Raw genomic sequence first — 56750 nt, 5'->3', positions numbered from 1 at the left:
CCGTGGGCAATGTGAAATACCAGGTGCAGCACCAGTTGCTGCAGCGCATGCGCAATGCCGAGAAGCCGCTGGCGCTGAGCTTCGATGACGCCTTCGCCCTGGCCTGCGAGCTGCGTGCCGGCTGAAGGCCCGGCGGGGCGGCCGCTGCTGCTGGCCGCGGGGGTGTCCGTGCGCCAGCTCGCGCAGGCCGCCGCCCGCGAGGGCTTCAGCCTTGTCGCCCTGGACGCCTTCGGCGACGCCGACACCCGCGCCGCGGCCTGCCGCTGGCAGCGCTGGCGCGACTTCGACGCCGCCACGCTGCTGGCCGCGCTGGACGAGGCCGCCCGCGCCGGCGCCTGCGGCTGGATCGCCGCCAGCGGCTTCGAAGCCCACCCGGACCTGCTGGAGGCTGCCGCGCAGCGCCTGCCGCTGCTGGGCACGCCGCCCGCGGCCTGGCGACGCCTGCGCGACCCGCGCCGCTTCTTCCCGCTGCTCGATGCGCTGGGCCTGCCGCACCCGCCCACGCGCTGGGGCGAGGCCCCCACGGACCTCCAGGGCTGGCTGCTCAAGGACGGCGGCGCCTGCGGCGGCCGGCACGTGCAGCCCGCCCGCGGCGCCGCGGCCACCCGGCGGGCCTTGCCGTACTGGCAACGCCGGATGGCCGGCACCCCCATGGCCGCCGCCTTCGTCGCCGACGGCCGCCGCGCGCGGCTGCTGGGCGTGCACGAGCAGCTCGTGGGCCTGGCCCAAGCGCCGTTTGCCTGGCGGGGGGCCGTGGGACCGCTGACCATGCCGCCCAAGGTCTCGACGCACATTGACACGGCCTTGCAACAACTCGTCCCCGCCTGCGGCCTGCGCGGCCTGGGCAGCCTGGACTTCCTGCTGGGCGCCGACGGCACCATCGCGCTGCTGGAGGTGAACCCTCGGCCCGGCGGCACGCTGCAGCTCTACGCGGCGCAGTCGCCGCTTGGGCTGCACCTGCGCGCCTGCAGTGGTGTGCCGTGGGCGGTACAGCCTGTGCCACAAGTGGTCTGCGGCGTGGAGACCGTGTTCGCGCCGCGCACGCTGCACCTGGGCCCGCACGCCCTGCGCCGCCTGGCGCGCCGGCCCTGGGTGCACGACCGGCCGGGCCAGGCCTGCTCTCTTCAAGCGATGGAGCCGCTGTGCTCCCTCAACGCCCAAGGCGCCACGGCCGCCGAGGTGCGCGCCCAACTGCAGCGGCGCCACGCCGAGCTGCTCGAACTTCTGGAGGCTGAATCCCATGAGCACATGGAATGATCCCTTGAGCGTCAACCGCCTGGCGCAGCCGCTGCTGCAGCGCCTGCTGGACGACGCTTCCCAACTGCGCGTGAGCGTGCAGCGCGACGAGTTCGGCGTGCAAATCGTCGATGCCGGCCTGGAGGCCCCCGGCAGCGTGGAGGCGGGCCTGGCCATCGCCCGCATCTGCTTGGGCGGCCTGGGCGACGTGCACCTGCGCTCATCCACCGAGGACGGCTGGCCGACCTGGGTGGAAGTGCACAGCGCCCAACCCGTGCTGGCCTGCCTGGCCAGCCAGTACGCTGGCTGGAGCCTCTCCGCCACCAAGGAGGAGACCGGCGGAAAGAAATTCTTCTCGCTGGGCTCCGGCCCCGCGCGCGCCCTGGCCGGCCGCGAGACGCTGTTCGAGGAGCTGGGCTACCGCGACCGCGCCGACACCGGCTGCCTGGTGATGGAGGTGGACCGCCTGCCCCCGCCCGTGGTGGTGGAAAAGGTGCTGCGCGACTGCGCGCTGCCGCCGCAGGGCCTGACCCTCATCGTCACGCCCACGGCCAGCCTGGCCGGCACCACGCAGGTCGTGGCCCGCGTGCTGGAAGTGGCCCTGCACAAGGCCCACGAGCTGGGCTTCAACTTGCAGGACATCGTCAGCGGCAGCGCCTGCGCACCGCTGCCGGCGCCGGGCGCCGACGGGCTGCAGGCCATGGGGCGCACCAACGACGCCATCCTCTACGGCGGGCGCGTGCACCTGGTCGTGAAGGGCGAGCTGGCCGACGCGCAGCGCCTGGCGCAGCAGCTGCCGTCCAAGAACTCGGCCGACCACGGCCGCAGCTTCGCGGACATTTTTAAAGACGCGGGCTACGACTTCTACAAGATAGACGGCGCCCTCTTCGCCCCGGCGGTGGCCTGGGTGACGCATCAACCATCCGGGCGCACCTGGCAGGCCGGCGGCACCAGCATGGCGCTGCTGCGCGGGCTGTGGCTGGAGATGGCGTGATGGCCCATGGCGGCCTGCAGAGCCTGCGCGTCGCGGTGATGAGCGACGAGTCCGGCTGGCACGTGCGCCGCCTGCGCCGCGCGCTGCTCGCGCGTGGCGCGGCGCTGGTGCGCTGCCTGGACCTGGCGCAATGCGGCGTGGCCACCGGCGCCTCGCGCCACGGCCTGGTGCTGCCGGGTTTTGGCAAGGAGCTGCCGGACGCGGTGATCGTGCGCGGCGTGGCCACCGGCAGCTTCGAGCAGGTCACCAAGCGGCTGACCGTGCTGCATGCGCTCACCGCGCTGGGCGTGCCCGTCTACAACGAGGCCCGCGCCATAGAGCGCAGCGTGGACAAGGCCATGACCAGCCTGCTGCTGCGCGCCGCGGGCATTGCCTCGCCGCCGGCCTGGACCACCGAGTGCCCCGCGCAGGCGCAGCGCGTCGTGCTGCGCGAAGCCGCCGCCGGCCACGCGCTGGTGCTCAAGCCGCTGTTCGGCTCGCAGGGCAAGGGGCTGCAGCTCGTGGGCCACGTGGACGGCCGCTTCGTTCCGTTGCCCTCGCTGGACGCCTACGGCGGCCTGGCCTACCTGCAACGGTACGTGCCGCCCGTGTCGGCGCCCGGCTTCGACTGGCGCGTGCTGGTCATCGGCGGCCGCGCCGCCGCCGCCATGCGCCGCGTGAGCAGCCACTGGGTGCACAACGTCGCCCAGGGCGCGCGCTGCGAGGCGGCCGAGCTCACGGCCGACCTCGCACGCCCCGCCGAGCGCGCCGCGCAGGCGCTTGGGCTGGACTACGCGGGCGTGGACCTCATTCCCACGCCGGACGGCCCACAGGTGCTCGAAGTCAACGGCGTGGCCGCCTGGCAGGGGCTGCAGCGCGTGACGCCGTTCGACATCGCGCAGGCCCTGGTGGACGACTTGCTGGACCGCAAGCTCGCGGCGGCGCGGGGGCGGCTCAGTGCCTGAGCCCGCCGTGAGGGCCCACGACGCAGGCGTCGCGGGCCTGGCCCGCGGCCGCGCCGCCTTCCTGGCCGCCTGCCGGCTGGACGTGGAGGTGGAAAAGCCGGGCAACGTCAGCCTCCACTCGCCCGGCCACGGCATGGTGGCCCGCCAGTTCCTGGACAGCGCCGAGGCCGCGCAGGCGGGCCTCTTCACGCCCGGCCTGGGCGTTGGGCCGCGCATCGAAGCCGCCATGCGCGCCACGCTGGCCGTGGCCGGCTGCAACACCAACCTGGGCATCGTGCTGCTGTGCGCGCCCATCGCGGCGGCGCTGGAGCGCTGTCCCCAGGCGCTCCAGGCGCGTGGGCCTCAAGCCCTGCGCGGGGCCGTGCAGGCCGTGCTCGACGCCTTGGACGTGGAGGACGCGGCGTGCGCCTTCCGCGCCATTGCCGCCACCAACCCCGGCGGCCTGGGGCGGTCCGGCGAGCAGGACGTGCGCGAGGCGCCCACCGTCGGCCTGCGGGAGGCCATGGCGCTGGCCGCGCACCGCGACAGCATCGCGCGCCAGTACGCCAGCGGCTATGCCGACCTCTTCGACGTGGGTCTGCCCGCGTTTCGCGCCGGCGCCACGCCGCAGGAGGGCCTGCTGCGTGCCTGGCTGGCCTTTCTCGCGCGCCGGGCCGATTCACACATTGTGCGAAAGCAGGGCGAGGCGGTGGCACAAACTGTCCTGAAGCAGGCGGAAGGGTTCCAGGCCCGCATGGAGGCGTCCGGCCCGGCGGCCTTGGACAAGGCGTTGCGGGAGTGGGACGAATCGCTCAAGTCCCGGGGCATCAACCCCGGCACCACGGCCGATCTGGCCGTGGCCACGGCGATGCTGGCGCTGCTGGCCCCGCGTGGCACGGAACGTGATTGAAAGCCGCAAGCGCCGCAGCCGCGGCGTGGCTCGCGAAACTCATACGGAGACTGACCCATGGCAAAGATCGACCGCATGCTCGTCGGCGAATCACTGGTTGGGGAGGGCAATGAAGTCGCCCACATCGATCTGATCATCGGCCCGCGCGGCAGCCCTGCCGAGACCGCCTTCGCCAACGCCCTGGTGAACAACAAGGAAGGTTTCACGTCGCTGCTGGCCGTGGTGGCGCCCAACCTGATGGCCAAGCCCGCCACCGTGATGTTCAACAAGGTCACCATCAAGGGTGCCAAGCAGGCCGTGCAGATGTTCGGCCCGGCCCAGCGCGGCGTGGCCATGGCCGTGGCCGACAGCGTGGAAGACGGCACCATCCCGGCCGATGAGGCCGACAACCTCTTCATCTGCGTCGGCGTGTTCATCCACTGGCAGGCCGAGGACGACAAGAAGATCCAGGACTACAACTACCAGGCCGTGCGCGAGTCCATCGCCCGCGCCGTGCGCAACGAACCCAGCGCGCAGGACGTGGTGTCCAAGAAGGGCACCGCCATGCACCCGTTCCAGGCCCAGGGCTGATTCCCCTTTCCCGGCCGCCGCCCCCGGACGGCGGCCGGGGGGCCTGCCCTCATAACGACAAGGCCCGCGGCGCTTGCACAAGCGCCGCGGGCTTTTTCAATGCGTGCCGTCAGTCGCGGTGTCCGCTTCCTACCCCGTCATGCCCGCGAAAGCGGGCATCCACGACAGCCGAGGTGTGGCCTTCGAACCGCTTTGCAGCAGGCCACCGTTTCCAGGCTGCCGGATCAGTGCCCGTGGATGCCCGCTTTCGCGGGCATGACGGGTCGGAGTGCGGTGAGCCTCTGCTGCCGGGAAGCCTTCACCCCTTCTGCGGCACCATCCCCTCCCCCATCAGCGACAGCACCCGCGCCGCCGGCCGTGAGCGCGCGGCCAGCGTCGGCGCATCGAAATCTCCCCGCCGCCGCTCGATCACGACGCCCACGGCCGCCAAATCCTCGAACTTGCGCGGCTTGGCCAGCCCGACGCGCACCCAGTGGGCGCCGAACTCGCACACCGTGATGCGCGCGATCTCCTCGGCCAGCGCCTCCAGCAACTGCACCTTGTGCTCGGCAAAGAGCCGGTGCAGCCGCTCGCGCAGCACGGCGTAGTCGATGGTGTCGCCGATGCGGTCGCTGTCGCACGCAGCTGCGCGCGGCAGCCCGGCGGCCAGGTCCACGCGCACGGGCTGCGGGTCGTGCAGCTCGGTGTGGTGGATGCCGATGACCGTCGCAATGGTCAGCCCCTCGATGAACACCAGGTCCAGCGCGGCACCCGTGGTGTCGCTTTGCGGCAGGGAAGACAGGGGCATGAGGGCGGACATCTGAAAAGCCTCCAGGCGGATTGCGGACGGCGCCGGCTCCGCAAGTTGTGCGCCAACGGCCTGTCCGGTGCGAGCGAACGGCGTGCCGGACACGATCGGTGACGCTTTCGGCCAAGAACGCTTCGCCTCCCTGCCGGTGTCACGTTCTGACGCAGTCAGACTCGCGACCGCGGGCAATTCCGGACAGCGCCACCCCCGGGCGTGCGGCCCACAATGCGCCCCGGAGTCACCGCCCTTCCCCCGAGGGCGGCCGCAGTTGGAGTACGACACATGACACAAGGCCTGCTTGCCGCGAGCGCCGCCGAACACGGCCAGCGCGTGCTGGGCGCGGTGCTGGGAGGACTGCGCACCGGGCTGCATGAACAGGTGGCGCAGTCCTGGACGCGTTGCCTCAACGAGTACCGGCTCGATCCGGACAGCGAACCCCATCCGCCCGTGCTCGACGGCCACGCCCTCGCGCTGCGCCGGCGCCGCCTCAGCGACGTCATAGAAGCCGCGCGGCTGGAGATGAGCACGCTCTACCAGCAGCTCGCCGACAACGAGACCGCTGTGGTGCTCACCGACGGCGAGGGCGTGATCCTGCACCTCGTCACCTCGCCGGAGTTCACCGCCGAGCTGGAGCCCGTGGGCTTCACCGTGGGCGCCATCTGGAACGAGGCCTGCGCCGGTACCAACGGCATGGGCACCTGCCTGGCCCTGGCCGAGCCCGTGTCCGTGCGCCGCGAGGACCATTTCTTCACCCGGCTCACCACCCTGACCTGCTCGGCCGTGCCCGTGCACGACCCGGAAGGCCGCATGGTGGCGGTGCTGGACGTCACCAGCCGCTCGGCGCTGCAGCAGCAGCACGTGCTGGTGCTGCTGGGCATGACGGCGCGCATGATCGAGAACCGCCTCATGGAGCAGCGCTTTCGCGACGCCCACCCGCTGCACTTCCACACCCGCCCCGAGCTGGTCCACACGCTGCACGAGGGGCGCCTGGCGCTGGATGCCGAAGGCGTCATACGCGCCGCCAACCGCAGCGCCCTCTTCCAGCTCGGCGTGGAGTCGCCGCAGGCCCTGTGCGGCCGCCGCCTGGAAGAGGTCTTTCAAGCCACGCTGGACGACCTGCTGGAGCGCAGCCGCGCCGCCAGCTTCCATCCCGTGCCGGTCTACCGCGTCAACGGCGCGCACCGCTTCTTTGCCGTGACGCGGCTGCCCGCGGCCGAGGCGCAGCCCGCGCGTGCGGCCACGGCCCAGGCGGCGCTGGCCGCACGCCCTGTGAAGCCGGCCGTGCCGGCGGCGCCTTCAGCGGCCACGGCCGGGCTGTCGGACGCGCAGCTCGTCCAGCAGCTGGCCACCGGCTCCCGCGTGCTGGCCCGCGGCACGCCGCTGCTGCTGCGCGGCGAAACCGGCGCCGGCAAGGAAGTGTTTGCGCGCGCCCTGCACGAGCGCAGCCCGCGCGCCACCGGCGCCTTCGTGGCCGTGAACTGCGCCAGCATCCCCGAGAGCCTCATCGAGTCCGAGCTGTTCGGCTACCGCGCCGGTGCCTTCACCGGCGCGCAGCGCACCGGGCGGCGCGGAAAGATCCTGCAGGCCGACGGCGGCACGCTGTTCCTGGACGAAATCGGCGACATGCCGCTGGAGCTGCAGGCGCGGCTGCTGCGCGTGCTCGACGAGCGCCGCGTCACGCCGCTGGGCACCGAGGACACCCACCCCGTCGATTTCCAGCTCGTCAGCGCCAGCCACCGCAACCTGCTGGAGCTGGTCGCCCAGGGGCGCTTCCGCGAAGACCTGTACTACCGCCTCGCCGGCATCGAGCTGCAGATTCCCGCGCTGCGCGAGCGCACCGACCGGCGCGAGCTCATACAGCGCATCCTGCAGGAGGAAAACGGCGCCCCGCTGGCGCTGCGCCCCGAGGCCGAGCAACTGCTCATGACCCACCGCTGGCCCGGCAACGTGCGCCAGCTCCGCCACGTGCTGCGCGCCGCCGTGGCTCTGGCCGACGGTGCGTCCGTGGGCCTGGAGCACCTGCCCTCGCTGCGCGCGTCGCTGCCCGCGCCGGGCGCGGCGGCGCCCGCCTTCTCGCCCCAGGCCGCCGCCGCGCCGGTCGCGCCCGTGTCCGTGCTGGCCGCGGGCATGGTTCCTGCGGAAACGCCCCCGCCCGCGGGGCTCAACCTGATCCAGTCGCACGAGCGGCAAGTGCTGCTGCAACTGCTGGAGCAGCACCGCTGGAACGTCAGCAACGTCGCAAAGGCGCTGGATGTCAGTCGAAACACCCTCTACCGCAAGCTCCACAAACTGCAGATCGCCGTCTCCCAGCGCGCCTGAGGGCGGCCAGGCCGCGCCCCGCTCGCGCTTCGCCTTTGCCGTCACGGGCTCCGGCCACTACCTCGAAGAGTCCATGGCCCTGGCCGCGCGGCTGCCGGCCGTGGACCTTTTCCTCTCCGCCGCCGCCGAGGAGGTGCTGCCCCAGTACGGCTTCACGCTGGACGCGCTCAAGGACCGCTTCAAGGTCTTTCGCGACAAGAGCGCCAGCTCGGTGCCCGTGGGCATGCTGTATTCGGACGTCTACCACACGGTGATCGTGGCACCGGCCACGAGCAACACGGTGGCCAAGTGCGCGCTGGGCCTCTCCGACACGCTGCCCACCAACATGTTCGCGCAGGCCGGCAAGCTGGGCATCCCGGGCATCGTCTTCGCCTGCGACACCGAGCCCACCGTCATCACCAAGGCGCCGCGCGAGTGGGTCACGCTGCACCCGCGCCGCATCGAGCTGGAAAACGTGGAGCGGCTGCGCGCCATCGACCACTGCCGCGTGGTGTGCTCGCCCGCCGAGCTCGAAGCCGCACTGTCACGCCGCCTGCAGGAGTTGTCCCTCGCATGGAACACATCGTCTTCCTGACGGGACGCCTGGCCCAGCCGTCGCTGGAGCGCGTGCTGGCCGGCATGGAGCCGCCCTTCACCTGGGAAGTGCGCGAGATCGGCCTGCAGGTCGCTGGCCTCATGACCGCCGACATGGTGCGCCGCCGCGTCGCGGCACCCGTCCTCACCCAGGCCGAAGGCGAGGAGTCCCGCCGCGCCGACCGCCTGCTGCTGCCCGGCCGCTGCCGCGGCGACGTCGCGGCGCTGCAGGCGCACTACGGCATCCCCGTGCAGCGCGGCCCCGAGGAGCTCAAGGACTTGCCCGCCTTCTTCAACCGGCAAAGCAAGCCCGTGGACCTCTCCAGCTACCGCGTGGCCATCTTTGCGGAGATCGTGGACGCGCCGCGGCTGGACGTGGCCGGCATCGTCGAGCGCGCCCGCGGCTACGCGGCCGACGGCGCCGACGTCATCGACCTCGGCGGCCTGCCCGCCACGCCCTTTCCGCACCTGGAAGACAGCATCCGCGCCCTGAAGGCCGAGGGGCTGAAGGTCAGCTTCGACTCGCTGGATGCGGCCGAGCTGCTGCGCGGCGGCCGTGCCGGCGCCGACTACCTGCTCAGCCTCAACATCGACACGCTGTGGATTGCCGACGAGGTGCCCAGCACGCCGGTGCTCATCCCGAAAACGCCGCAGGACGAAGAGTCCCTGGCCCAGGCCATAGAGGCGATGCAGCGCAAGGGCCGCAAGTTCCTGGCCGACGCCATCCTCGATCCGCTGCCCTTCGGCTTCACCCGCTCCGTGTGCCGCTACCAGCGGCTGCGCGACCGGTTCCCCGACGTCGACATCCTCGTTGGCGTGGGCAACGTCACCGAGCTGACCGAGGCCGACACCAGCGGCATGAACGCGCTGCTGCTGGGCATGTGCGAGGAGCTGCAGGCCAGCGCGATATTGACCACCCAGGTCAGCGCCCACGCCCGCCGCGCCGTGCGCGAGGCCGACGTGGCCCGCCGCCTCATGCACGCCGCCCACGGCAGCCAGAGCCTGGCCAAGGGCTTTACCGATGAGTTGCTCACGGTGCACGCCAAAAGGCCCTATCCGGACACGCCGCAGGAGATCGCGCAGAACGCGGCCGGCGTGCGCGACCCCAACTTCCGCGTGCAGGTCGCCGCCGACGGGCTGCACGTCTACAACCGCGACGGCCACCGCCTGGCGCAGGACGCCTTCGCGCTGTGGCCGCAGCTCCACCTGGACAACGACGCCGCGCACGCCTTCTACATGGGCGTGGAGCTGGCCCGCGCCGAGATCGCATGGCGGCTGGGCAAGCGCTACGTGCAGGACCAGCCGCTGGACTGGGGTTGCGCCGTGGAGCGCCCACGGGGGGCCCTGGACGCCTGGTGCGCCCCCGGCCCAACGCTGCGCAAGAAGGACGACCCCGCATGAACGACCAGATTTTCGAAACCGTGGTGAGCACGGTGTCGCCTGCCGGTAAACCCCACCTCGCCCCTCTGGGCGTGCGTTACCGCGGCGACGAGGTGGTGCTCATGCCCTTCAAGCCGTCCACGACGCTGGACAACATCCTGGCCACCGGCCACGCCGTGCTCAACGTGGTGGTGGACACGCGCGTGTTCGCCGGCTGCGTCACCGGGCGGCGCGACTGGCCGCTGCGGCCCGCCGGGCGCATCCCGGGCCTGCGGCTGGAGGCGGCGCTGTCGCACCTGGAGCTGCGCCTGCTGGCGCCGCAGGACGATCCGCAGCGCCCCGTGCTGCGCATGGCGCGCGTGCACGCCGAGCGTCATGGCGAATTCGCCGGCTTCAACCGGGCCCAGGCCGCCGTGGTGGAAGGCGCCGTGCTGGTGAGCCGGCTGCACCTGCTGCCGCGCGAAAAGATAGAGAGCGAGATGCGCTACCTGCAGATCGCCATAGACAAGACCGCCGGTCCCGCCGAGCACGAGGCCTGGCAGTGGCTGTGCGAGGCCGTGGCCCGCCACCAGGCACGGGAGGCGGCGTGACGGCGCGGCTGGAGCCGGGGCCGGTGCAGTCGGCCAACCCGCGGGCGGCTGAACCGGCCGCCACGGCCTTCGAGCGGCTGCGCGGCGGTGGCGCGGGCCGCTTACGCATGCTCGCCAGCGTGCGCGACCTGCACGAGGCGCGGCTGGTGGCCGAGGCCGGCGTGGACGTCATAGACCTCAAGGAGCCTGCGGCCGGCGCGCTGGGGGCCGTGCCGCTGCACGTGGTGCACGAGGTCGTGGTGGCGCTGCGCGCGGCCGGCCATGCGCAGCCCGTGACCGCCACCGTCGGCGACTGGCCCGTGCACGCGCGTGACGCCGTGCTGGAGCGCGTGCGCGCCACCGCCGCCTGCGGCGTGGACGTGGTCAAGGTCGGCGTGGAGCGCGCCGACGGCGCCGCCGCGCTGCTGGCCGCGCTGGCCGGCGCGCCTGCGCCCGTGGTGCCCGTGTTCTTCGCCGACCAGGGCCTGGACGAGGCGCTGCTGGCCTTGGCGTGCTGGCTGCCCTTCCCCGGCGTGATGCTGGACACGGCCGGCAAGGCCGACGGCAGCCTGCTGGAGTGCCTGGACGCGCCTTCGGTGCGCCACTTCATCACCCGCGTGCAAGGCGCGGGCAAGCTCGCGGGCATCGCGGGCTCCCTGCGCGCCTCCCAGGCCGCGCTGCTGCGCGAGCTGGCGCCGGACCTGGCCGGCTTCCGCGGCGCGCTGTGCGAAGGGGGCCGCGCCGCCGGCCTGTCGCCGCAGCGTCTGCAAGCGCTGGCAACAGAAATAAATAATTGAGTCACCGAGATAAGTTGTGTCGGCTTGGTGGCCGCAAATTGACGCGGCCCCAATAAACCCCCGAAGCGAATACGGGTCAGCCCGATGCACGTTGGACGGAACTTGGTGAATTACTCACTGTGATTCACCATGATTTCGCCGTGCCATGTATCCTGCAGCGACGGCAACCTGATCACAATCATGCGATGCTGGCGCGCGTGTGATCATGTGCGCGGGTTTCGCAGCCTTTCCGGCGTACTCGATGTTTTTGCTGGGGACTTCCATGAAGAGGCCGCTCAACGTTTGTTTTCTGCAATTCCTGGCTGCGGCCATTCCCCTGGCGCTGATACAGGCGTACCGCGCCGATGCGAGACCGATGGAGGTGCTGAGCCGCCCCGTGCCGGCCGAGCGCATCCATTGGATGCCTGAGCGCCTGTCCAGCGAGCCGGCAGCCATGCTGCACGTGGTGAGGCAATCCCATTGGAAAGGCTGGGCCCAGCCCATCACGCTGCTCATCGACGGCAAGCCCGCGGCCAGCATCAAGGATGGTGAGAACGTGATGCTGCACGTTCCCCCGGGAAAATATGTGCTTGGCCTGAGATATTCAGGCCAAGATCCTTTGAGCCCCAAGCCTGCAGCGGAACCGCGCAGCGCGGCATATTATGAAACGGTCCAGCAACTGAGCGGCGGAAAATCCCATGATTTCCGCATCGTCTCGGATGCGCGCTGGAATTGGCAGTTGGACCAAAAATAAGAATTCGAGTGTGGCCTTTGGGCCACGCAAAAATTCACGCTTCCGTGGAAGGCCCCACCGGCGGTGGCGGCTGAAGGCCCTTGGCACGGCCCAGGGCGTGCAGTTCGTGGCCCAGGTTGGTGACCGCGGACTGGATCAGCGTATAGCAGCTGCGCAGGTATTCCACCCCCATGCGGTGCGGATCGTGTATATGCAGCCGCTGCGGGCATGACCAGTATCCCAGCAGGGCAATCTGGTGAGGCGGGAAACCCTGGCGCGTCAGTTCGTAGGCATGGCGCAGTTCCATGACCAGATACAGGTCACCCCGCTTGGGACGGAAATTGAGCAAATCCGTGCTGCGGTGCTCATTGAATTCATACCCCATTTCCTCGGCCACACGTATGGCCAGCGGCAAAGGGGGCTGGCCTGAAACGGTATTCAATCCAAAGGATGCGGTATTGAGGCCCGCGCGCTGGCTGACCACGTGCGCAAACGCGCTGCGCTTCAAATTGGCCATGCAAACGAAAACCAGCCTGTCCACCCGTGAGAGATCCGGCCGTGTGAATTTGACCGCCGTGCCCAGGAGGTAATCGAAATTGGTGAGCAACAGCCGCATCAAACCCCGCCGGCCCGCGTAGTTGCGCTGAACCATGTTCTTCAGGCGCCGTAGGAGGCCGGTGCTGCCGCGGTGATCGTTGTCGGGTGCTTGCTGCATGAGGACTGCGTTTGGGAGGCGGTGGAGGCGGCCGGGGGCTTGGACGGTTCAGGGGTGGCCTGGTGTGCGGTGGCTGCGCTGGCGGGCACCGTCGGCGCGCGGCCGGCCGGCTCTGTCGCCTCCGCCTCGGTTTTCACCCCATAGAAGGAAACGAGGCAACTTGCACGGCAGGTGCCGCAACTTGAGCCGGGATATGACCTTTGGAAAGGTTTTTGATAGCTATTCATGCCCAGGTCTGTGCACCTTCAACGCGGCATGAGCGAGAAGCACAGGCGTCACCATTTTAACTCATGTGCTGCAAGGTATTTGATAGGAGTTTGTGTCAGACACATTCAATGTGCGCCCGGGGAGTTTTGGGCTGAAACGGCCATATCCACAGGCTGCACAGTCCAGCGTGTTCCATCACAAAATGCTTGCAAATTCATTTTAGGTTTCTGTGCTGATCTTTGAATATGGCGAATCTTTCGCAAGGGCACGCCCTGCGCACCGCGGCCACAAGCCGTGGCAAATGGCGCTCATCTCAGGGGGCGAAACAGGCATTGCCTGAGGTGTGGGAAATTAATGCCGCACTTGAATTGAATATAATTGATAATTGAATCAAAGGCTTGTTGTTTGTTGGATTGAGTGACGGATAAATGTATTTTGGGTTGTTTTAAAGTGGTGCATTTTGTCATTCACGGCCTCTTTGTTTGATTTTAAATATTTATAATTACCACTGCGAAGAAGTATTCCGCGAAGATTCTAAAAATCATCTGCCGCATCCAAGGTCGATCGATTGATTTAATGTTTTGTGTTGAGAAACATTGGAAATATTTTAACAGTGTCAAATGAAATGAATATTTCAATCTCATGTGTGAGATGAGTTTCGGCAAAAATTAATTTTTTGAATCAAGAGAGCACTTGCCGAAGTGTTTGTCAAGATTTACTTGGCTGCACATATTTGTATGTACGTTAATATGTTTTCTTTGGTAATTGTTATATTTTGGCAATCAACTCTCTTAAGCTTGGGTTGCGCTTCTTTGGGAAAATTTAATAATTCTATATTAAATTGCGTTATATTTTATTTTGTGCGTCGCCCAGCATGTCGGCAAGTGTTGTCGGCTGTGTTGGGTTGGTGCACTAAATTGTGGGCCGCATAATGCTATTCATTGTTGATGCTGCATGCCTGTGCCGCTTGGGCGGTTTTTATGCTTGAGTAAATAAATATGGCGAGTCGAGCGATGTTTCTCGTGTCGTCTGCGGATGGCATCAGCCAAATGCCACGCATCAGGCCGGTTAAATTTCAATTCCATGCCTGAGTGAAGCTCTGGTCATGGAATGTGGCGTGCCGGCGGTGCATCTGGAAATTGAAAATATTTCAGGGGAAATGGCAAAAGCAAAAGCAAAGGCAAAGGTGCGCGGCATGGGCCGCGCCGCCTTCACGCCGCCGCCGCCGCGGTGGCGCCCGTGCGCGCCTGCGCCGTGCCCGCGGGGGCGGCCGTGTCTTGGATTTCAAAGGCTTCGAGCTTGCCCTTGAGCACCCGCACGGCCAGCCGCGTGGGCTTGTCCACCGAGGTCACCTGTTGCGCTGCGGCGGCGGCCAGCTTCTCCAGGCTCTCGCGGATTTCGTCGAGCTGCTGCCGCGTGTTCTCGAAGGCGTTCTGCGCGTACACCGTCATGCCCGCCTTGCGGTGGGCCAGGGTCTTGTCGTCGGAAAGCGACTCGTCCAGGGCGTCGATCTGGGTCGTGAGCGCCTTCACCACCGGCTCGTAGGCCGTGCCCAGCTCGGGAGCCTGCGTCGCCTCGGCCAGGGCCTGGCGCCGCGCGGCGTTGGCCTCGCGGTCCTGCGGGAACAGGTTCAGGAACTGCCAGCACACCAGCCGCACCTTCAGGGTCAGCACGTACTGCTTGCGCGTGGCGTCGAGGTTGCGCACGTGGTCGGAGAGCAGCTTGAAGAACTCGTCCGGGTCGAACTCGCCCTCGCAATGCAGGCCCTTGGTGCCGCGGTGCAGCTTGCGGTGCTGCGCCTGCAGGTCGCGCTGCACCTCGGCCAGGCCGTGGTCCAGTTGTTCCACGTCGGACACCAGCACCGGCGAGAGGTTGCCGCGCTGCACGGCCTGCAGCACGTCGTCGCGCAGGTGCTTCACGGCCTCGCCAATGACGGCCTTGCGCTCGGCCGCGTGGGTGCCGCGCACCTCGGCCAGGCCCTTGAGCGTCTCGGCCAGGGTTTCGGCGATGCCCTCCACCGACAGCCGCGCGGCCACGGCTACCGTCGTGGCGGCAATGGCGCTGCACGACAGCGGCGCCAGCGCGGGCACGCCCTTGAGCCGCGCCACGTCCACCACCTTGCCGGTGGCGCCCTTGACCATGGCCACCAGCGCCTCGTTGCCGCGGCTGGCCGCCACCGGGCCGTTGAGCAGCACTTCCATGGTCTGGCCACTGAGCCGCGCGTGCGGCAGCACGGCCGGCACCGCCTGCAGCAGCGCGGCGATGGCGCCCAACTTGGCTTCGGCCCCCGCCATGGGCGACTTGGGCAACTTGGCCAGCCTCTGCGGGTCCAGCTTCTTCACGCCCAACAGCACCTTGCCGTCGGCGCTGCAGTAGTAGAGCTGCAGCGGCTGCACGTCGTCCAGCGCCAGGTCGGCCGCCGGGCGGGCCGGCGCCGCCCCTTCGCCCTGCGCGCCGCCGCCGTCGGCCAGCCGCGCTTCCAGTTGCGCCACGCGCTGCTGCAGGCGCTGCGTGCGGCGGGTGTTGCTCCACAAGGCCAGCCCAATCAGGGCGGTCGAGGCGGAAAGGAAATAGTCGGCAAGGTCCATGGTCAGCGGTGCAAGAAGGCCACGTGTGCGTGTCATGAGCGGCTGGTGCAGGCGATTTCCAACCTGGACAGCAAGGTAGCTGCAAGGTGAAAGCAGCCGGGCACGATTGTCCGCAGCCTAATGCCGCTGTGACAAGCTGTATCGACCTCGGGCAGCAAATTTCTGCCTTCCCGGCTGTTTTTTCAGGCCCGACCCGGCCGCGCGGGCGCATGAAGCCCCACCAAGGAACGCAAAAGGGCGAGGAAAGCCCTGCGGAAGTCAGGCCGGCGCGTGGCGGCAGCCGCCGGTGAGCGCGGCGGCCACGTCGTCCAGCGCCGCCTTGTGCACCACGTCCACGGCGCAGCCGGCGCCGGCGGCCATGGCGGCAAAGCGGGCGTCGAGCACGCCGGCCCGCACCAGGGCGGGCAGATCCAGCGCCGGGTCCACGACGCAGCTCTTGACCACCACCAGCCGCTCGGCGTTGAGCCGCATGGACAGCCACAGCGCCAGGCTGTCGGAGGTGACGTCCCAACCCGTGAGCTCGTCGGCGTGCTCCTTGAGCAGCTCCATGGGCATCCACAGCGCGGTCTTGCCCGCGCGCAGCGCGCGGCGGATGTCGGCGTCGCGCACCGCGGGCTGCAGCGCGCCGTGCTGCGAGCGCAGCAGCAGCGCCGTCTGCGCCATGCCCAGGATGGCCATGTTGTGGGCCGTCAGCTCGTCGAAGCCCCAGGCCGACTGCGCCGCGCGCACCTGGTCCACGAAGGGCCCGCCGCCCGGGACGATCACCGCCCGCCCCCGTCCCAGCGTGCCCAGCAGCGCCAGCCAGCGCCCAAGCAGCGCCGGGTCGCTTTGCAGGCTGCCGCCGAGCTTGAACACCCACATGCTCAGCGCGCTCCCCGCTCCAGCAGCAGCGCCACGGCCAGCGCCGGCGCGCACACCTGCGCCAGCCGCGCCACGCCTGGCAGGGCCTGCGGCGCCAGCCGGGCCACTTGCGAGGCGAAGAAGAGGCAGGGCCGCCCCCGCGCGGCGGCCAGCTTTTCCGCCAGGAAGGCGCCGCAGCCCGCGGCCACCAGCGGCGCACCGCGGGGCAGCGCGGCCGCGGCGATCACGCGGTCCAGGTTGCGGCCGATCTCGTTGAGCTGCTCGGCGCGCCAGGCGCGGGCGAAGTCCAGCCAGTCGGCGTCGACGGCCTCCGCGGCGTCGCGGCCCACCATGCGCGCCAGGCGGCGGCGGGTGGCCGGCGCGTCCTTGGCGCCGTGGTCGGCGGCGGGGTGCTGGTCGTGCGCGGCGTCCAGCTCGCCCAGGAGCCGGTAGACGTCGGCCGTGGTCGCGAAAAGCTCGTTCATGACGTTGTGCGGCCGGCCCTGGAAGTCGATATGCCGCGCCAGCGCGCACAGCGGCGTGCGCACCACGCCCTGGTAGACCAGCTCGCCGCTCATGAGGCGCTGCGCGTCGCTGCGGCCCAGCGCGGCCGGGCGCCCGTCGCGCAAGGGGATCAGGTCCGTGGTCGTGCTGCCGATGTCCACCAGCAGGCCGCGGCCCGCGCGGCGCGCGGCCAGCTCGGCCGTGGCCAGCCAGTTGGCCGAGGCGATGGCTTCCCATTGCGCCGCCACGTCGGCCAGGGCGACGAAGCCGTGCTCGCCCGCCCAGAAATCCAGCCCAATGCCCGGCTGCAGCGCCATGCGTTCGGCGATGCGGCGCACGCCGTCGGCGCGGTCCGCGAAGAAATCGGCCATCTCGCCCGTCATGGTCACGGCGTGGCGGGCGCGCTGCATGTGCGGCCAGCGCGCGCGGGCCTGGGCCAGCACGCCGTCCAGCCTGTCCAGGCCCTCCCACAGCGGGCAGGGCCACTGCACGGCGTCCACCAGCTCCCCGTTGACCACGCGGCAGGCCTTCACGTGGGCGCCGCCGATGTCCCACCCCAGGGTGCCCGCCGCTTCAGGCCGCATACCGCATCTCCGCATCGGTGAAGCCGGCGAGGGCTTCCAGCGCCAGCCGCCGCCCAAGCCGCTGCGACAGCCCGGCGAAGGCGGTGGTCAGCCGCGGGTTGATCTCTATGAGCACGGGGCCGCGCTGTGCATGCCACACGAGGTCCAGCCCAACGCAGCCGCGCAGCCCGGGCAGGGCCTGCGCCGCGTCCTGCGCCAGGCGGCGCAGCGCGGGGGCGCGCGGGTCGTCCAGCGCGACGGCGCCCTGGCGCACGCCCCGGAAATGCAGCGCGCCGTCGTCGGCGCCCACGGCGATGTGCTGGGCGTTGATGCTCAGCAGCTCCGCCCCGGCGGCGCCGCACAGCAGCGACAGGCTCAGTGCCTGGCCCTCCACCCAGGGCTCCAGCGTGGCGGCCTGCTGCTGGCGCAGGCGCTGGCGCAGGTCGGCCTTGGCCTGCTCCAGCGTCCCATGCACCCGGGTGTGCAGCCCGCCCGCCCCGTCGTCGGGCTTGACCACCCAGCGCGAGGCCTGGCCCGCGCCCATGAAGCGCAGCGGCGTGGCGATGCCGTGGCGGTCCAGGTGCTCCAGCGTGGCGAGCTTGCTGCCGGCCACGCGCAGCGCCACGCTGTCGCAGCCCACCCAGCGGCGCGAGCCCACGAGCTTGCGCATGCAGGCCAGCAGCCCGGCGGTTTCGGGGGCGACCACCCAGCACAGGTCGTGCGCGGCGGCCTGGCGGCAGACGAAGTCGTGCGGCGACTCCCCCTCGCGCGGCCGCACCCACTGCAGGTTGGGCGCGCGCACGCTCTCGGCCGTGGTGGTTGCGGCGCTCAATCGGATGTCGGGGGCACCGGCGAGGTCGGCCACCAGCGCGTCGCGCATGGCGATGCCCTGCTCCAGCAGCTCCTCGTCGTCGCCGTCCTCGCCGCCGGTCAGGCCGCCGCCGCTGAGATACTCGTAAACGAACACACGCTGGGTAGGCATGGATTCATTTCTCCTCGTTCCCGTCATCGATCTGCTGGCCGGCCAGGTGGTGCGCGCCGTGCGCGGCCAGCGCAGCCACTACCAGCCCATGCAGTCCGCCCTGTGCGCCGGCAGCGCACCGCTGCCGCTGGCGCGCGCGCTGCTCGCACGCTGCGCGTCCGGCACGCTGTACGTCGCCGACCTGGACGCCATCCTGGGCCGCCCCGCGCAGGCCGCGCTGCTGCGCGAGCTGCTGGCCGGCTTGCCCGCCGTGACGCTGTGGCTGGACGCGGGTTTCAAAGATGCCGCCGCCGCCCACGCGACGCTGGCGGCGCTGGGCGAGGCCGCGCATCGCGTGCGCCCCGTCTTCGGCACCGAGTCGTTCAACGGCACCGCGGCCTTCGAAGACTGCTTCGGCGAGCCGGGCGGCGCGGTGGCTGAAGACGCCGCCAAGCCCGTGTTGGACGCGCTGCTGTCGCTGGACCAGCGCAGCGCCGCGCCCCTGGACCCGGCCGGCGCCTGGGCGCGGGCCGGGCGCTGGCCGCGCGACCTGATCGTCATGACGTTGGACCGCGTGGGGGCGGATGCGGGGCCGGACCTGGCGACGCTGGCCGCCATACGCGAGCGCGCGCCGCGGGCCCGCCTCTTCGGCGCCGGGGGCATTCGCTCCCAGGCCGACCTGGACACCGCCCGCGCTGCCGGCGCCGCCGGCTGGCTCGTGGCCAGCGCGCTGCACGACGGCAAGCTCGGCGCGCCCTGACCAGCGGCCGGGCGGGCGCGGCAGGGTGCGGTGGGGGGCTTGGGCGGGGAGCATGGCGGGGGTTAAACACGATCTGTGCCATGGGGGGTGGCGTCCACGCCATGGCGCGCACGCATGGCCTTTGACAGGGGCGAAGAGCTGGCCGGCTTCCGCTTTCCGTCAGCCAAGGCCGCTCGCCCTCTACGCCGTCATGCCCGCGAAAGCGGGCATCCACGCCTGCTGTTGCGTAGGCTCGCCAACGTCAGCCTTGGGCGGTGCCGTTCGGAGGCCGCACCCCGGCGCTCGTGGATGCCCGCTTTCGCGGGCATGACGGTGTAGTCAGCGCTGCGCATTGGCTGGCGGGCTGCCGTCCGCCAAGCGCAGCGTGCGGGCCACGACGGGCTTGCCGTGTCCGTTCGGCCTGTTGACGCGGCGATGGCGCCCAAGGCCTCTTCCACCCCCTCCCAACGCCACACAGTGTTTCACCCCCGCAGCACAGTGGGACAGTCCCGGCGCAGCACCCTGCCCCGGTTGCCCCACCAAATCCCTGCCGCACGGCGCCGCCTGCGCGTGGCATGCCCCTTGCGGACCGGGCCGCCATGGATCAAGCCGTCCCCGACGCCGGCACGCCCCCGGCCGACGCACCTCCCTGGACCTGCCCTTTCTGCTCGCTGCTGTGCGACGGCTTCGGCGTGTTGCCGCAAGCCGACAACAGCCTGCAACTCACCGGCAGCGACTGCCCGCGCGCGCGCCGCGGCCTTTCGGGCTTCGCCGCGCAGCCCGGCTCAACGCCCGCGCCGCTGGTCAACGGCGCCCAAGCCACGCTGGCCCAGGCCGTCAGTGCCGCGGCCCAACTGCTGCGCCGCAGCCGGCTGCCGCTGTTCGGGGGCCTGGCCACCGACGTGGCCGGCGCCCGCGCGCTCTACCGCCTGGCCGAGCGCAGCGGCGCCGTCACCGACCACCTGCACGGCAGCGCCCTCTTCAACGCCACGCGCGCGCTGCAGGACCGCGGCGGCTTCACGGCCACGCTGGCCGAGGTCCGCAACCGCGCCGACCTGCTCATCTGCCTGACCCGGCCGAGCGACAACTTCCCCGAGTTCTTCCGCCGCTGCGGCGTGGGCGACACCTCCCTCGTGGCCCAGCGCCGCCTGGTTTACCTGGGCCTGGAGCCGGACGCGCCCTCGCAGAGCGGCGTGGCGGTGGACGCGCTGCCGCTGCAGGGGGGCGACCTGTTCACCACCCTGTCCGTGCTGCAGGCCCTGTGCGCCAGCCGCCCGCTGCCGCAGGCCGACCCCGCGCTCAAGGCCCTGGCCGAGGCGCTGGCCGCCGCGCAGTACGCGGTGCTGGTGTGGGAGCCCGCCCGCCTGGGCGAGCACGGCGCGCTGGCGGCCGAAGCCGTTCACCAGATCGTCAACGCGCTCAACCACGCCACGCGCGCCGCCTCGCTCCCGTTGGGCGGCAACGAGGGCGGCGGCACGGTGCAGCAGGTGTTCTCCTGGCTGTCGGGCCTGCCCACGCGCACCCACGCCTCGGCGCTGGGCCTGGAGCACGACCCGCTGCGCCACGACGCGCGGCGGCTGCTGGCCGACAAGGCCGTGGACGCGCTGCTGTGGGTCAACGCCTTCCACCCCGAGCCGCCGCCCGCGGCCGGCGTGCCGCTGGTGCTGCTGGCGCATCCGGACACGCCGCCGCCTGCTGGTGGCGAGCCCAGCGTCTTCATTCCCGTGGCCACGCCCGGCTTGGGCCGCTCCGGCCACCTCTTCCGTACCGACGGCACGGTGCTTATGCCGCTGCGCGCCCTGCGCCCCGACGGCCTGCCCGGCGTGGACCAGGTGGTGGCGGCCCTGGTCGCCGAGCTCGAAAAGGCCCAGAACGCATGACTGACTTCGTCCTGAAGAACGGCCACGTCATGGACCCGGCCTCGGGCCTGGACGTGGTGATGGACCTGCACGTGCGCGACGGCCGCATCGCCGCCACCGACGCCGGCGCGCCGCCCTCGCAAAGCTTCGACGCCGCGGGCTGCGTGGTCATGGCCGGCGGCATAGACCTGCACACCCACATCGGCGGCGGCAAGGTCAACCTCGCGCGCATGCTGCTGCCGGAGGACCACCGCCGCGGCCGCGACCCGCTGCCGCGGCCCGTCAACCCGCTGGAATTCGATTCCTGCGGCACCTGCGCGCCGGGCACGCTGTCCACCGGCTACCGCTACGTGGAGATGGGCTACACGGCCGCCTTCGAGCCGGCCATGGTGCTGAGCAACGCGCGCCACGCGCACATGGAGATGGGCGACGTGCCCATCCTCGACCACGGCGCCTACGTAATGCTGGGCAACGAGGAGCTGTTCCTGCAGATGCTGGCCGAAGGCCAGCCCTTCGAGCGGCTGCGCGACTACGTCGGCTGGGCCATAGACGCCAGCAAGGCCATGGGCGTGAAGGTGGTCAACCCGGGCGGCATCTCGGCCTTCAAGTTCAACCAGCGCCGGCTGGACGTGGACGGCACGCACACGCACTGGGGCATCACGCCGCGCCAGGTCGTCACCACGCTGGCGCGCGCCGTGCACGAGCTGGGCCTGGCGCACCCGCTGCACATCCACGCCAGCAACCTGGGTGCGGCCGGCAACATCGCCTCCACCATCGCCACGATTGACGCGCTGGAGGGCCTGCCCGGCCACCTCACGCACGTGCAGTTCCACAGCTACGGCAAGGAGGGGCCCTACAAGTTCTCGTCGGCGGCCCACGAGCTGGCGGAGGTGGTCAACGCCCACTCCAACGTCTCCATAGACGTCGGCCAGGTGATCTTCGGCCAGACCGTCACGGCGTCGGGCGACACCATGTCGCAGCTCGCCACCGCGGCGCTGGCGCACCCGCGCAAGTGGACCGGCGCGGACATCGAGTGCGTGGGCGGCTGCGGCGTGGTGCCCTTCAAGTACCGCGAGCAGAGCTACGTCAACGCGCTGCAGTGGTGCATCGGCCTGGAGCTGTTCCTGCTGATCAAGGACCCGTGGCGCGTGGTGCTCACCACCGACCATCCCAACGGCGGCCCGTTCACGAGCTACCCGCACCTGATACGGCTGCTCATGGACAAGAGCTTCAGAGACGAGCAGCTCTCGAAACTGCACCCGGAGGTGGCGGCGCAGTCGGCGCTGAAGGACCTGACGCGCGAGTACACGCTGCAGGAGATCGCCATCATCACCCGCGCCGGCCCGGCGCGGCTGCTGGGCCTGAAGGACCGCGGGCGGCTGGCGCCCGGCTCGGCAGCCGATATCGCCGTGTACCGGCGGCAACTCGACGCGCAGGCCATGTTCACCACGCCGGAGCTGGTGTTCAAGGACGGCACGCTGGTGGCGCAGGCCGGGCGCATCACCGCCGTGCCCACGGGCGGCACGCACTTCGTGACGCCGGAGTACGACCGCGGCATCACGCGGCTGCTGCGCAATTGGGCCGAGCGCCACGGCAGCATCCACCCCGACCACGCCGGCATAGGCCGCGACGAGCTCTGCGCCTGCTGCAACGGCGGCCGGCTGCTGCCCGCGGCCTGCTTCACCAACGCCGAGGAGGCCGGCGCATGACGACCTCCACGACCGCAGCGCCCGTGCTGCTCAACGGCGTGCTGGTGGACGACGGTTTCGCGGAAGCCTTCCCCATGAAGGGCACGCGCCTCTTGATCACGGCGCACAACCTGGCGTGGGCCCGCCACGCCGCGGTGGCCGCCACGGGCTTTGCCACTTCCGTCATCGCCTGCGGCTGCGAGGCGGCCATCGAGCGCGAGCTGGCGCCTGAAGAAGCGCCGGACGGCCGCGCGGGCGTGTCGGTGCTGATCTTCTCCATGTCGGGCAAGGAGCTGGCCAAGCAGGTCGAGCGCCGCGTCGGCCAGTGCGTGCTGACTTGCCCGACGACGGCGGTGTACGCCGGCATCGACGAGGGCGAGGCCATCGCGCTGGGCAAGAACCTGCGTTTCTTCGGCGACGGCTGGCAGGTGAGCAAGGTGATCGACGGCCGGCGCTACTGGCGCGTGCCGGTGATGGACGGCGAGTTCGTTGCCCAGGAAACCACGGCGGTGGTCAAGGGCGTGGGCGGCGGCAACTTGCTGCTGGTGGCGCGCGACGTGGACGCGGCGCTGGCCGCTGCCGAAACCGCCGTGGCGGCGATGCGGGCGGTGCCCAACGTCATCATGCCCTTCCCCGGCGGCGTGGTGCGCTCCGGCTCCAAGGTGGGCAGCAAGTACAAGACGCTGCCGGCCTCCACCAACGACGCCTTCTGCCCCTCGCTGGCCGGCCTCTCGCCGCGCAGCGACCTCGCACCCGGCCAGGACTGCGTGATGGAGATCGTCATCGACGGGCTGACCGAGGCCGACGTCGCCGCCGCCATGCGCGCGGGCCTGCACGCGGCCACGGCGCGGGGCGTGGACAGCGGCCTGCTGCGCATCACCGCTGGCAACTACGGCGGCAAGCTGGGACCCTTCCACTTCCACCTGCACAAGCTGCTGGAGGCGGCGGCATGACCTGGACTCTCACCCTCCTGCAGCCGCCGGCCTTGCGGCTGGACTTGCGCTCGCTCGTGCCCCAGGCGCTGGCCGGCATGGACGTGGCCGCGGTTGAAACGCTGCCGCTGTGGCAGGGCCGCCAGCCGCTGCCGCTGGCCGAGTTCTTCAAGGTGGTGCGCACGGACGACGGTGCCGGCGACAGCCTGGTGTTCGAGGGCGACCTCTCCCGTTGCGACCGCATCGGCTGGCAGATGGCCGCGGGCCGCATCGCCGTGCGCGGCTCTGTAGGCGACTTGCTCGGCACGGGCCTGAGCGGCGGCGAGATCACGGTGGCCGGCCATGCCGGCGAGCTGGCCGGCTGCGAGATGCAGGGCGGGCGCATCACCGTGCAGGGCAACGTGGGCGACTTTGCCGCAGCGCCGCTGCCCGGGAGCATGGAAGGCGTCAAGGGCGGCGTGCTGCTGGTGCAGGGCCGCGCCGGCGCGCGGCTGGCCGACCGCATGCGCCGCGGCCTGGTGCTGGTGCACGGCGGCGCGGGCGATTTCGCCGCCTCGCGCCTGGTGGCCGGCACCGTGGCCGTGGGCGGCGCTTTAGGCGCGCACGCCGGCTTCCAGATGCGCCGCGGCACGCTGCTGTGCGCGGGCGGCTGCGCGATCGAGGCGTCGCCCAACTTCATCGCCACGCGGCACGACGTGGGCGTGATCTGGCAACTGCTGGCGCGCTCGCTGGTGGCCTATGGCGGGGCCTTTGCCGGGCTGCCGTCGCGGCGCGTGCGCCGCCTGGCCGGCGACCTGGCCACGGGCGGGCGGGGGGAAATCCTGCTGCCCGGCTGACATGGCAACGACCACGCCTTGTAGGGGGGCCGCTTGCGGGCCTCCTACAGGCTGACGAACCACACCTGCTTCATCCCCACTCACAGGAAACAACACATGAGCAAAGACTTTCTCTTCCACGCCGGCGAGGCCACGGTGCTGGCCGCCGAGGGCCAGTTCACGGACGCGATGCCGGAGATCCTCATCGGCCGCACCGACGGCCCGGTGGGCCAGGCCTTCGCCAACATGATGGCCCAGAGCAAGGGCCACACGGCCATGTTCGCCATTCGCGCGTGCAACCAGCTCGTCCGCCCGGCCACCATGATGGTGCCCAAGGTCACGCTGCGCGACATGACCAACATCGAGCTCTTCGGCGGCGTGGTGCAGTCGGCCACGGCCGACGCGGTGGTGGACTGCCTCATCGAGGGCGTCATCCCCAAGGACATCGCCAACGAGCTTTGCATCATCTCCCTGGTCTGGATCGACCCGCGCTGCGCCACCCACGCCGAGCTGGACAAGAAGGACATGTACCGCACCAACTACGAGGCCACCAAGCTGGCCCTGCGCCGCGCGCTGGCCAACGAGCCCTCGGTGGATGAGCTCATCGCCAACCGCCACAAGATCAAGCACGACATGGACGACTGGAGCTGACGCAGCGCCGGCGACCAACGGTCCGCCCGTTGGCACGGAATGACTTGATGCCCGCGGCGTGGGCTTCATCCCGGGTCTGGGCAGCGCTGCCCGCAAGGCGCAAGACTGCGCCTTGCGGCGGCGTTGCACGGTGCGATGTCCGCACCCGGCCGGCCGCTTCAGGAGGGATGTCATGACGAAATGGCGAAAGTCCACTGCCGACACGGTGTACAGCCCCGAGGAGATAGACGCGCGGCTCAAGGAGGAGCTGCCCGCTTGGTATTACGAGGACGGCTGGATACGGCGCAAGTACAAAACCAGCGGCTGGAAGTCCACGCTCATGGTCGTCAACACCGTGGGCCATCTGGCCGAGGCGGCCTGGCACCACCCCGACCTCACGGTCTCCTACGCCTTCGTGATCGTCAAGCTTATGAACCACGCCGCCAAGGGCGTGACGGACAAGGACTTCGCACTGGCCCACAAGATCGAGGACGTGCTGATGTGGCAGCCTGGCCGCGACGAGGACTCGCCGCTGGACGGCACGCCCGATGACCCGCGCTTCAAGCACATCAAGTACGACTGACGCCATGGCCAAGCCTCAACGACTGGCGTTGTTCGATCTGGACCACACCCTCATCCCCTTCGACAGCGGGCGCGAGTGGCTGCAGTTCCTGGCCGACCGCTATGCCGTGCCCGAGGACGCCCCCAGGCGCTACCTCGACGCCTGCCGCCGCTACGTGGCCGGCCGCGTGGGCCTGGAGGCGCTGCACCGCGCCGTGGTCTGCCCGCCCGGCGCGCAGGCGCAGGCACTCTTTTCCACCTGGCGGCGCGACTTCGAGGCCGAGATGGCGCGCCGCGTGCCGCGCTCCACGCTGGCGTTGGTGCAGCGCCACCGCGACGCGGGCGATCTTTGCGCCATCGTCACCGCCACCTCGCGCCTGGTGGCCGAGCCCTTCGCCCGCGTCTTCGGCGTGGCGCAGCTGCTGGCCACCGAGCCGCACCGCGCCGGTGACGGCTCGCTCAGCGGCGACATCCAGGGTGAGCCCTGCCACCGCGAGCACAAGGTGGCGCACGTACGGCGCTGGCTGGCGGCGCAGGGGCTCGCGCTCCAGGATTTCGAGCGGAGCTGGTTCTATTCAGACGCCGCGGGCGACCTGCCGCTGCTGGAGGCCGTGACCGACCCCGTGGCCGTGCGGCCGGACGACAAGCTGCGCGCCGTGGCCCGCGAGCGCGACTGGCAAGTGCTGGGCATTGCGGATGTGGCGTTCTGAAGTCCGCGCCGCCCGCCGGATGCGCCGCCGCGCCGCGGCGCTGGGCGCGCTGCTGGCGCTGGCGCTGCAGGCCGCGCCCGGCGTGGCGGGCGGTGCCGGTGCGCTGGCCTACGTCACCAACCAGGGCAGCCACGACGTGAGCGTGGTGGACATCGCGCAGCGCCGCGTGGTGGCCACCGTGCCGGTGGGTCGCTCGCCCGCGGGCGTGGCGGTGGCCGGCGACCGTGTCTTCATCACCAACCCCGACAGCCGCGAGCTTGCCGTGATCGAGCAGGGCAGCGCGCGGCTGCTGGCCACGCGGCCCGCGGGCGAGCAGCCTTTGGGCATCGCCGCCGCGCCGGACGGCCGCCGCGTCTGGGTGGCGGACTGGCAGGGCCAGCGCCTGCTGGGCTTCGACACCCGCACGCTGGAGCGCGTGGCCGACATCGCGCTGGGCCGCACGCCCTGCGGCGTGGCCGTGTCGGCCGACGGCGCCACGGCTTACGTGGCCGAGCGCGACGACGACGTGGTGGCGGTGGTGGACCTGCGCGCCGGGCGCGTGGCGCAGCGCGTGGCCGTGGGCCGCCACCCCTACGCACTGCTGCTGGACGAGCCGCGCGCGCGCCTTCTGGCCCTCAACGTGCAGGGCGACGACATGAGCGTGGTGGACCTGCGCGCGCTGCGCGAGGTGCAGCGCGTGCCGCTGGGTCGCGCGCCCTACGGCGCGGCGCTGTCGGCCGACGGCGCGCGCCTCTACGTCACCAACCAGCACGAGGACACGGTGAGCGTGCTGGACGCGCAGACGCTCACGCAACTGCAGCGCCTGGAGGGCTTCGGCTCGCCGGAAGGGGTGGCGGTGCAGGGCGACGACTTGCTGGTCGTCAACTGGATGGACGACGACCTCTCGGTGCTGGATGCCGCCAGCGGCCAACTGCGCGCGCGCATCCCCACCGGCTCCAATCCCCGGGGCTTCGGCGCCTTCGTGGCGGCACCGCCCTGACGGGTGTTTCCCCAGCTTCCCAGAGCTTTCAAGCACAACGACAGGAGACGACCAACGTGCATCCCAAGCTGTTCAAGCGCCTGATGGCCTTTGGCCTGGCCGCCGCCTTTGCCGGCAGTGCCCTGGCCCACGGGCCGACCCGCCAGAAGGTGGTCGAGAAGATCAACATCGACGCCCCCGCCGCCAAGGTGTGGGACCAGATCAAGGCCTTCGATGGGCTGGCCAAGTGGCACCCGGCCGTGGCCGCCAGCCCGGCCGACAAGGGCAACGAGGTGGGCTCGGTGCGCACCATCGCCATCAAGGGCGGCGGCGAGATCGTCGAGACGCTGGAGGGCTACAGCGACGAGCAGCGCCGCTACACCTACCGCGCCAAGGACGGCGGCGCGCTGCCCGTGAGCAACTACACCTCCACCATCCAGGTCTCGCCGGACGGCGACGGCAAATCGGTGGTCGAGTGGCGCGGTGCCTTCTACCGTGCCTTTCCCGGCAACGATCCCCCGGCCGACAAGAACGACGAGGCGGCGGTGAAGGCCGTCACCGGCGTCTACCAGGGCGGCCTGGCCAACCTCAAGAAGATGGCCGAAGGCAAGTAAGCCTTCCCCCCGGCGGCCGGTGCCGGCCGCCGCACCACGGCCCCGCCGCTGCCGCCACGGCAGCGGTCCCGGGGACCGGAAGTCGCCGCGATGGACCGGCTGGAGTCGCAAGCATGTCCCTCACCCGTTTCCTGGCCGCTGCCGCCTTCTCTTGGCTCGCGGCCGGCTGCGCGCCGGTGGGCGGGCCGGACCCCAAAGCCGGCGCCCAGGCCGGCGTTCCAAGCGCCGCGCAGCCCATTGCCCCCGGCGTCTACCTCTTTCCCGGCCAGCACGCCGTGTGGGACGCCGCCCACGACCGCGTCGCCAACACCGGGTTCATCCTAGGCAGCCGCTGCGCCGCGGTGATCGACAGCGGCGGCAGCCCGCAGCATGGGCGCGACCTGCTGGCCGCGCTGCGCGCCGTGAGCCCGCTGCCGGTGTGCTGGCTCGTCAACACCCACGTGCATCCGGACCACGTCATGGGCAACGGCGCCTTTGCCACGGCCAACGGCGGGCGGCCGCCGCAGATCGTGGGCCACCTGAAGCTTGCGGCGGCGCTGGCCGCGCGCGGCCCCTACTACCTGCGCGCACTGCAGCGCGAGGGCGCCACGGACGTGCCTGAGCGCATCGCGCCGCCCACGCTGGCCGTGGCCGACCGCATGGAGCTGGACCTGGGCGGGCGCACGCTGCAGTTGCGCGCCTGGGCCACGGCCCACACCGACGACGATCTCACCGTGCTGGACGACGCCAGCGGCACGCTGTGGCTGGGCGACCTCGCCTTCGACGGCCACCTGCCCGTGCTCGACGGCCGGCTGTTGGGCTGGCAGCAGGTGCTGCAGGACCTGGCCAAGGACAGCGGCGTGCGCCGCGCCGTGCCCGGCCATGGCCGCGTGATGGAGCACTGGCCCGCGGATCTGCAGCCCACCGCCGCCTACCTCGCCGACCTGCGGCGCGAGGTGGAAGCCGCGCTGGGAAAAGGCCTGAGCCTGACCGAAACTCTGGAAGCCACCCGCCTGCCGGGACAATGGCAGTTGGCGCCGGACTTCCATCGCCGCAACCTGACCACCGCCTACGCCGAGCTGGAGTGGGCGCGCTGAACAGGCCGCGGCGGTGCCGTTCCCGCACCCGCACCCGCACCCGGGCCCGCTGCCAGGCACTTGCCTCGCCCAGCAGTTCAGCAGTTTTCCGAGGAGGTCGCCATGAAGCCGTCACTTCTTCACCGCCGCGAGGCGCTGGCCCTGTTGCTGGCCGCGCCGGCCGCCGCCCGCGCGCAACTGCGCACGGCCGAGGAGTCGGAGAACAACCCGCGCTGGCAGCAGCAGCGCGAGGCCCTGTTCGGCCGCCGTCCCATCGCCGAGGACGAGTCGCTCATTGCCCTGCAGGCGCCCGTGCGCGCGGAGGACGCGGCCGTCGTCCCCCTGGGCGTGCGCATGGGCTTTGCCCAGGGTGAACGCGGCTTGTCGGTGCGCCGCCTGGTGCTGGTCATAGACAACAACCCCTCGCCGCTGGCCGCGCAAGTGGAGTACGGCCCGGCCAGCGGCCGTGCCGATTTCGAGACCCGCGTGCGCATCGACGAGTACGGGTTCGTCCGCGCCGTGGCCGAGCTCTCCGACGGCCGCCTGGTCATGAGCAAGCGTTTCGTCAAAGCCTCCGGCGGCTGCTCCGCGCCCCCGGGCAAGGACGCCGAGGCTGCCCGCGCCGCGCTGGGGCGCATGCGGCTGGCGGTGCAGGAGGACGCGCCGCCGGGTCAGCCCCTGCGCGCGCAGCTCATGGTCAGCCATCCCAACGACTCCGGGCTGGTGATGGACCAGGTGACGCGCATGTACACCAAGGCCCAGTTCGTCCGGCACATCACCCTGGCCTACGCCGGCGCGCCCCTGCTCCAGGCCGAGGTGGACTTTTCGCTCAGCGAGAACCCGCACCTGCGCTTCTGGCTCAAGGCCGAGCCGCGCGGCGGCGAGCTCGTCGCCCGCGTGGACGACACCGAGGGCCGTCACTTCGAGCAAAAGCTGCAGCTCTCGGCCTGAGCCGCGGCGCGCGCATGCCATGCTGCCGGCCGTGCATGCATCGACTCCCCTGATCCCGCGCCGCCGCCTGGCACTGGCCGCGCTCGCCGCCCTGGCGGGCACCGCGGCCGCGCCGGCGCTGTCCGCCGCGATGGCGAATCCGCCGCCCGCCCGCTACGGCGCCGCCCAGGCCGTGGCGCCGGGCGTGTGGGTGCTGCCCGGCAGCCTGGAGGCGGCCGACGCCGGCAACCAGGACGCCGTGGGCAACCTGGGGGTGCTGGACACGCCCGCCGGTCCGGTCCTCGTCGAGACCGGCGGTTCCTCGCGCCTGGCGCGCTGGGCCATTGCCGAGGCGCGGCGCCTGACCGGACGCAAGCCGGTGCTGGCCGTCATCACGCAGGCGCGCCCGGAGTTCCTCATGGGCGGCGCCGCCTTTGCCGAGGCCGGCATTCCCGTACTGGCGCACTCGGCCACGGCCGAGCTCATGGCGCAGCGCTGCCACGAGTGCCTGCGCCGGCTGCGCGCCGACTTGGGCGAGGCCGTGATGCGCGGCACGCGGCTGGTGCTGCCCGGCCGCCGCGTGGAAGGCAGCCAAATACTGGAGCTGGGCGGGCGGCGCATCGCGCTGCTGCACCTGGCGGGCCACACCGCGGGCGACCTGGTGGTGCTGGACGAGCGCAGCGGCGTGGCCTTTGGCGGCGCGCTGGTGCCCGCGGGGCGGGTGCCTGAAATCGACCCCGGCCGCGAAGCCGCGCCCTGGCGCGAGGCGCTGCGCCGCCTGGCCGGCCAGCCGGGGCTGCGCACCCTGGTGCCGGGCTACGGCGCGCCGGGCGCGGCGCCGGCGCTCATCGCGTCCGTCGAGAGCTACCTGGAGGCGCTGGAGGCGCAGGTGCAGGCGCTGCTGGACGGCGGTGCCGACCTGCTGGAAGCCCAGCGCCGCGTGGAGCTGGCCGGCTGGCGCACGGCGGCACGCTACGAGGCCTTCCACAAGCGCAACGTGCAGCGCCAGTACCTGGCCGCCGAGCTGCGCTGGCTGGCCGCGCCTGAGGCCACGCCGCAGCGCTGACGGCCACGCCTTGCACCGCGGCGTGCGACGTTGCGCGCGCAGCGTTGCAAAAACGCCTAATGGATGTGGGCAGCAGGCAACGGATTACCCGAGTGTTCTTCTCGGTTGTGCCTGCACAGGCCGCGCGTGGCGGTTGAGGCCGGAACGGCCCGTTTTGGGTGCAAACCCGCATGCAATGGGCGCCGCCGGGGTGGTTGCACCCGCATGGGCCGTGTCCTGGGGTGGGGAGCAGCCCGCAGGCCGGCCGCGCGGCAGCCGCCGCGTTGCTACCGACCGCCACAACGCTGCAAGGTGAAGCAAAGGCGCCGTCGGCTAGATGGTGGAAACCCGAACCGGTGCCAAGTTTTGAGACGGACCACACTTGCGTTCGCCGAGAAACCAGCCGGTATCGCCCAGCGCGATGCGGCCTCTGGTGCCGGCACGGCCCGTCGGTTCGAGAGTCGTCCGCGCCCACGCATTCCATCTAAGGAGACCTGCACATGAAACTCAAGCACAGCCTGATCGCACTGGCCGCCCTGGCCGCCGTCTCGGCCGCCAACGCCCAGTCCAACGTCACCCTGTACGGCCGCGTGGACCTGGGCTACCAGTTCAACAACAAGGTCAACGCTGCCGGTGACAGCCTGTCCGAGCTGAAGAACGGTGGCATTGCCCCGAGCATCTGGGGCCTGCGCGGTACAGAAGACCTTGGTAGTGGCCTGAGTGCCTTCTTCAATCTGGAAAGCCATTTCTACGGCGACACCGGCCAGCTTGAAGGTGCCGGTCGCCTCTTCCGTCGCCAAGCCAACCTCGGCGTCAAGGGTGCTTTTGGTTCCGTGGCCCTGGGTCGCCAGTACTCGCCGGCCTTGCTGGCGCACCTGGGCACCGATCCACGCGGCTTCAAGGAACAGTTTTCCATGCTGTATCCGTACGCGCTGAACCAGACCACCGCGCCGGATACGCTCAACGACCTGGGCATCTTCCTGGCCAACGCGGTGAGCTACACCAACAGCTTCGGCCCTGTGAACGTGGGCGCGGCCTACGCCTTCGGCGAGCAAGCCGGCAAGTTCAGCGCTGGCCGCACCGCCTCCATCGGCGGTTCCTACACCGGTCCGGTCACCGTGTCGGCTTCGTACCAGCAGATCAAGAACGTTGCAGGCACGGGCGACACCAAGCAGTGGGGCCTGGGCGGCGCCGTGCCGCTGGGTCCGGTCAAGGCCAAGATCCTGTACCTGCGCACCAAGTCCGACGCCGGCGTGCTGGCCGGCGCCGAGACCAACGTGGGCGTGTGGGGCGTGGGCGTGGATTACGTCTGGGGCGCCAACACCTCCACCGTGGCCTACTACCAGGGCAAGGACAAGGAAACCTCCGGCGCTCTGACTGACAAGACCAAGACGCTGGTGCTGAGCAACGACTACGCGCTTTCCAAGCGCACGACGCTGTACGCACAACTGGCTTACGCTGACTACGACGCCGGTTCCACGGCCCGCACCAGCATCATCGCCGGCCCCGTTGTTGCCGGAGAAAAGCAGACGGTCTTCGGCCTGGGCATCAAGCACGACTTCTGATCCCGTTTCTTCGAAGATCCTGTTCAGGGGCGGTGCCGCAAGGCGCCGCCCTTTTTTCATGGGCACGGCCCTTTCAGCCGCCTTCAGCGGCAAAAGCGTCCGCCGCCCATCTCCAGGTGCAGGTGGTCGGCATGGGCGGCGTTGTAGTCGGGCCCCAGTACGCCGTTGAAGCTGCGGCAGCCGCCGCGATGCACCTCGCGCAGGAAGCGGCCGGCGGGCGACTTGGCATCGCGCCAGTCGCGCAGCACGCTCACGCGGCGGCCGTCGGCCAGGGTGAAGCCGGCCACGTCCAGCGCGTCGGCTTGCGCATGGCGGCTGCGCCGGCCCGCGCGCCCGGCCACGTCGCGGCAGGCCAGGCTGCCCAGGTGCTGCATGCGCGCCACGGGCGCGTCCAACAGCTCCAGCGCCGCCGGCTGCACCACGTGCGTCTCCCACAGCGCCAGCGCCACGGCGCCACGGCAGCTCAACAGAAAAGGCGTTTCCAGCGCGAAAGCCGTGCGCGTGACGCGCACCGCGTCGGTGAGGCGGCAATCGGGGCCCACCTCGCGGTCGGCCACGGGCGTGGCCTGCAGTTGCGGCGCCTCGTCCAGCACGGCGCGGCACAGCGCCGCGTCACGCCCAAGCCGCGACAGCTTGAACGGCGTGAGCAGATTGGGCTTGTCGGCAATGCGCAGCGGCGCCCAGGGCAGCCAGCGCTCGGGGATGCCTCCGGGCCCCTGTGGCGAGGGCAGCGCCAGCAGCACCAGCAGCAGCACCGCCAGGCGTAGGAAGTCGGCCATGCTGCGCCGCCCGGCAAGGGCGGTGCCGGGGCTTCAGCCCCCGAAGAAGTAGCGCTTGATCCCGGCCAGGATCATTTCCACGGCGATGGCGGTGAGCACCAGCCCCATGAGCTTTTCCATGGCGCTGACCACCGAGTCGCCCAACAGCCGGCGCATGCGCTCGCTGGCCAGCATCACCACGCCGCACACCGCCATGGCCACGGTCAGCGCGGCCACCCAGTCGGCCATGCGTTGCGGCGCGCGCGAGGCCAGCAGCAGCACCGTGGCCATGGCCGAGGGGCCGGCCAGCAGCGGCACGGCCAGCGGAAAGATGAAGGGCTCGCGCGCCTCGGCGGCGTAGAGGCTGCCGCCGCTGGCGAAGATCATGCGCATGGCGATCACGAGCAGGATCACCCCGCCGGCCACCTCCAGCGAACGCTCCGACAGGTGCATCAGCGCCAGGAAGTGCTTGCCGCCGAACATGAAGCCCAGCAGCACCAGGAAAGCGATGGCCGTCTCGCGCAGCGCCACGCGCGTGCGGCGCTGCGGCGGCACGCCGCGCAGCACCGAGATGAACACGGGCAGGCTGCCCAGCGGGTCCAGCACCAGCAGCAACAGCACCAGGGCGGAAACAAACGTGTGTTCCAAGGGATTGGTTCCTCCAGACGTGTGAATGCGCGCCGGACCTCGTGAGCCCGACGTGGCGATGTCCGCGCCGCGGTGGCGGCGGGGGCGCGCATCCTACGATGCGCCGGCGCCGCGCCGGCTGCCCAGCGGCGCTGCCGGGAAACTCGCCCAACGGAAGGACCGGACTGGATGGAACGCATGGAAATCCCCTTCTTCCTGGACTTCGCCGGCCAGTTGCAGCCGCAGTCCGTGCTGCGCGCGGCCATCACCGCGGCCTGCCGACGCCCGGAAAGCGAAGCCCTGGCGCCGCTGCTGAGCGCGGCGCGCCTGGCGCCGGCGCAGGCCGCGGCGGCGCACACGCTGGCCGTGTCGCTGGCGCGGCGGCTGCGCGAGCGCGCCACCGGCGGCTCGCGGGAAGGGCTGGTGCCGGGGCTGATGCGGGAGTTCTCGCTGTCCTCCCAGGAGGGCGTGGCGCTGATGTGCCTGGCCGAGGCGCTGCTGCGCATCCCCGACACCGCCACGCGCGACGCGCTGATCCGCGACAAGTTGGGCGAGGGCGATTGGGCCGCGCACTTGGGCCGCAGCGGCTCCAAGTTCGTCAACGCCGCCGCCTGGGGCCTGCTGTTGGGCGGCCGTATGGTCCAGAACAACGGCGAGACGGGGCTGCGCCACGCGCTGAACCGCGTGCTGGCCCGCAGCGGCGAGCCGCTGCTGCGCAAGGGCGTGGACCTGGCCATGCGGCTGTTGGGCGAGCAGTTCGTCTGCGGCCAGACCATTGGCGAAGCCCTTTCCCGCGCCCGCCGCCGCGAGTCCCAAGGGTTTACGTACTCCTTCGACATGCTGGGCGAGGCGGCGCTGACGCAGGAAGACGCCCAGCGCTACACCGCCGCCTACGAGCACGCCATACATGCCCTGGGTATCGCCCTGGCCGGGCGCGGCCTGCTGGAGGGGCCGGGCATCTCCATCAAGCTGTCGGCGCTGCACCCGCGCTACTGCCGCGCGCAGCACGGGCGGGTCATGGACGAGCTGTATCCCCGCCTGCTGCACCTGGCGCTGCTGGCGCAGCACCACGGCATCGCCTTGAACCTGGACGCCGAGGAGGCCGACCGGCTGGAGCTGTCGCTGGACCTGCTGCAGCGCCTGTGCGGCGAAACGGCGCTGGCCGGCTGGAACGGCCTGGGCCTGGCCGTGCAGGCCTACCAAAAGCGCAGCCCGCACGTGATCGACTTTTGCATAGACCTCGCCCGGCGCAGCCGGCGGCGCCTGATGCTGCGGCTGGTCAAGGGCGCGTACTGGGACAGCGAGATCAAGCGCGCCCAAGTGGACGGCCTGGAGGACTACGCCGTCTTCACCCGCAAGGCGCATACCGACGTGGCGTATCTGGCCTGCGCGCGGCGGATGCTGGCGGCGCCGGAGGCCGTCTACCCGCAGTTCGCCACCCACAACGCCCACACCGTGGCCGCGCTGGTGCAGATGGCCGGCGACTGGGCGCCCGGCCGCTACGAGTTCCAGTGCCTGCACGGCATGGGCGAGCCTCTGTACGAGATGGTCGTCCCGCCCATGTCCGAGGGCGGGCTTGGGCGCCCCTGCCGCATCTACGCCCCCGTGGGCACGCACGAGACGCTGCTGGCCTACCTGGTGCGGCGGCTGCTGGAGAACGGGGCCAACACGAGCTTCGTCAACCGCATCGCCGACGCCTCGGTGGCCGTGGACACGCTGGTGGCCGACCCGGTGGCGCTGGTGGAGCGCGCCGCGCAGGCCGAAGGCGCGGCCGGGCTGCCGCATGCCGCCATCCCGCTGCCGCGCGACCTCTTTGGCGGCCAGCGGCTGAACGCCTGCGGCGTGGACCTCGCCAACGAGCACCGGCTGGCCTCGCTGGCCGCGGGACTGCTGCACGGCGTGCGGCGCGACTGGTCGGCCGCGCCGCTGGTGGCGGGCCAGCCGCGCCCGGGCGACCTGCCGCAACCCGTGCTCAACCCGGCCGACCGGCGCGACCGCGTGGGCACCGTGCACGAGGCACGGCCGGAAGAGGTTAAGGAAGCGCTGGACGCCGCCGCCGCCGTGCAGCCGGCCTGGGGCGACACGCCGCCCGCACAGCGCGCCGACCTGCTGGAGCGCGCCGCCGACGCGCTGGAGGACCAGCTCCAGTGGCTGGTGGGCCTGATCGTCCGCGAGGCCGGCAAGACCGTGCCCGCCGCCGTGGGCGAGGTGCGCGAGGCCGTGGACGCGCTGCGCTACGCCGCGCTTCAGGCCCGCACCGCGTTGGGCGAAGGGGCGCTGCCGCTGGGCCCCATCGCCTGCATCAGCCCCTGGAATTTCCCGCTGGCGATCTTCACCGGCCAGCTCGCCGCGGCGCTGGCCGCGGGCAACGCCGTGATCTGCAAGCCCGCCCGCCAGACCCCGCTGGTGGCCGCCGAGATGGTGAAGCTGCTGCACGCGGCCGGCGTGCCGGGCGCGGCGCTGCAACTGCTGCCCGGCAGCGGCGAGGCGGTGGGCATGGCACTGGCGTCGGACGAGCGTGTGCGCGGCGTGCTGTTCACCGGATCGACCACCGTCGCCAGGCGGCTGCGGGAAGTGCTGGCCGGCCGGCTGGACGCGCAAGGCGCCCCGCCGCTGCTGGTGGCCGAGACAGGCGGGCTCAACGCCATGCTGGTGGATTCCTCCGCGCTGGCCGAGCAGGTGGTGGCCGACGTGCTGGCCAGCGCCTTCGACAGCGCCGGCCAGCGCTGCTCGGCGCTGCGCGTGCTGTGCCTGCAGCAGGAGGTGGCCGAGCGCGTGCTGCACATGCTGCTGGGGGCGATGGCCGAGCTGCGCGTGGGCCGGCCGGACGCGCTGTCCACCGACGTGGGCCCGGTCATCGACGAGGCCGCGCGCGCGGGCGTGGAAAAGCACGTGGAGCGCATGCGCGCCCTGGGCCTGCGCGTGACGCGAGCGGCACTGGACGAGTCGCTGCAGGCCAACGGCAGTTTTGTCCAGCCAACCGTCATCGAGCTGGACGACTGGTCGCAGCTCCCCGGCGAGGTGTTTGGGCCGGTGCTGCACGTGCTGCGCTGGCGGCGCGACGGGTTGGAGGACTTGCTCAAGCACATAGAGGCCACGGGCTACGGCCTGACGCTGGGCCTGCACACGCGCATCGACGAGACGATGGCGCTGGTGACCTCGCGCGCCCGCGTGGGCAACCAGTACGTCAACCGCAACATGATCGGCGCGGTGGTGGGCGTGCAGCCCTTCGGCGGCGAAGGCTTGTCCGGCACCGGCCCCAAGGCGGGCGGGCCGCTGCTGGTGCGGCGGCTGTGTGCGCGGCACGCGCTGGCCTTGCCGGCACCCGGGCCGGTGGCGCAGGCGGGCGTTGCGGCGCCCGCGCCGCGCCTGCTGCCGCTGCGCCTGCTGCGCGGCTGGCTGGCGGACGGCAAGGCGCCGGACGAGGCGCCGAACGAGGCGCTCAGGGCCGCCTGCGACGCCCTGCTGTCCGACAGCCCCGCAGGCCTGAGCGCGCTGCTGCCCGGGCCGACGGGCGAGCGCAACGTCTACAGCCTGCTGCCGCGCCGGCGCGTGCTGTGCCAGGCCTCGGCGCGTGGCGACCTGCTCTTCCTGCTGGCGCTGGTGCTGGCCACCGATGCCCAGGTGCTGTGCGCGGACTCGGCCCTCACGCGCGAGCTGCTGGCCGCGCTGCCGCAACCGGTGCGCGAGCGGGTGGCGCTGTCACGCGAGGCGCTGGCGGCGGACGTGGATTTCGCCGTTGCGCTGGACGTGCCGGACCGCGTGCTGGCGCTGAACCAGGCGCTGGCGCGGCGGGCGGGTGCCATCGTCCCGCTGCTGGCCGGCGCGCCGGGGCTGCGCGACGTGGCCTGCATGCCGCCGGAGCGGCTGATGGTGGAGCGCAGCGTGTGCGTCAACACGGCGGCGGCCGGGGGAAATGTGGGGTTGATGGCGATGAGGTGAGCAGCAGCGGCTCAAGCCCCCTTCCCTGCCCTCAAGCCCCCAAACACCCAAGCCACCGCCAGCACCCCGGCCGCCCCCAGCGCAATCGTCACCGTGGACCCCCAGCGCGCCATCAGCCACCCGGCGATGACGACCCCCGCCGACTGCCCCAGGAAGAAGAGCGATGCGAACGCCGACACCGCCGGCCCGCGCCGCTGGGGCGCCATCTGCGTGGCGTTGACCTGCAGCGTGTTGTGCAGCATGTAGAAACCCAGCCCCATGCCCAGGCAGCCCGGCACGGCCAGCGCCCAATGCGGCGCGAAGGCCACCAGCGTCATGGACACGGCCATGAAGCTCCCGCCCCAGCGCGCCAGCCCCACTTCGCCCAAGCGCGACACCAGCCGCCCCGAGGCCAAGGCGAAGATGAAGCCGCCGAAGCCGAACAGCATCAGCAGCGAACCGGCGGCCGAGAGCGACAGGTTGAAACGCTCGTGCAGGTGCGCGGCGATGAAGGCGAAGGGCCCGTACAGCGCCACCGCCTCCAGGAACACGCTCACCAGGATCACCCGCGCCCAACGCTGCGACAGCACATAGCCGAAATCGCCCGCCATGCGCCCAAGCGCCGAGCCCGCGCCCGGCGGCTGCCGCTTGCGGGCATGCGCCGGCAAGCCGCGCTCCACGATGAACAGCGCCACCGACACCACCGTGAACAGCGCGGCCAGGATGAAATACGGCACGCGCCAGCCCAGGTGGTCCGCGGCGAAGCCGCCGAGCCACACGCCGGCCGACAGGCCCAGGATCTGGCCGATCAGAAAGCGCGCCAGCACCGGCTGGCGCTTTTCGTAGGGCACCACGTCGCCGATCCAAGCCATGGACAGCGGAATGATGGCCGCCGACGTCACCCCGGCCAGGCCGCGCAAGGCCCGCAGCGCATCGAACCCCGGCGCCACGCCGCACAGCGCCGAGGCCAGCGCGCAGCCTATGCAGCCCCAGGCGATCACCCGGTACTTGCCATGGCGCTCGCCCGTCGGCCCAAAGAAGAGTTGCGCCAGCCCGTAGGCGATGGCGAAGACGCTCACCACCTGCGCGGCCTCGGCCAGCGTCACGTGGAACTCGCCGGCCAGGCGCGGCAGCAGCGCGTCGTTGACGCGCAGCGACACGCCGGAGCCGAAGGCGGCCAGGGCCAGCGCGGCGATGGACAGGGCGGAGACGGTCTCGGTGGAAGCCGCGGCTTCGGCAGCGGCGGGCGATGCCGGCGAGGCGGCGGAACTGGGGAGCTGCATGGGGCGTGAGGATTGCGCGGAAAGCGTGCCGCGGTGGCGCAAGGGGCGCGGGGCCATCGCCCGTCCTGCCACAGGGTGGGACGCCGGCCCCTTACCATGCGCCCCCTCATGAGCCTGCTGCTGCTGGCCCCCATGGAGGGCCTACTCGATCATCCCTTGCGCGAAACGCTCTCCCGCGTGGGCGGCCTGGACCGCTGCGTCTCCGAATTCATACGCGTCACCGGCACGCTGCTGCCGGAGCGCGCCTTCACGCGTGTCGTTCCGGAGCTGCTGCAAGGCGGCCGCACCCGCGCCGGCACGCCCGTTCGCGCCCAACTGCTGGGCTCGGACGAGCAGTGCCTGGCCGAGAACGCCGCCCGCCTGGCCTCGCTGGGCCCCGCGGGGATAGACCTCAACTTCGGCTGCCCGGCCAAGGTCGTCAACCGCCACGGCGGCGGCGCCATGCTGCTGCAGGACCCGGAGCTGGTGTTTCGCATCGTCGCGGCCGTGCGCCGCGCCGTGCCGGCGCGCATGCCCGTGTCGGCCAAGATGCGCCTGGGCTTCAACGACGACAGCCGCGCCGAGGACAACGCCCGCGCCATCGAGGCCGCGGGCGCCGACGAGCTCGTCGTCCACGCCCGCACCAAGGTCCACGGCTACAAGCCGCCGGCCTACTGGGAGCGCGTGGCCGACATCCGCGCCGCCGTGCGCATTCCCATGGTGGCCAACGGCGAGATCTGGACGGTGGAGGACGCCCGCCGCTGCCGCGAGGCGTCCGGTTGCGAGTCGCTGATGCTGGGCCGCGGCATCGTCAGCAACCCGGGGCTGGCGCTGGCCATACGCGGCGAAGGCGGCGGCATCGCCTGGGCCGAGCTGCTGCCGCTGATGCTGGACTTCTGGGTGCACGTCTGTCGCCGCGTCGATCCGCGCCACCGCGCCGGCCGTTTGAAACAGTGGCTCAACTACCTGCGCCGCACCTACCCCGAGGCGCAGTCCACCTACGACGCCGTGCGCACCGTCAACGACCCGCGCCAGGCGGCGGCGGCCGTCTTCGGCGAGGCGGCGGCGCACATCGACATCCCGAAGCCCCAGCGCCGCACCTGGGCCCAGGCCCTGCACCCGGCGGCCGACGAGGCCCTGGCCTGACGGGGCGCGCGGGCCCCTCGCCCCTGGAGCCGTACCGGCGATGGAAGAACCGTCCCTGTCCTCTTTGCCCTTCGCGCTGACGCGCTTTCACGTGCGGCGCCTGAGCGAGCTGTGGCGCTCGGCCGGCTGGCCTTGCCAGGATTTATTGGAGGCCGAGCTGCTGGCCGCCGGGCTGCTGGAGCGGCTGCTGGAGGACGGCCGCGAGCGGCTGCGCCTGACCGAGGCCGGCATCGCCGCCCTGGCCCAGGGCCGCCAGCGCAACCGCCGCGCTTTCGACGCGCACGAGGCCCTGGTGCAGCGCGTGGCGCGCCACCTGCAGCGCAGCGGCCGCATCGTCTATACGGAGCTGAAATTGCGGGCCCAGGTGGCCGTGACCTCGCCCACGCAGGCCGTGGCCGTCACCGCCGCGGGGCTGCCGCACGCGCCGCCCCTGGCCTCCACCGAGGCGCTGCCCGCGGGCCTGGGGTTCGAGGACGAACCGCCCCTCCGGCCCGGCCAAATGGGCCAAATGGGCCAGATGGGCAAGCTGCGCTGGGTCCAGGCGCGGCCGGACGTGTTTTCCATCCGCTACACCAGCGTGGAGGCCTACCTCCAGCCGCTGGTGCACGAGATCAAGGTGCGCCGCGCCGACCTGCTGTCGGACCTGAGGAGGCCGGAGAAGCGCGCGGCGTACCTCGGCATGGCCGGCGAGTGCTGGTACGTGCTGGCCGAAGGCATAGGCGGCCCCGAGGACGTGCCGCCGGAGTGCGGCGTGCTCATCGCCACGCCCACCGCGCTGGAATGCGCCCGGCCGGCGCCCTCGCGCATCGGCCCCATGCGCTTTGACCTCTGGATGGCGCTGGCGCGGGCGGTGCCGCTGGAGCGGGAGATGAGCGAGGAACAGGGTTGGCTGGGAGAAGGCGGCTCCTGAGGCGGCCAGCTTTGGCCCCAGCGGGCGGCCCGGAAGCCGTCTGTAACATGCGGCCTCGGCACGCAAACTGCTCCAGCCGCCCCGATGCCCCTGCCCCACCTCTCCACCGCCGTGTTGGTCCAGCCCGTTTCCTTCCTGGGCCAGGTGCTGCTCGCCGGCGTGGGGCTGGTGCGGGGGCGGGCCAGGATCAGTGCGCGCGACCTGGCGCGCGTGTCCACCGAGTCCAGCGCGCGGGCACTGCCCATCGTCACGGGCGTGAACCTGCTGGTGGGTTCCATCCTCGCCTTCGTGGGCGCGGTGCAGCTCGTGAAGTTCGGCGCGGGTATCTACGTGGCCGACCTCGTGGGCATCGCCGTGGCGCGCGAGATGGCCGCCGTGATCACCGCCGTGGTCATGTGCGGGCGCACCGGTGCCGCCTTCGCCGCGGAGCTGGCCACCATGCAGGCCAACGAGGAGATCGACGCCTACGAGGTGCTGGGCATCGACCCGGTCCCCTACCTCGTGCTGCCGCGCGTGCTGTCGCTGCTGCTGCTGCTGCCGCTGCTCTACATCTACGCGTGTCTCGCCGGGCTGGTGGGCGGGGCACTGGTGGGCAGCGGCATGCTGCAGCTCGCGCCCCAGGCCTACATGGACCGCACGGCCATCATCCTGGGCTGGAGCCACCTGGGGCTGGGTCTGGTGAAGTCCGTGGTCTTCGGCGCGCTCATCGGCATCGTGGGCTGCTACTGCGGGCTGCACGCGCAGCGCAACGCCGCGGGCGTCGGCCGCGCCACCACCAAGGCCGTGGTGGTGAGCATCGTGGGCGTGATCGTGGTGGACTCGCTCTTCGCCATCCTGGCCAACGCGGTGGGGGTATGAGCGCCATGGCCACGCCGCAGGACGACGCCCCGCTGGTGGAAGTGAAGAACCTGGAGATGCGCTTCGGCACGCGGCTCATCCAGCGCGGCGTCAGCTTCACCGTGGCGCCGCGCACCATCTTTGCCGTCATGGGCGGCTCCGGCGTGGGCAAGAGCACGCTGCTGCGCCACATGATCGGCCTGCTCGCCCCCGCCGGCGGCCAGGTGCTGCACCGCGGCGTGGACTACTGGGCCAGCGACGCGGCCACCCGCGCCCGCTTGCGCGCGCGCTGCGGGATGCTGTTCCAGAGCGCGGCGCTGTGGAGCGCCATGACGGTGCTGGACAACGTGATGCTGCCGCTGGAGCAGCTCACCGACCTCAATGCCGCCGCGCGCCGCGAGCGCGCGATGGAGGTGCTGGGCTGGGTGGGCCTGGAGAGCTTTGCCGGCTACCTGCCGGACCGCCTCTCCGGCGGCATGAAGAAGCGCGCCGGGCTGGCGCGGGCCATCGCGGCGGAGCCGCCGCTGCTGTTTCTGGACGAGCCCTCGGCCGGCCTGGACCCCATCAGCGCGCGGCGGCTGGACGACCTGGTGCTCGACATCCGCGAGCGCACCGGCGCGGCGGTGGTCATGGTCAGCCACGAGCTGCCCAGCCTGTTTGCCATCGCCGACGACGGCATCTACCTGGACGACGACAGCCGCCAGCCCATCGCCCGCGGCAGCCCGCGCGCGCTGCGCGACGCCGCCGACACCCACCCCACCGTGCGCGCCTTCCTGCGCCGCGAGGAACCCCCTGCACGACCATGAAAAAACACGCCCTGCTCGTCGGCGGCTTCGCGCTGGGTGCGCTGGCGCTCATCGTGGCCACCGTGCTCTGGCTCAGCGGCAACAGCCTCTTTCGCAAGCAGACGCTGGCCATCATCTACTTCCAGGGCGGCGTGGCCGGCCTGTACGTGGGCGCGCCCGTGACCTTCCGCGGCGTGCCTGTGGGCCAGGTGGAGGACATCGGCATCGAGGTCGAACAGCAGTCGCTGGACGCGCGCATTCCCGTGCGCGTGCGCCTGAACCCCAACAGCGTGCGCTTCGGCAACGCCACCGGCGGGCGGGCCGCCCCGCCAGAGCTGCCCGCCCTGGTGCAGCGCGGCCTGCGCGCGCGGCTGGTGGCGCAGAGCTTCGTGACCGGGCAAAAGCTCATCGACCTGGATTTCGTCGAGGACGGCACGCCACCGCCGGCCGCCACGGCCAACGCGGGCGCCTACCCCGAGATTCCCGCAACGCGTGACCGCTTCGACGCCCTGTTCGACCAGGTGGCGCAACTGCCGCTGCGCGAGACGGTGATGGATTTGCGCACCACGCTGCAGACGCTCAACGAGACGCTGGTGGAGACGCGCGCCACCGTCACCAGCGCGCGCGAGGCGCTGGACGGCGTGGCCAAGCAGGTCAACGGCCTGGCCGGCGAAGGCCAGCGCACCTTGGGCGCGGCCACGGCCGCCATGAACGAGCTGCGCACCACCGCCACGGCCAGCCTGCAGGGCGTCAACCGCCTGCTGGAGACCAGCCGCCAGACCGTGGCCGCCGCGCAGCCGGAGCTGCAGGCCTCGCTGCAAAGCGCCCGCGCCGCGGCCGAGGCCGCGCAGGTGGCCATGAAGCGCGTCAACGATCTGGCCGACCCCGGCGCCCCCTTGCGCGCCGACCTGGACGCCGCCGTGCGCGACCTCTCGCAAGCCGCGCGCAGCCTGCGCGAATTCAGCGAGCTGGTCGAGGAACAACCCAACGCGGTCATCTTCGGCCGCCGCCGCCAATGAGCCGCCCGCACTTGATGACGACTTCCGCCTGCCGCGCCGCCGCGGTGCTGTCCCTGTCCGCCGTGCTGCTGGGCTGCGCGAGCGCGCCGCCCTCGGCCAGGCTGCTGGCCTTGCCGACGCTGGGCGAGCCGCCCGCCGGGGCCGCGGCACCGGCCGTGCAGGCTGCGCAGCCGGAGGCGGCCCCGGCCGCCGGCCCCGTGCTGGTGGTGCGCCGGGTGCAGTTGCCGGAATACCTGCTGGCGCGCCGGGTGCGCTACCGCGCCGCCGACACCACGGTGGACGACTGGCCCGGCACCTTCTGGGCCGAGCGCATCGAGGTGGGCATGACGCGCGAGCTCGCCAGCGAGCTGCGTGCGCGGCTGCCGCTGTGGACGCTGTGCAACGCCACCTGCAACACCAATGGCGACGGCGGCACGGAGGCGGCGCAGCCGCGGGCCCATTCGCTGCGGCTGGAGTTCTCTCCGCTGGACTACCGGCGCGACCGCCACGAGCTGGTCGCCGTGGTGCGCGGCAGCCTGGAAGCGCCGGACGGCACGCCGCTGCAGCGCCTGGAGCGCCGCTACGTGCTGTCCGCTGGCGCGGACACGCCGCAGGCGCATGCCCAGGTGCTGGGCGAGCTGCTCAGGCGTGTGGCGGCGGACGTGGTGCCGCTGGCGGCGGCCGTTTCGACGGCACCGGCCGCCCCCACCGGACAAAAGTCATTTTAATTTTCCGTCCCCATCAACCATTCTTGGGGGGACGGCCCCTGCGGTGTTTTCGTGAGACCGGATTCTCGGAGTCCGGTTGAATGAGTCCGCCATCGCCATAATCAATTTTCGGGCCGCCTTCATTTTCCTGTTTGCCCGGCCGATTTTTTCATGGCCTCACTGGAAGGGGAAGCGATGAAATATATTGGCATTTGTGGCCGCGGCGCGCTACTGGCCGTCGCCGTTGTTTTGCCCGCCATGGCGCAAGCGGCCGAATCCAATTCGGCCACCACCACGCTCGTCAATCCCGGCGCCGCCGAGAAAAGCCAGTTCGGCGCGGCGGACAAGATTTACACGCCAGAGGAAATCAGAAGCGCCAAGCCGCTGGAATGGGCCCCGGCGCCCAACGCCGACCCGCGCTATCAGTCCGGCAATACCTTCAGGGAGGAACCCCCGCCGGTGACCGAGCCGCCGCGCACGCGGCGCCCGGGCGCGCCCAACGCCAACGGCGAGCGCGAGGCGCAAAAGGCCTTCTCCGACCAGTGGCGCATGCTTTACGACATGGACCGCAAGAACCGCAGTGCGCCCACGCCGGACAGCGGGGCCGGCAGCGGCAGCACCGGCACCTCGGCCGGGTTTTCCGCCTCCGGCGACGACCCGGTGAAGGACAGCATCGATTTCGGCACCGCCGACACCTACACCGCCTACCTCGGCAATTACTGGCTCAACCAGCAGCAGGCTTATCCGTGGAAAGTCATCGGCAAGCTGCTGATTGACGGCGGCGGTTATTGCACGGCGCAAAGCATCACCGGTGCGCCCAAGAACATCATCGTCACGGCGGCGCACTGTGTTTACGACGTGGGCCGCGGCTTCAAATCCGGCTGGACTTTCGTGCCGGCCGAGCGCAACGGCGCGGCGCCTTATGGTCAATACCGCTGGGCCTCGGCGCGGGTATTGAATGCCTGGATTTCCGGCGGCGGGCGGCGCAACGACGTGGCCATCATCCGGCTGCAAAACAATCCCACCACGGGCCGCCCGGTGAGTTACTACACGGGCTGGCTGGGCTGGCGCATGAATTTCCCCTACGTGCGCAACCTGCACTCCATAGGCTACGCCAGCAATATCTCCACGCTCTACACGTCCATGTGCACGGCGGAAACGTATTCGGCGAGCTGCGAGGGCACGGACGTGCTGGTCAAGGGCTGCAACATGACCTACGGCTCCAGCGGCGGCGCGTGGATCAGCAACTACAAGCCCTACCAGGTCAGCGGCTACGTGGAAGGCGTGGTCAGCGGCCCGTCCTGCACGGGCAGCTTCGGCAACACCTACGTGGCGCCGCACTTCAGCTCGGCCAACCTGGGCGTGCTGTGCTCGGCTGAGGGCGGCTGCACCACCCCCTGAGCGGCGCCCGCTGCCGGGTCAGGACAGCGCCTGCACGCCGCTGATGAGGAGGCCGTCGCGCGGCAGCGCGGGCAGCCGCGACATGTCGAGGCTGAGGTCTTGCTGCGGCACCTCGCAGCGCATGCGGTGCAGCAGCCAGTCCAGCGACAGCATCATCAGCGCGATGGCCACGCCCTCGCCCGGGCAGCGGTGGTGGGCATGGGGCTCGGCGCCGCCCTGGGGGATGAAGTCGTAGGCGCCGGGCTTGCGGGCGAGAAAGCGCTGGGGGCGGAACTCGTCGGCATCGTCCCAGCTGCGCGGGTCGTGGTTGGTGCCGTAGAGGTCCAGCAGCGCCAGCTCGCCACGAGAGAAGTGGTAGCCCTGCCATTCGAAGTCGTGCCGCACCCGCGCGGCCACGGCCGGGAAGAAGGGGTACCAGCGCCGCACCTCCTGCACGAAGGCCTGCGCATAGCGCATGTCGCCGCCCGCGAGGCTGTCGCTCAGCGGCTCGCGGCACTGCGGCGCCATGTGCAGCGCGTGCGCGGCCTGGGTGATGAAGACCGACACGGCCACCGTGGGCCGCAGCAGGTTGATCAGCTCGACCGCGGCGATGCGCGGGCGCAGCACCTTCCCGTCCTCATCCCTGTGCAGGGCCACCGCCTCGGCCGCGCTGCCCTCGGGCAACTCCACCCGCCCGGCGCGCGCCTCGGCCAGCAGGTGCGCCAGCCACGATTCCAGCGCCATGCGCGCCAGCCGCGAGTGCAGGTGGCTCAGCGGCGGGCCGGTGGCCTGGTCGAAGAGGGCCACCAGCTCGCGCGTGCGCAGCGCCACCTGGGCCGGCGCCAGCGGCACGCCGGCCCAATGGCACACCGCCCGCGTGAGCATGGGGTGCAGCGCGGCGTACAGCGGCACCCGCGGCTGCTCGGCCCAACGCGCCAGCTCGTGCTCCCATTCGTGCGACACCTGCCGCACCAGCGCCGCGACCTGCTCCGGCGCGAGCACGCGCATGAACAGCGCCTTGCGGCGCCGGTGCGCCGCGCCGTCCAGCCCCTGCACGCCGCCCTTGCCGAACAGGGTGGCGCGCAGCGGCTCAGGCGCGGCGCCGGCGCGGCAGAACAGCGACTCGTTGTAGAACAGCTCGGCCGCGCGCGGCCCGGTGAAGCACAGGGTCTGCCGCAACAGCAGCCGCGCCTGCACGACCTCGCTGCGCAACTGGCGGCAATTGCGGGCAATGAACCGGTAGGGATCGGCCAGGAAAGCCAGGCTCTGGTCCCAGCCGCTGACTTGGGGTATGCGTCGCATGGCGGCGGTGAGGCAAATCGCATTCCGGTGGCCGCGCCGCGACGGGGCTTTCCGGGGCTGGTGAGCCTTTTCCCAGGAAAACGCTGGGATTCAGGTCTGGATTTGCAACTGCTGTGTCCCGCTTTCGTCCTTGAGCGCCACGCCGCTGGTGCCGCGCGCGCGCGCCGCGCCCAACAGCCATGCCAGCCGCTGCGCGGCCCATTCATACGGCAGCCCCTGCGGGCGCACGTTGGAGATGCAGTTGCGCTCGGCGTCGACGCGGCCCACGCGCGGTGCCCAGGTGAGGTACAGGCCCAGGCTGTCCGGGGCGGACAGGCCCGGGCGCTCGCCCAGGAGCACGGCCACGAGCGAGGCGTTCAACAACTCGCCCACCTCGTCGCCCAACGCGACGCGGCCCTGTTCGACCAGGGCGATGGGCGCCAGGCGCCAGGGCGTGGCGTCCTGCGCCAGGCGCGGCAGCAGGGCTTGCAGCAGCGGCGGCGCGTGGGCCTGCACGGCTTGGGCCGAGAGGCCATCGGCCAGCACCAGGGCGAGGTCAAAGGTTTCACCTGGCGCGGCCAGTGCCGCCAGGCGGTCGCGCGACGGCCCGTCCAGCCGCCGGCCCAGGTCGGGGCGCTGCAGGTAGGTGGGCCGGTCGGCGGCGGCGCTGTGCAGCGCCACGCAGGCAAGGCCCAGGGGCTGCAGCGCCTGGGCCAACGCGCTCAGGTCCAGCGCCTGGTGCACCGCGTCGCGGGCGCGGGCATGTGCAAGTTGAAACTCCAGTTGCGCGGCGGTGCCCTGGCTCACGCCCGCACGCGGCAGGCCGATGCGCGCGGGGGTGTGGCGGCGCAGGGCGGTCCAAAGGTCGGCGGCGCCGGACGGGGGGGCTGGAAGCTTGGGATCGTTGGGAGGCGTTGCCGTCATGAATCCACTCCTTTCACACGCCCGGCAGCAGCGCCTGCGCGAATCCGGCCGGCACGCCTTCCAGCGGCCGTCCCTGGTCGTCGGCGAAGCCCATGCGCTGCAACCAGGCTTCGAACTCCGGCGCGGGCCGCAGCCCAAGCACGCGGCGCAGGTACAGCGCGTCGTGGAAGGAGGTGCTCTGGTAGCCCAGCATCACGTCGTCGGCGCCGGGCACGCCCATCACGTAGTTCACGCCGGCCACGCCCAGCAGCGTGAGCAGCGTGTCGGCGTCGTCCTGGTCGGCCTCGGCGTGGTTGGTGTAGCAGACGTCGCAGCCCATGGGCAGGCCCAGCAGCTTGCCGCAGCAGTGGTCCTCCAGCCCGGCGCGCTGTATCTGCTTGGCGTCGAACAGGTACTCCGGGCCGATGAAACCCACCACGGTGTTGACCAGCAGCGGATCGAACCGCCGCGCCACGGCGTAGGCACGCGCTTCCAGCGTCTGCTGGTCGCAGCCGTGGTGCGCGCCGGCCGACAGGGCGCTGCCCTGCCCCGTCTCGAAGTACATCACCTGCCCCTGTCCGCGGCCCAGCGCCAGCGCGGCGGCCTGGGCCTCGGCCAGCAGCGCGAGGTCGACGCCGAAGGCGCGGTTGGTGCCCTCGGTGCCGCCTATGGACTGGAACACCAGGTCCACCGGCGCGCCGCGCTCCATGGCCTGCAGCGTGTTGCTCACGTGCGTGAGCACGCAGGACTGGGTGGGAATGCCGTGGCGCTCGATCACCGCGTCCAGCAGTTTCAAAAGCGCCGACACCTGCTCCACGTCGTCGCCGGCCGGGTTGATGCCTATCACCGCGTCGCCGCTGCCCAGCAGCAGGCCGTCGAGGAGGGCGGCGGCGATGCCCGCGGCATCGTCTGTCGGGTGATTTGGCTGCAGCCGCGTGGCCAGCCGGCCGGGCAGGCCCAGGGTGGATCTGAAACGCGTGACGACGCGGCACTTGCGCGCGACCTGGATCAGGTCCTGGTTGCGCATCAGCTTGGAGACGGCCGCCGCCATCTCCGGCGTGAGGCCGGGGGCCAGCGCGGCGAGCGCCTGGCCCGTGGCTTCGTCGCCGAGCAGCCAGTCCCGGAAGCCGCCGACGGTCAGATGGCCCACGGGGGCGAAGGCGGCGGCGTCGTGGCGGTCGAGGATGAGGCGCGTGACCTCGTCCTGTTCATACGGGACGACGGCTTCCTGCAGGAGGCGCGTGAGGGGCACGTCGGCCAGCGCCATCTGCGCCGCCACGCGCTCGCGCGCCGAGCCCGCGGCCACGCCCGCGAGCCGGTCGCCGCTGCGCTCGGGGCTGGCGCGCGCCAGCAGCGTGCGCAGGTCAGGGAAGGTGAAGGTTTCGGTGCCGATGCGCTGGTGGTAGGCCATGCGCCGCAGTATGGGCACGGCTTCGTGGCGGCCGGTGCGCCGCCGCGTGAAACCCTGGCCGCGGCCGGTGCGGCGGCGGCCAGGCGCAGGCTCAGTCCGGCTGCAGCCCGGCCAGCACCTGGCGCTCGAACACGGCGGCCAGCGGCTCGGTTTCCGGCAGCACGTAGATCACGCCGCGCTGGCGGCCGAGCACGGGCTCCACCACGGCGACGAAGAAGTCGGCGTCCAAGATGACGCAGCCCAGCGAGATGCGGTTGTCGGCCGGCGTGCTGGAGGCCAGGCGCTGGGCACGGCGCTCGCGCGCGGGGGCCGGGCGCAGGCGGTGCAGGGCCAGGCCCTCCTCGTAGTCCATCCAGACGACGCGCTCGCCGCTGAGGTTGCGGCCGGGCTCGGTGTCGAAGCGGCCGGCCGGCGTGGTGCGTTCCTCGGGGCGTATGGCCGAGAGCGGCTTGCGACCGACGCCGCGCACGGCGTGGTCGCCGGGCTGCAGGCCCAGCAGCACGGGTGCAGCACCCAGCACGCTGCCGTCGCCGGCGTAGAGCACCAGGCGCGCGGACTTCTTGTCCACCACGGCGAAAGGGCGCCGCCGGTGGTCGTTGCTGTCGATCACGCCGCGCGCGAAGCGCTGCAGCTCGTCCTGGCCCCCGATGGCCGGCGCCGCGCGCGGCTGCCGCGCGGCGGCGTCGTCCGGCAAGGCACGGCTCCAACCTGGCGTGGACCACAGCAGGCCCACGGCCAGCGCGCACAGCGCTCCCCTCAGCATTGAACTTCCCCGTCAGGTGGCGGCGCGTTGGGCGCCGTTGCACAACCCGGGCCGGGCGCCCGGTTCTTTGCGTTGATGCTAGGGGAAAAAGCGCAAAACCCCGCATTGGCGGGGTGGTTGCAGCGCGAATCAGTTCACGATGCGGGACGTTGCGTCCCGTTGTGTGAATTTGCTGACCGTGCGTGCTGGTCAGCCCTGCCGCGGTCCGCGATGGGGCCGCGGCGGGCGCGGCGGCGTCAGCGGGAGCGGATGGCGCCGCCGTTGTCGCCCATTTGCGGGCGGCCCTGGCGGTGGGCGGGGCCTTCCTGGTCGGACGGGCCGGACGGGTTGCCGTGGGCCGGGTCACGGCTGTTCTCGTAGCCCTTCCAGGTGTTGTCCAGGGTGGCCTGGGCCTGTTCGGCGGCGCGCACGGCGTCCTTGTCGTCGGGGTTGACCTTGGGAACCTTGGGTGAGTCGGACATGGCTTGCTCCATTGGGGTGTTGCCCTGGGTCGCGGCAAGCCGCGTACCCCTTGTTCGCGCAGGCATACTCGTTCCTGGCCTTGCGGGGCGGCGTGCCGGCTGCTGCGGCACGGCGCTTCAAGAAGAACGACAAGGCACTGATCACCCCCGCATGCCCCTGCCGTCCCTGCATCCGCCCAAGACGGACTTGCGCGACATCGTCCGCGCCCCGCTGCTGCTGCTGGTAGGCGGCTGGGTGCTGTCGGCCGGGTTGGGCGCATGGCAGTACCGGGCCAACCAGGCGATGGAGCGCAGCCGCGCCGAGCAGTTGACGCAGCGCGCGGCCGAACAGGTGCGTACGCGCATGCGCACCTACGAGTTCGGCCTGCGCGGCGCGCGCGGGGCTGTCATCGCCGCCGGGATGGACGAGATCTCGCGCGAGCGCTTTCACCAGTACGGGCTCTCGCGCGATCTGCCGAGGGAGTTTCCGGGCGCGCGGGGCTTTGGCTTCATACGCCGCGTGCTGCCGCAGCAGGAGGCGGCCCTCGTGGAGGCAGCGCGGCGCGACGGCGCGCCGGACTTCCACATCCGCCAGCTCACGCCGCATGGCGACGTGCGCTACGTCATCCAGTACATCGAGCCGCTGCACCACAACGAGGCCGCCGTTGGGCTGGACGTGGCCTCCGAGCCCAAACGCCGCGCCGCGGCCGATGCGGCCATGGCGAGCGGCGAGGCGCGCATCACGGCGCCCATCACCATCGTCCAGGCCACGGAGAACCCGCAGCGTGCCGTCCTGGTGCTGCTGCCCATCTACCGCGGCGTGGTGCTGCCGCCGCCGCAGCAGCGCCTGCAAGCGCTGCTGGGCTGGGCCTACGCGCCGCTGGTGATGGACGAGGTGATGCGCGACTTCGACTACGACGACGACGAGTTCGCGCTGGCGCTGCGCGACGTCACCGTGGCCGGCGCCGCCGAAGGTTTCTTCACCTCGGCGCAATGGCGCGAGGGCGAGGCGGCGGGTCCGCACCACCAGATGCGGCTGACCGTGTTCGGCCGCATCTGGGAGCTGGACCTGCAGCCGCGCCCGGCCTTCAAGCGGGGCTTGAATTTGCCCGACCCCGGGGTGCTGACGCTGACTGCCGCCGGGGTGTCGGTGCTGCTGGCGCTGCTGCTGGGCGGCAGGCAGCGCGCGGTGCTGCGCGAGCGGCTGATCCAGTACCAGCGCGCGCGCATGGCGGCCATGGTGGAGGGAGCGCAGGACGCCATCGTCGGCCACGAGGCCGACGGCTCCATCACCGAGTGGAACCCCGCCGCCGAGCGGCTGCTGGGCTGGAGCGCGGTCGAGGCGCTGGGCCGCGACCTCTACGAGCTCGCGCTGGACGACGCGCAGCGCGAGCGGGTGCGCCGCGCCGGCGAGCAGGCGCTGGCGGGCAAATCGGTGTCGCCCTTCGACACCGTGCTGCGCCACCGCGACGGGCACCCGGTGGAGGCCTCGCTGTCGCTGGCGGCCATGCGCGACGTGGACGGCAAGCCGCGCGGGCTGGCCAGCACGCTGCGCGACGTGCGCGAGCAGCGCCAGGCGCAGGCGCGCATCCTGGAGCTCAACGCCACGCTGGAGCAGCAGGTGCAGCAGCGCACCGCGGAGCTGCGCGTGCTGGCCGCGCGGGAGCGGGCCATCCTGGACGGCGCGGGCAGCGCCATTGTGGCCACGGACGCAGGCGGGCTCATCACCCTCTTCAACCCCGCTGCCGAACGGCTCACGGGCTACGCGGCGGCGCAGGCGCTGGGCCGCCCGGCCCAGGCGCTGCTGCTGGACGCGGCCGAGCTGCAGCAGCGGCTGCAGGCGCTGCGGGCGGAGCTGGGCCGCGCGCTGGCGCCGGGCGAGGTGTTTCTCGCCCGCTCGGGCACGGGCGACAACGGCGAGTGGCAACTGCTGCGTGCCGACGGCTCGCGCGTGAGCGTGCTGCTGGAGGTGCGCACGCTGCGCGACGAGCGCGCGCGCACCGTGGGCCTGATCTACGTGGCCGTGGACCTGACCGAGCGCAAGGCGCTCGAACAAGCCCTGGAGCAGCGTACCGCCCAGGCGGAGGCCGCCAGCCGGGCCAAGAGCGCCTTCCTGGCCAACATGAGCCACGAGATCCGCACGCCGCTCAATGCCGTCATCGGCCTGAGCCACCTGCTGCAGCAAATGCCGCTGCAGGGGCGCCAGCGCGAGTTCGTGGGCCACATCGCTGGGGCGGGCCAGCAGTTGCTGGCGCTGGTCAACGACGTGCTGGACCTCTCCAAGATCGAGGCCGGCGAGATGCGGCTGGAGGCCGTGCCCTTTGCGTTGGGCACGCTGCTGGACGAGGTGATGGCCCAGGCCCGCGTGCAGGCCGACCAGAAGGGCCTGACGCTGGCGCTTCATGCCCCGGCGCAGCCGCTGGCGCTGCGCGGCGACCCGCTGCGGCTGAAACAGGTGCTGCTCAACCTGCTGAGCAACGCCTTGAAGTTCACGCAGCAAGGCGGCGTGACGCTGCGCGTGTTGGCGTTGCCGGTGGAGGGGCCGGGTCCGGTCCAGGGCTCGCGGGTACGGCTGCGGCTGGAGGTGGCGGACACGGGCATAGGCATCGCGCCGGAGCTGCAGGCGCGCATCTTCGAAGCGTTCACGCAGGCCGACAGCTCCACCACGCGGCGCTTCGGCGGCACGGGCTTAGGGCTGTCCATCGTCCGGCGGCTGGTGTCGATGATGGACGGCGAGCTGTCGCTGGACAGCGCGCCGGGGCGCGGCAGCACGTTCACCGTGCAGGTGACGCTGCAAATGGAGGCGGCGCCTGTGGCCTGAGCGCCGGCGGCCGCATCGTTCACTGCCGTGCCCGGCGAACCCCCATTGAATGGGCGGGATCGTTCAGATTTCTGAACGATGCGGGCTGCAGAAACAGGCCGCGCCTGCTCTGTAGGAAGCCCGCTGGCGGGCCGAATCCGCTGGAACGAGGCCCTGTGGAGCGGCGGCGGTCCGGCCCGCGAGCGGGCCGCCTGCAAGCGGATGTCGGCGCTGCCCGCTCGCCGGCTTCAGCGCCGCCCGCCAGCGCGTCGCTGCCACAGCGGCTTCTTGCCCTTGAGGTGGCGCTCGATCCCGTCGTTCAGCCGCGAGCGCAGGTCCTGCACCGCGTCCACCTCGCCGTAGACGCCGGGGAAGCGCAGGTCCAGCCACAGCCACAGGCTGCAGCCGCGCAGGGCTTGCTCCATGCGGTCCAGGCGGCTGTGCTCGTCCACCTCGCGCAGGAAGGCGGGGCTGCCGGCCTCGCCCGTGGCGGCGTGGTGGTGGGCCCAGTCCAGGAACTCCTCCACCAGCGCCGCGGTGCGGGTGTCCACCGGCGCCTGGGCGTAGATGAAACGGTCGCGCAGCGACAACCGCCCGCCCGCCTCGTCCAGCAGCCCGGCGATCTCCAGCATCTGGTCCAGCTCGGCGACGGCAAAGTGCGCGTCGTCCAGGCGCAACTGCTCGATGAAGATGCCCAGCACCGTGCGCAGCTTGTTCACGCCCAGCCGCGCGGCGATGGTGTTGACATGCCACCAGCCCGGCGCCACCGGAGCCTTGAAGTCGCGCGGCGCCTTGGGAACACGCGGCAGCAGCTCCTTGAGCACGCGCAGCGCCGTGGGCTCGGCCTCGCGCAGCACCCCTGTAAAGCCTTCGTCGTGCAGGCCGTAGCGGCCGGCGCGACCGGCGATCTGGTGCACTTCCGAGACGTCCAGCGGGCGCTCGGTCTGGCCGTCGAACTTGTTCAGGGTGGAGAACAGCACGCGGCGTATGGGCAGGTTCAGGCCCATGCCGATGGCGTCGGTGGCCACCAGCACGTGCGCCTGGCCCTCGGCAAAGCGCTCGGCCTCGCGGCGGCGCACCTCCGGCGGCAGCGCGCCGTAGATGACGGCAACGGGATGGCCGTTGTCGGCGATCTGGTCGCGCAGCATGAGCACGTCGCGCCGGCTGAAGGCCACCACCGCGTCGCCGCGCTTGAGCGCGCCGATGGGCACGGGCTGCGACATCAACTGAACGTGCTGCTTGCGCTCGAAGTGGCGCACCTTGCACTGCTCGCCGCACAGTTTCAGCAGCCGCTCGATGGCGGGCACGGCGTAGGCCGAGCAGATGACGATGACCTCGTTGGCCGGCACGCCCACGATCGCCTGGGTCCAGGCCCAGCCGCGGGCGGCGTCGAAGACCATCTGGGCCTCGTCGATGACGGCCACGTCTATGGGGCGCTGCGTGCTCAGCATCTCTATCGTGCTGCTGACCACGCGGGCCTGGGGCGCGGGCATGTTCTCCTCGCCCGTGAGCAGCGAGCACGGCACGCCGCGGGCCATGAGGCGGTCGCGGCCTTCCAGGGCCAGCAGCCGCAGCGGGGCGAGGTAGGCGCCGTCCATCGCCTGCGCCAGCCGCTCGAAGGCCGCGTGCGTCTTGCCGCTGTTGGGCGGTCCGACGTAGAGCGTGACGCTGCGCTGCATCTGGCGCGCCAGCGAAAAGCTGTCCGGGTAGCCGCGGAAGGCCAGCTCGGAGGTGAGGCCGGCCAGGGTGTCCATTTCCGCGGCGCGGTGCTCCCAGCGGTCCTGCGCGCGGGTGAGCGCGGCCAGGAGGGCGGGCAGCGACATGGGCGCGGCGCATTCGGCCTGCAGCCGCGGCAGCAGGGAGTCGAGCTGTTTCGGGTGGCCGCTGGCGCTGCGGTCCACGAGCTTTTGAAGGTGGCTGCGCAGCTCGCCGGCCTGCGGGTGCGCCGAGGGCTGGCCCAGGTTGGCCAGCAGCACGCGGCGGTCGCCCGTGCGCAGGAAGTCCCACAGCGGGGCTTCGTCCACGGGGACGCGGTGGGCGACCTGCAGCGTCCAGGCGGGCTCCTGCAGCACCAGGGGGTGGTGCAGCAGGCGCTGCCAGCCCTGGCCGGCGCGGGTGATGCCGAGCTGGTCCAGCGCGGCTTGGCGTTCCAGCATCAGCGCGCGGACCTCGGGGCCCGCGCCCACGTCGTCCAGGTGGCGCAGCGCGGCGGCGACGTGGCCGGGATGTATCCAACGGCTGGGCCGCCCGCCCGCGGCGGCGCGCGCGAGCTGGATGAAACCCAGGCGTTCGAGGTCCGGCGGGGGCTGGTCGTCGCCCTCGGTGAAATCGGCCGGCTTGACCACTTGCGGCAGCAGGTAGGCGGCGCGGCGCAGCCGCTCGACGTCGGCCGGTGCGATGCCCGCCGGGATGCGCGCGGCGTGGTGCGGCTGGGGCAGCTTGAGCTCTTGTTGTTGCACTTCTGTCATGGGCCGGATTGTGAGGCTGAAGAAAGGCCGCTCCGACGGCGGCACAATGCGGGGTTTTGCTTGCTCGCTCCGCTGAAGAGCCTGCCCATGACGAACTCCGAGACGCCCGCAACGCCGACTCCCGCCGACGCAGGGCCCACGACCGACCGACCCGCAGCCGACCCGGTTCAAACGCCGGCTGCCGCGCCCACCGCGCCGGCGGAATCCATCAACGAAGCGGCCGCCCCGGCTGAGGCGCCCGCACAAGCGCCCGCGGACGAAGCTGCTGCCCCGGCGCCCGCTGAGGCACCTGTCGCTGCCCAAACGCCGGCCGAGCCCGCTGCCGAGAGCCAAGCGCCTGCCACTGTGGCGGCCGAGGCCGAGGCCCAGGCGCCAGCGGAAGCTGCTGCCGCCGCTGAAGGCGAGCCCGCCGCAGCCGAAGCCGCCGCGCCAGCCCAGGGTGAATCCGCTGCCGCCGCGCCCGCGGCGCCGCGGTTCGACCTCGCCGCCGCCGCCAAGGACCTCGCTGAAGCCTTCCCGGCGTTGTTCGGCGGCAACGGCCCTGTGAAGCCGCTGAAGCTGCGCATCCAGGCCGACATCCAGCAGCGCGCTCCCGGCCGCTTCACCAAGGGGCTGCTGTCGGCCTTTCTGCGCCGGCACACGGGCAGCACGCCTTACCTGGTGGCGCTCACGCGCGCCAAGGAGCGCTTCGACCTGGACGGCCAGCCCGCCGGCGAGGTGAGCGACGAGCACCGCGAAGCCGCCCAGCAGGAAGTCACGCGCCGCCGCGAGCTGCGCAAGGCGCGTCAGCAGGCCGAAGGCGCCGCGCGCGGTGCGCAGCCGGGCCTGCCGCCGGCCCAGGGCGAAGGCGCTGGCGCACCCCGTCCGCCGCGGCCTCCGCGCCCCGAAGGCGGCCGCCGCGAAGGCCGTCCGGGTGGCGGCCAGCCGCGCCAGAGTCAAGGCCCAGGGCAAGGCCAGGGTCCGCGCCAGGGCGGTGAGCGTCCGCCGCGCGAAGGGGGCGACCGCCCGCCGCGCCGCGAGGGTGACCGTCCTGCCCGCCGCCCCGAGGGCGAGCGCGCGGCCGGTGGCGCTGCACCGCAGGGTGATCGCCCGCCGCGTGGCGAT

The 56750-nt window shown here is 71.6% G+C and carries 51 protein-coding genes (1 of these 51 running past the window's edge); 36 read left to right on the top strand and 15 right to left on the bottom strand.

Annotated features, from left to right (window positions below):
• The 6 genes in view from SM757_RS16855 to fae (SM757_RS16830) are tightly spaced (at most 57 nt apart) and all read left to right on the top strand, a layout consistent with a single transcriptional unit that may run on beyond the window.
• On the top strand, positions 1-125 hold the end of the coding sequence (locus tag SM757_RS16855) for an NAD(P)-dependent methylenetetrahydromethanopterin dehydrogenase (RefSeq protein ID WP_066331301.1). It extends 778 nt beyond the left edge of the window; only the last 125 of its 903 coding nucleotides appear in the window; its start codon lies off the left edge, out of view; it ends in the stop codon at positions 123-125.
• Positions 85-1257, top strand: a complete 1173-nt coding sequence (locus tag SM757_RS16850; RefSeq protein WP_322466384.1) for an ATP-grasp domain-containing protein — start codon at positions 85-87, stop codon at positions 1255-1257. The genes SM757_RS16855 and SM757_RS16850 overlap by 41 nt, the downstream gene beginning before the upstream one ends.
• Complete coding sequence (mch, locus tag SM757_RS16845; protein WP_066331305.1) at positions 1241-2230, top strand: methenyltetrahydromethanopterin cyclohydrolase; 990 nt, start codon at positions 1241-1243, stop codon at positions 2228-2230. The genes SM757_RS16850 and mch overlap by 17 nt, the downstream gene beginning before the upstream one ends.
• Positions 2230-3174 carry an ATP-grasp domain-containing protein gene (locus SM757_RS16840; protein ID WP_322466383.1) on the top strand — a complete coding sequence of 315 codons (945 nt, stop codon included), beginning with the start codon at positions 2230-2232 and terminating at the stop codon, positions 3172-3174. The genes mch and SM757_RS16840 overlap by 1 nt, the downstream gene beginning before the upstream one ends.
• A 7-nt stretch (positions 3175-3181) precedes the next feature.
• Positions 3182-4063, top strand: a complete 882-nt coding sequence (locus SM757_RS16835; protein WP_322466382.1) for a triphosphoribosyl-dephospho-CoA synthase — start codon at positions 3182-3184, stop codon at positions 4061-4063.
• Between the two features lie 57 nt (positions 4064-4120).
• Positions 4121-4633 carry a formaldehyde-activating enzyme gene (gene fae / locus SM757_RS16830; RefSeq protein ID WP_066331325.1) on the top strand — a complete coding sequence of 171 codons (513 nt, stop codon included), beginning with the start codon at positions 4121-4123 and terminating at the stop codon, positions 4631-4633.
• 298 nt (positions 4634-4931) lie between these two features.
• Here fae (SM757_RS16830) and SM757_RS16825 read toward each other — a convergent pair whose 3' ends face one another.
• The gene (locus SM757_RS16825; RefSeq protein WP_322466381.1) at positions 4932-5420 is read right to left on the bottom strand and encodes a dihydroneopterin aldolase; all 489 of its coding nucleotides are present in this window, start codon (positions 5418-5420) and stop codon (positions 4932-4934) included.
• A 282-nt stretch (positions 5421-5702) separates the two neighbouring features.
• Here SM757_RS16825 and SM757_RS16820 point away from each other — a divergent pair, with 282 nt between their 5' ends.
• From SM757_RS16820 to SM757_RS16795, 6 genes are all read left to right on the top strand, one after another.
• Entirely contained in the window at positions 5703-7739 is a 2037-nt protein-coding gene (locus tag SM757_RS16820) for a sigma-54-dependent Fis family transcriptional regulator (RefSeq protein ID WP_322466380.1), read from the top strand.
• Positions 7672-8313, top strand: a complete 642-nt coding sequence (locus SM757_RS16815; protein WP_322466379.1) for a flavoprotein — start codon at positions 7672-7674, stop codon at positions 8311-8313. The genes SM757_RS16820 and SM757_RS16815 overlap by 68 nt, the downstream gene beginning before the upstream one ends.
• Positions 8292-9713 (top strand): DUF6513 domain-containing protein, encoded by a 1422-nt coding sequence (locus SM757_RS16810; RefSeq protein WP_322466378.1) that lies wholly within the window; start codon positions 8292-8294, stop codon positions 9711-9713. The genes SM757_RS16815 and SM757_RS16810 overlap by 22 nt, the downstream gene beginning before the upstream one ends.
• Positions 9710-10282 carry a DUF447 domain-containing protein gene (locus SM757_RS16805; protein WP_322466377.1) on the top strand — a complete coding sequence of 191 codons (573 nt, stop codon included), beginning with the start codon at positions 9710-9712 and terminating at the stop codon, positions 10280-10282. The genes SM757_RS16810 and SM757_RS16805 overlap by 4 nt, the downstream gene beginning before the upstream one ends.
• A complete protein-coding gene (locus SM757_RS16800; RefSeq protein ID WP_238455664.1) occupies positions 10279-11058 on the top strand; it encodes a (5-formylfuran-3-yl)methyl phosphate synthase in 780 nt (259 codons plus the stop codon). The genes SM757_RS16805 and SM757_RS16800 overlap by 4 nt, the downstream gene beginning before the upstream one ends.
• Before the next feature lie 262 nt (positions 11059-11320).
• Entirely contained in the window at positions 11321-11791 is a 471-nt protein-coding gene (locus SM757_RS16795) for a hypothetical protein (RefSeq protein WP_157118703.1), read from the top strand.
• Positions 11792-11825: 34 nt separating this feature from the next.
• Here SM757_RS16795 and SM757_RS16790 read toward each other — a convergent pair whose 3' ends face one another.
• From SM757_RS16790 to SM757_RS16770, 5 genes are all read right to left on the bottom strand, one after another.
• Positions 11826-12485, bottom strand: coding sequence for an arsenate-mycothiol transferase ArsC (locus tag SM757_RS16790; protein ID WP_322466376.1), 660 nt, complete (start codon positions 12483-12485; stop codon positions 11826-11828).
• Positions 12486-13903: 1418 nt separating this feature from the next.
• Positions 13904-15280 (bottom strand): hypothetical protein, encoded by a 1377-nt coding sequence (locus SM757_RS16785; protein ID WP_322466375.1) that lies wholly within the window; start codon positions 15278-15280, stop codon positions 13904-13906.
• Between the two features lie 258 nt (positions 15281-15538).
• A complete protein-coding gene (locus SM757_RS16780; protein ID WP_322466374.1) occupies positions 15539-16141 on the bottom strand; it encodes an amino acid kinase family protein in 603 nt (200 codons plus the stop codon).
• Positions 16142-16143: 2 nt separating this feature from the next.
• Positions 16144-17208, bottom strand: a complete 1065-nt coding sequence (locus tag SM757_RS16775) for a hydantoinase/oxoprolinase family protein (RefSeq protein ID WP_322466373.1) — start codon at positions 17206-17208, stop codon at positions 16144-16146.
• Positions 17198-18169, bottom strand: a complete 972-nt coding sequence (locus SM757_RS16770) for an ATP-grasp domain-containing protein (protein WP_322466372.1) — start codon at positions 18167-18169, stop codon at positions 17198-17200. Before SM757_RS16770 ends, SM757_RS16775 begins: the two co-directional genes overlap by 11 nt.
• Between SM757_RS16770 and SM757_RS16765 the strand changes: the two genes are divergently transcribed.
• The 14 genes from SM757_RS16765 to SM757_RS16700 all read left to right on the top strand — a co-directional run bounded on the left by SM757_RS16765 (position 18168) and on the right by SM757_RS16700 (position 32249).
• Complete coding sequence (locus SM757_RS16765; protein ID WP_322466371.1) at positions 18168-18908, top strand: HisA/HisF-related TIM barrel protein; 741 nt, start codon at positions 18168-18170, stop codon at positions 18906-18908. The genes SM757_RS16770 and SM757_RS16765 overlap by 2 nt on opposite strands.
• 578 nt (positions 18909-19486) lie before the next feature.
• On the top strand, positions 19487-20767 hold the full coding sequence (locus SM757_RS16760) for a molybdopterin-binding domain-containing protein (protein ID WP_322466370.1): 1281 nt from the start codon (positions 19487-19489) through the stop codon (positions 20765-20767).
• Complete coding sequence (locus SM757_RS16755) at positions 20764-22455, top strand: formylmethanofuran dehydrogenase subunit A (RefSeq protein ID WP_322466369.1); 1692 nt, start codon at positions 20764-20766, stop codon at positions 22453-22455. Before SM757_RS16760 ends, SM757_RS16755 begins: the two co-directional genes overlap by 4 nt.
• Positions 22452-23387 (top strand): formylmethanofuran--tetrahydromethanopterin N-formyltransferase, encoded by a 936-nt coding sequence (gene fhcD, locus SM757_RS16750; RefSeq protein ID WP_322466368.1) that lies wholly within the window; start codon positions 22452-22454, stop codon positions 23385-23387. Before SM757_RS16755 ends, fhcD begins: the two co-directional genes overlap by 4 nt.
• Complete coding sequence (locus tag SM757_RS16745; protein ID WP_322466367.1) at positions 23384-24202, top strand: formylmethanofuran dehydrogenase subunit C; 819 nt, start codon at positions 23384-23386, stop codon at positions 24200-24202. The genes fhcD and SM757_RS16745 overlap by 4 nt, the downstream gene beginning before the upstream one ends.
• 96 nt (positions 24203-24298) lie before the next feature.
• Positions 24299-24832: a formaldehyde-activating enzyme gene (gene fae / locus SM757_RS16740; RefSeq protein WP_322466366.1), complete on the top strand. Its 534-nt coding sequence runs from the start codon at positions 24299-24301 to the stop codon at positions 24830-24832.
• A gap of 172 nt (positions 24833-25004) precedes the next feature.
• Positions 25005-25394 (top strand): 4a-hydroxytetrahydrobiopterin dehydratase, encoded by a 390-nt coding sequence (locus tag SM757_RS16735; protein WP_322466365.1) that lies wholly within the window; start codon positions 25005-25007, stop codon positions 25392-25394.
• A gap of 4 nt (positions 25395-25398) precedes the next feature.
• On the top strand, positions 25399-26082 hold the full coding sequence (locus tag SM757_RS16730; protein WP_322466364.1) for an HAD family hydrolase: 684 nt from the start codon (positions 25399-25401) through the stop codon (positions 26080-26082).
• The gene (locus SM757_RS16725; RefSeq protein ID WP_066331377.1) at positions 26069-27061 is read left to right on the top strand and encodes a YncE family protein; all 993 of its coding nucleotides are present in this window, start codon (positions 26069-26071) and stop codon (positions 27059-27061) included. Before SM757_RS16730 ends, SM757_RS16725 begins: the two co-directional genes overlap by 14 nt.
• Before the next feature lie 56 nt (positions 27062-27117).
• Entirely contained in the window at positions 27118-27654 is a 537-nt protein-coding gene (locus tag SM757_RS16720; protein ID WP_238455665.1) for an SRPBCC family protein, read from the top strand.
• 113 nt (positions 27655-27767) lie between these two features.
• Positions 27768-28730 (top strand): quinoprotein relay system zinc metallohydrolase 2, encoded by a 963-nt coding sequence (locus SM757_RS16715; protein ID WP_322466363.1) that lies wholly within the window; start codon positions 27768-27770, stop codon positions 28728-28730.
• Between the two features lie 102 nt (positions 28731-28832).
• On the top strand, positions 28833-29660 hold the full coding sequence (locus tag SM757_RS16710) for a quinoprotein dehydrogenase-associated SoxYZ-like carrier (RefSeq protein ID WP_322466362.1): 828 nt from the start codon (positions 28833-28835) through the stop codon (positions 29658-29660).
• Between the two features lie 31 nt (positions 29661-29691).
• On the top strand, positions 29692-30705 hold the full coding sequence (locus tag SM757_RS16705; protein WP_322466361.1) for an MBL fold metallo-hydrolase: 1014 nt from the start codon (positions 29692-29694) through the stop codon (positions 30703-30705).
• Positions 30706-31184: 479 nt separating this feature from the next.
• Entirely contained in the window at positions 31185-32249 is a 1065-nt protein-coding gene (locus SM757_RS16700; RefSeq protein ID WP_322466360.1) for a porin, read from the top strand.
• Between the two features lie 83 nt (positions 32250-32332).
• Here the strand turns inward: SM757_RS16700 and SM757_RS16695 are convergent, their stop codons facing one another.
• Together SM757_RS16695 and SM757_RS16690 are read right to left on the bottom strand one after the other, a co-directional pair.
• A complete protein-coding gene (locus SM757_RS16695; RefSeq protein ID WP_322466359.1) occupies positions 32333-33028 on the bottom strand; it encodes an extensin-like domain-containing protein in 696 nt (231 codons plus the stop codon).
• 33 nt (positions 33029-33061) lie between these two features.
• Positions 33062-33655 carry a MarC family protein gene (locus SM757_RS16690; protein WP_322466358.1) on the bottom strand — a complete coding sequence of 198 codons (594 nt, stop codon included), beginning with the start codon at positions 33653-33655 and terminating at the stop codon, positions 33062-33064.
• Between the two features lie 72 nt (positions 33656-33727).
• Between SM757_RS16690 and putA the strand changes: the two genes are divergently transcribed.
• Positions 33728-37576: a trifunctional transcriptional regulator/proline dehydrogenase/L-glutamate gamma-semialdehyde dehydrogenase gene (putA, locus tag SM757_RS16685; RefSeq protein WP_407655770.1), complete on the top strand. Its 3849-nt coding sequence runs from the start codon at positions 33728-33730 to the stop codon at positions 37574-37576.
• 11 nt (positions 37577-37587) lie between these two features.
• On the opposite strand, the gene SM757_RS16680 is transcribed toward putA, so the two are convergent.
• Positions 37588-38838 carry an MFS transporter gene (locus tag SM757_RS16680; protein WP_322466356.1) on the bottom strand — a complete coding sequence of 417 codons (1251 nt, stop codon included), beginning with the start codon at positions 38836-38838 and terminating at the stop codon, positions 37588-37590.
• 108 nt (positions 38839-38946) lie between these two features.
• Here SM757_RS16680 and SM757_RS16675 point away from each other — a divergent pair, with 108 nt between their 5' ends.
• The 7 genes from SM757_RS16675 (at position 38947) to SM757_RS16645 (ending at position 45601) form a co-directional block, all read left to right on the top strand.
• The gene (locus SM757_RS16675) at positions 38947-39963 is read left to right on the top strand and encodes a tRNA dihydrouridine synthase (RefSeq protein ID WP_322466355.1); all 1017 of its coding nucleotides are present in this window, start codon (positions 38947-38949) and stop codon (positions 39961-39963) included.
• 40 nt (positions 39964-40003) lie between these two features.
• Complete coding sequence (locus SM757_RS16670; RefSeq protein WP_322466354.1) at positions 40004-40873, top strand: hypothetical protein; 870 nt, start codon at positions 40004-40006, stop codon at positions 40871-40873.
• An 84-nt stretch (positions 40874-40957) separates the two neighbouring features.
• Positions 40958-41731: an MlaE family ABC transporter permease gene (locus SM757_RS16665; protein ID WP_322466353.1), complete on the top strand. Its 774-nt coding sequence runs from the start codon at positions 40958-40960 to the stop codon at positions 41729-41731.
• Positions 41728-42516, top strand: a complete 789-nt coding sequence (locus SM757_RS16660; protein WP_322466352.1) for an ABC transporter ATP-binding protein — start codon at positions 41728-41730, stop codon at positions 42514-42516. Before SM757_RS16665 ends, SM757_RS16660 begins: the two co-directional genes overlap by 4 nt.
• A complete protein-coding gene (locus SM757_RS16655) occupies positions 42513-43514 on the top strand; it encodes an MlaD family protein (RefSeq protein ID WP_066331408.1) in 1002 nt (333 codons plus the stop codon). The genes SM757_RS16660 and SM757_RS16655 overlap by 4 nt, the downstream gene beginning before the upstream one ends.
• Positions 43515-43528: 14 nt before the next feature.
• A complete protein-coding gene (locus tag SM757_RS16650) occupies positions 43529-44221 on the top strand; it encodes a PqiC family protein (protein WP_322466351.1) in 693 nt (230 codons plus the stop codon).
• Positions 44222-44371: 150 nt separating this feature from the next.
• Entirely contained in the window at positions 44372-45601 is a 1230-nt protein-coding gene (locus SM757_RS16645) for a trypsin-like serine peptidase (RefSeq protein WP_322466350.1), read from the top strand.
• A gap of 18 nt (positions 45602-45619) precedes the next feature.
• Here the strand turns inward: SM757_RS16645 and SM757_RS16640 are convergent, their stop codons facing one another.
• From SM757_RS16640 to SM757_RS16620, 5 genes are all read right to left on the bottom strand, one after another.
• Entirely contained in the window at positions 45620-46882 is a 1263-nt protein-coding gene (locus tag SM757_RS16640; protein WP_322466349.1) for a cytochrome P450, read from the bottom strand.
• Positions 46883-46972: 90 nt separating this feature from the next.
• Complete coding sequence (gene eutC, locus SM757_RS16635; RefSeq protein ID WP_322466348.1) at positions 46973-47785, bottom strand: ethanolamine ammonia-lyase subunit EutC; 813 nt, start codon at positions 47783-47785, stop codon at positions 46973-46975.
• Positions 47786-47798: 13 nt separating this feature from the next.
• Complete coding sequence (locus SM757_RS16630) at positions 47799-49175, bottom strand: ethanolamine ammonia-lyase subunit EutB (protein ID WP_322466397.1); 1377 nt, start codon at positions 49173-49175, stop codon at positions 47799-47801.
• A 91-nt stretch (positions 49176-49266) separates the two neighbouring features.
• A complete protein-coding gene (locus SM757_RS16625; protein WP_322466347.1) occupies positions 49267-49938 on the bottom strand; it encodes a hypothetical protein in 672 nt (223 codons plus the stop codon).
• A 236-nt stretch (positions 49939-50174) separates the two neighbouring features.
• Positions 50175-50399, bottom strand: a complete 225-nt coding sequence (locus SM757_RS16620; protein WP_066331421.1) for a hypothetical protein — start codon at positions 50397-50399, stop codon at positions 50175-50177.
• Between the two features lie 151 nt (positions 50400-50550).
• On the opposite strand from SM757_RS16620, the gene SM757_RS16615 reads away from it, so the two are divergent.
• Complete coding sequence (locus SM757_RS16615) at positions 50551-53199, top strand: sensor histidine kinase (protein WP_322466346.1); 2649 nt, start codon at positions 50551-50553, stop codon at positions 53197-53199.
• A gap of 227 nt (positions 53200-53426) precedes the next feature.
• On the opposite strand, the gene SM757_RS16610 is transcribed toward SM757_RS16615, so the two are convergent.
• Positions 53427-55646, bottom strand: coding sequence for a helicase-related protein (locus tag SM757_RS16610; RefSeq protein ID WP_066331424.1), 2220 nt, complete (start codon positions 55644-55646; stop codon positions 53427-53429).
• 87 nt (positions 55647-55733) lie between these two features.
• Here SM757_RS16610 and SM757_RS16605 point away from each other — a divergent pair.
• A partial coding sequence (locus tag SM757_RS16605) for a ProQ/FinO family protein (protein ID WP_322466345.1) occupies positions 55734-56750 on the top strand: 1017 nt, incomplete at its 3' end.

This window comes from Azohydromonas lata (genome assembly GCF_034427735.1).
Taxonomy (GTDB): Bacteria; Pseudomonadota; Gammaproteobacteria; order Burkholderiales; family Burkholderiaceae_C; genus Azohydromonas; species Azohydromonas lata.
The sequence above is the reverse complement of the archived record's forward strand: the minus strand, read 5'-3'. Positions and strand labels throughout refer to the sequence as shown.

Coding starts and splice junctions, on each gene's coding strand:
- SM757_RS16695 (WP_322466359.1), bottom strand. CDS start 33,028: ATGGCCGACTTCCTACGCCTGGCGGTGCTGCTGCTGGTGCTGCTGGCG.
- SM757_RS16815 (WP_322466379.1), top strand. CDS start 7,672: ATGTCAGTCGAAACACCCTCTACCGCAAGCTCCACAAACTGCAGATCG.
- SM757_RS16620 (WP_066331421.1), bottom strand. CDS start 50,399: ATGTCCGACTCACCCAAGGTTCCCAAGGTCAACCCCGACGACAAGGAC.
- SM757_RS16735 (WP_322466365.1), top strand. CDS start 25,005: ATGACGAAATGGCGAAAGTCCACTGCCGACACGGTGTACAGCCCCGAG.
- eutC (WP_322466348.1), bottom strand. CDS start 47,785: ATGACGGCAACGCCTCCCAACGATCCCAAGCTTCCAGCCCCCCCGTCC.
- SM757_RS16615 (WP_322466346.1), top strand. CDS start 50,551: ATGCCCCTGCCGTCCCTGCATCCGCCCAAGACGGACTTGCGCGACATC.
- SM757_RS16680 (WP_322466356.1), bottom strand. CDS start 38,838: ATGCAGCTCCCCAGTTCCGCCGCCTCGCCGGCATCGCCCGCCGCTGCC.
- SM757_RS16700 (WP_322466360.1), top strand. CDS start 31,185: ATGAAACTCAAGCACAGCCTGATCGCACTGGCCGCCCTGGCCGCCGTC.
- SM757_RS16730 (WP_322466364.1), top strand. CDS start 25,399: ATGGCCAAGCCTCAACGACTGGCGTTGTTCGATCTGGACCACACCCTC.
- SM757_RS16715 (WP_322466363.1), top strand. CDS start 27,768: ATGTCCCTCACCCGTTTCCTGGCCGCTGCCGCCTTCTCTTGGCTCGCG.
- SM757_RS16780 (WP_322466374.1), bottom strand. CDS start 16,141: ATGTGGGTGTTCAAGCTCGGCGGCAGCCTGCAAAGCGACCCGGCGCTG.
- SM757_RS16725 (WP_066331377.1), top strand. CDS start 26,069: ATGTGGCGTTCTGAAGTCCGCGCCGCCCGCCGGATGCGCCGCCGCGCC.
- SM757_RS16660 (WP_322466352.1), top strand. CDS start 41,728: ATGAGCGCCATGGCCACGCCGCAGGACGACGCCCCGCTGGTGGAAGTG.
- SM757_RS16755 (WP_322466369.1), top strand. CDS start 20,764: ATGACTGACTTCGTCCTGAAGAACGGCCACGTCATGGACCCGGCCTCG.
- mch (WP_066331305.1), top strand. CDS start 1,241: ATGAGCACATGGAATGATCCCTTGAGCGTCAACCGCCTGGCGCAGCCG.
- SM757_RS16640 (WP_322466349.1), bottom strand. CDS start 46,882: ATGCGACGCATACCCCAAGTCAGCGGCTGGGACCAGAGCCTGGCTTTC.
- SM757_RS16670 (WP_322466354.1), top strand. CDS start 40,004: ATGGAAGAACCGTCCCTGTCCTCTTTGCCCTTCGCGCTGACGCGCTTT.
- SM757_RS16775 (WP_322466373.1), bottom strand. CDS start 17,208: ATGCGGCCTGAAGCGGCGGGCACCCTGGGGTGGGACATCGGCGGCGCC.
- SM757_RS16710 (WP_322466362.1), top strand. CDS start 28,833: ATGAAGCCGTCACTTCTTCACCGCCGCGAGGCGCTGGCCCTGTTGCTG.
- SM757_RS16625 (WP_322466347.1), bottom strand. CDS start 49,938: ATGCTGAGGGGAGCGCTGTGCGCGCTGGCCGTGGGCCTGCTGTGGTCC.
- SM757_RS16760 (WP_322466370.1), top strand. CDS start 19,487: ATGGATCAAGCCGTCCCCGACGCCGGCACGCCCCCGGCCGACGCACCT.
- fae (WP_066331325.1), top strand. CDS start 4,121: ATGGCAAAGATCGACCGCATGCTCGTCGGCGAATCACTGGTTGGGGAG.
- SM757_RS16840 (WP_322466383.1), top strand. CDS start 2,230: ATGGCCCATGGCGGCCTGCAGAGCCTGCGCGTCGCGGTGATGAGCGAC.
- SM757_RS16610 (WP_066331424.1), bottom strand. CDS start 55,646: ATGACAGAAGTGCAACAACAAGAGCTCAAGCTGCCCCAGCCGCACCAC.
- SM757_RS16745 (WP_322466367.1), top strand. CDS start 23,384: ATGACCTGGACTCTCACCCTCCTGCAGCCGCCGGCCTTGCGGCTGGAC.
- SM757_RS16795 (WP_157118703.1), top strand. CDS start 11,321: ATGAAGAGGCCGCTCAACGTTTGTTTTCTGCAATTCCTGGCTGCGGCC.
- fhcD (WP_322466368.1), top strand. CDS start 22,452: ATGACGACCTCCACGACCGCAGCGCCCGTGCTGCTCAACGGCGTGCTG.
- SM757_RS16790 (WP_322466376.1), bottom strand. CDS start 12,485: ATGCAGCAAGCACCCGACAACGATCACCGCGGCAGCACCGGCCTCCTA.
- SM757_RS16675 (WP_322466355.1), top strand. CDS start 38,947: ATGAGCCTGCTGCTGCTGGCCCCCATGGAGGGCCTACTCGATCATCCC.
- SM757_RS16665 (WP_322466353.1), top strand. CDS start 40,958: ATGCCCCTGCCCCACCTCTCCACCGCCGTGTTGGTCCAGCCCGTTTCC.
- SM757_RS16655 (WP_066331408.1), top strand. CDS start 42,513: ATGAAAAAACACGCCCTGCTCGTCGGCGGCTTCGCGCTGGGTGCGCTG.
- SM757_RS16820 (WP_322466380.1), top strand. CDS start 5,703: ATGACACAAGGCCTGCTTGCCGCGAGCGCCGCCGAACACGGCCAGCGC.
- SM757_RS16810 (WP_322466378.1), top strand. CDS start 8,292: ATGGAACACATCGTCTTCCTGACGGGACGCCTGGCCCAGCCGTCGCTG.
- SM757_RS16765 (WP_322466371.1), top strand. CDS start 18,168: ATGGATTCATTTCTCCTCGTTCCCGTCATCGATCTGCTGGCCGGCCAG.
- SM757_RS16785 (WP_322466375.1), bottom strand. CDS start 15,280: ATGGACCTTGCCGACTATTTCCTTTCCGCCTCGACCGCCCTGATTGGG.
- SM757_RS16650 (WP_322466351.1), top strand. CDS start 43,529: ATGACGACTTCCGCCTGCCGCGCCGCCGCGGTGCTGTCCCTGTCCGCC.
- SM757_RS16825 (WP_322466381.1), bottom strand. CDS start 5,420: ATGCCCCTGTCTTCCCTGCCGCAAAGCGACACCACGGGTGCCGCGCTG.
- SM757_RS16645 (WP_322466350.1), top strand. CDS start 44,372: ATGGCCTCACTGGAAGGGGAAGCGATGAAATATATTGGCATTTGTGGC.
- fae (WP_322466366.1), top strand. CDS start 24,299: ATGAGCAAAGACTTTCTCTTCCACGCCGGCGAGGCCACGGTGCTGGCC.
- SM757_RS16850 (WP_322466384.1), top strand. CDS start 85: ATGACGCCTTCGCCCTGGCCTGCGAGCTGCGTGCCGGCTGAAGGCCCG.
- SM757_RS16770 (WP_322466372.1), bottom strand. CDS start 18,169: ATGCCTACCCAGCGTGTGTTCGTTTACGAGTATCTCAGCGGCGGCGGC.
- SM757_RS16630 (WP_322466397.1), bottom strand. CDS start 49,175: ATGGCCTACCACCAGCGCATCGGCACCGAAACCTTCACCTTCCCTGAC.
- SM757_RS16805 (WP_322466377.1), top strand. CDS start 9,710: ATGAACGACCAGATTTTCGAAACCGTGGTGAGCACGGTGTCGCCTGCC.